The following is a 57,671-nucleotide window of genomic DNA, read 5'->3' as shown; positions in this document are numbered from 1 at the left end:
TCAACCGAAAGTTGAAAAAGTAGCAAAATACCATGTGCCAAATTCAGTGAAAAACATCGCGAAAGAGAATACATATCCTAATCCTGCCCAGGATATGCCTAGGCTTCAGCCAAGTGAACTAACAGAAAGGCTTCTAGAATCAACGAAGATAAAAATCGAGAATCCAGATTTAATTCGCATGCTGAATGAATCCACAATTAATAGCACACCATTTGCGTTAGGCTATCGTGCAGTCATATACCTTGGGCAATGGCCGCTTAATTATGAGTCTTCTGAAACAGCGCCAAATTGGGAATATCAAAAAATCAATACAAACTACTACGATAACCGAGGTGGCAACCAGCCCTATCAAATTCACTACGTACAGGAAGCTCAAAAGCTCATTCGTGGTGGTTTAACAACGAAGATTCCGAACTCCGAGGATGTTAAGAAAATGATGCTATTAAAGGCGATGGAAAAAACAAACCTTCCATTAGCATTTGAAACAGTAATTGGTCAGGGTACAAAAAATGAGCAAATCTATAACATCCCGCCAAAACGGCTTGGTTACTTGTACAGCTTCGCCCCAGCTGTGAATGAAAAAGGAAAAGTGACCTATGGTGAAGTGTATTTAATGTTAAAAGGAAATAAAAAAGTCATTGTCATTAAGAATGTGACATCACAAGGGGTTGGGGCATGGATTCCAATCCAAGATCATGTTTCATTTAGCTTTGCAGCAGCAGAGCGCCCACGTTAAAAAACGCCCTTTGTGGCGTTTTTTCTTTAGATTGAGTTGAGTGTTCTAGGTCTAGGGGAAATGAAGCAGCTTATTGGGTACTTACAATTCAAGGGGTCAAACCCGAACCAAGTAGTCAATGAGGGTAATTGGCTACTTAGAATTAAGTGTTGTGATCAAACCAAGTAGTCAATGAGGGTTATTGGCTACTTAGAATTAAGAGTTGCAATCAAACCAAGTAGTCAATGAGTGTAATTGGCTACTTAGAATTAAGTGATGCCATCAAACCAAGTAGTCAATGAGGGTTATTGGCTACTTAGAATTAAGTGTTGTAATCAAACCAAGTAGTCAATGGGGGATATTGACTACTTAGAATTAAGTGGTGCAATCAAACCAAGTAGTCAATGAGTGGTATTGACTACTTAATAATAAAACTACATCAAAAAAATAGCCTAAATGAATGGACTTATTGTATTTGGCTTACATCACATACCATATCATCGTTGTATCACCATCGAATTTAGGGGATAATACAATAAATCATTGCTTATATCCGTTATTTTCGGTAGGATGGTATCGATAATAGAAGGGGGAGAACGTTTTGGGTAGCAAAGTCCATGATAAAGAAAAGCAAGTCGATTTTTTAAAGCATCGTTTGAACATGTTTTTAGATGTCCTTGACGCTATTGATCCAGAGGATACTGAATTAGAAGATATCGACCGTCTCATTTCATTTATTGATGAGCTCGAATCTAAATGCCGCGAATTTAATAATCGAGAACAGGAATAGCCAAGTCACAGACTGGCTATTTTTTTATTCAATCATGAAGATAGTGTCTTGCTCAAGTCCATTAGGCTGATATTCAGCCTTTTTCTGCTTTTCTGACAATGTTCACCAAATCGTGATACTTTTCATCTATTCGTGTTCAGAGTATAATAGGAGTCGTGAGAAATAATAAAATATTCTAATTATCGAAAAAACTTTCGAACCATGGGGAAGGGGAAACCAAATGAATATCGAAAAGTTTCAGGAGAGTATGTATCAACTAATCGTTGAAACGTCTACAAACCTGCCTAAGGATGTTCGACGCGCTGTTGCAGCTGCGAAAGAACGTGAAAGCGCTGGCACAAGATCAGCAATGAGCTTGGCAACTATCGCGGAAAATATCAAAATGGCAGAAGATAATGTATCGCCAATTTGCCAAGACACTGGTATGCCAACCTTCAAAATTAAAACTCCAGTTGGTGCCAATCAAATCGAAATGGTGAAAGCAATTCGCACTGCAATTGCTCAAGCTACAAAGGACGGAAAACTACGTTCCAATTCAGTTGATTCTTTAACTGGTGATAATACTGGTGACAACCTTGGGGAAGGTACTCCAGTAATCAAGTTTTACCAATGGGAAGAAGATTACATCGATGCTCGCCTTATTTTAAAAGGAGGCGGCTGTGAAAATAAAAACATCCAATACAGCCTTCCAGCAGAAATCGAAGGTCTTGGACGCGCAGGCCGTGACTTAGATGGTATCCGTAAATGTGTACTTCACTCTGTATACCAAGCACAAGGTCAAGGCTGTAGTGCAGGATTTATCGGAGTTGGTATCGGTGGAGACCGTACTTCTGGCTATGAATTAGCGAAAGATCAGCTTTTCCGTTCAAACGACGATGTAAATCCGAATGAAGATCTTCGTAAACTAGAAGAATATATTATGGAAAAAGCAAACGAGCTTGGCATCGGAACTATGGGATTCGGTGGTGAAACAACTCTACTAGGCTGTAAAGTTGGAGTTTATAACCGTCTTCCAGCAAGCTTCTTCGTTTCTGTTGCTTATAACTGTTGGGCATTCCGTCGTCAAGGTGTTAAAATCAACCCTGAAACAGGCGAAATCAACGAATGGTTATATCAAGAAGGCGAAAAAATCGACTTTGCTCAACCTGCAGCGAGTGAAGTTGCAGCTTCTTCAGAAAATGAGCCAAATGTGGTTACACTTCAAGCTCCAATCACTGAAGAGCAAATTCGTACATTAAAAGTGGGCGATGTCGTTAAAATTAACGGCTTAATGTACACTGGTCGTGATGCGATTCATAAATATCTATCTGAGCGCGATGATGCTCCAGTGGATTTAAATGGTCAAGTTATCTACCACTGTGGACCTGTTATGCTTAAAGATGACGAAGGAAAATGGCATGTTAAAGCTGCTGGACCAACTACAAGTATTCGTGAGGAGCCTTACCAAGGTGATGTCATGAAACGTTTCGGTATCCGCGTCGTTATGGGTAAAGGCGGAATGGGTCCAAAAACGCTTGCAGCTCTTAAAGAGCACGGTGGCGTGTACTTAAACGCAATCGGCGGTGCGGCACAATACTATGCTGACTGTATCAAGTCTGTTGAAGGTGTTGACCTATTAAACTTCGGTATTCCAGAAGCAATGTGGCACCTTAAAGTTGAAGGCTTCACAGCTGTTGTAACAATGGATTCACACGGCAACAGCCTTCATGAAGATGTAGACAAATCTTCATTAGAAAAATTAGCAAAGTTCAAAGAGAAAGTATTTTAATTTCTAAATTGAATTAAAGCTTTAGACCAGAGTGTAACGATGCACTCTGGTTTTTTGCGTTATGGAAAAATAGGAATTGTTGGATAGATGCCCAAAAATTTTGTGACGACGAAAAATGGGAATCAAAGAGGAGGATTGATGCCCAAAAATTTTGCAACTAAGAAAAATGGGAATCAAAGAGATGGATTGATGCCCAAAAATTTTGCAATGAAGAAAAATGGGAACCAAAGAGGAGGATTGATGCCCAAAAATTTTGCAATGAAGAAAAATGGGAATCAAAGAGATGGATTGATGCCCAAAAATTTTGCAATGAAGAAAAATGGGAATCAAAGAGATGGATTGATGCCCAAAAATTTTGCAATGAAGAAAAATGGGAACCAAAGAGGAGGATAGATGCCCAAAAAACTTTGCAACGAAGAAAAATGGGTATCAAAGCGCACTTGTTTACAAATAAGTTAATTTTTCCCACCTTATTATTTCAATTCAAAGCTGGGAATAATAACAAACGAATCAGCGTTTAATTACTAAGTTACATCAAATCAAATATCATCATGGGGGAGCACAGATGAAACAATTCATCAAATATCTGAGTATCCTGTGTGTACTTTTCGTATCCACTGCTACTGTTGCTCAGGCACAAACAAGTAATTCAGCCATTCATTGGGGATTTAAAAAAGGTTACAAAGGTCAACCGGCTGATGCAGGCCAAATGCTCGAAGGCCTGCTCGAAAAATATGGAGCATACTACAAAGGCAATTCGGACCGCAAGACGCTTTATTTGACCTTCGATAATGGCTATGAAAATGGCTACACCGAACAAATCCTTGATGTGCTAAAAAAGGAAAACGTCCCGGCAACATTTTTCGTGACAGGTCATTATTTAAAAAGCGCACCTGACCTGGTTAAGCGAATGGTAAAAGAGGGTCATATCATCGGGAATCATTCGTGGCATCATCCTGATTTTTCCCAGGTTAGCGAAGAAAAATTAGCCAAGGAATTAGAAATGGTCAAAGAGGAAACAGCTCGATTGACCGGGCAAAAAGAAATGACATACTTAAGGCCACCACGGGGGATTTTTACAGAACGATCCCTGGAAAAAGCAAGAGAGCTCGGTTATGTTCATGTATTCTGGTCGCTCGCATTCATTGATTGGAATACAAATAGTCAAAAGGGCTGGAAGTATTCCTATGACAACATCATGCGTCAGGTCCACCCGGGCTCAATTATTCTGCTTCACTCGGTTTCCAAGGACAATGCAGAAGCGCTACAAAAGGTCATCCAGGACTTAAAATCAGAAGGCTATCAATTTAGAAGCCTTGATGATCTTATTTTGGAGGATACCTTCAAGGATCCGATGCTTTATTAAGCATTGAAAAACCCCCGGATCAACAAGTATCCGGGGTAAAAAATTTCTAAATATGGCTTTCTCTTTTTAAGCTAGATACAAAGCTATGCATAATCATGCCGACGATGACAAATACAATACCGATCCATGCAACTGTTGAAGGAATGGCGATTGATAAAATCAAAACTTCTCCAGCTAATGCAAACAGTACTTCCATTGATTGTGTTGCCTCTACAGCTGCTAGTTTTTTCATGTTGTTCCTGACCAAATCTGTTGCTTGGAAAAATAATACTGTTGCAATGACACCTGAACTAATTGCCACGATTAACGCTTGAAAACTCTGCCCCTTGCTTGGAAGTCCCTCTGTAAGTAAGCCGTATATAAAAAGTAACAGCCAAAATGGAAGGCTTGCCAAAGTCATTCCCAATACTCTTTGATAGGCATCTAAGCGCCCGTCACACACGGCCATCATTTTACGATTTCCTAAAGGATAGGCAAATGAGGCAATCAGGACTGGAATTATGCCAAGCAAAAGGATTTTCAAAGACAGCCTTTGTGCATGTTCCATTTGCATGAGCACAATTCCTAATAGAATAACTGATGACATGATAAGACCCTTAAAGGGAATCCTTCCTCTTATTTGGATAGGTCCGTTATTGGTATGTATGGTTTCGAAAAATAATGGAGCAAGCAGAGAACCTGAGATAATGGTTATTTGCCAAGTTCCGGCTATGAGCCAACCGGGTGAATAAGCAGCGGCAAAACATAACGGAGCATAAAATAGCCCGAAGCCGACCAAACTCCAAAAACACCATATTACGGGTTGCCTTTTCATTTCTATTAAAAGTGGCCTTAGATTTTTTCTGATTAAAACAATGCCTAACAGAAATGGAACCATGAAAATATACCTGAGTGAGGCGCTCCAAATCCAGCTTCCACCAGAAAGCTCCATGGATGCATTTAAAACAAAGGTAAAAGCAAAAAATAATGCTGCACAAATTCCAATCAAGATCGCTTGCAAATCAACTTCACCTCAGCAGCAGTTTTAGATACATCCAATATATCGCATAATCTTGTTTATTTTAATAAAATAATAATTTGACTATATGCACAATAAAGAAATTTTATGCCCCGTTGGAAATCCATCATCACTAGAATGTTTCGGGTTTTATTTTTATGAAAATGATATAATACGGGATAATGAACAATAAAAGGACGGAATAGACCTGTGTGGCAAGAAAACATTAAAATAAATGGCCCGTACAATTTTGATGAAGTTATTAGACGGCAAACATTTGACCCATTACATGTTTTATCGCTAAATGAACGATGGGTAAAGGTCCCGTTATGGATTGATGGAACCCCTACCGCTGTTAAGGTTCAGGCAACTGGAACAACGGAGTCTCCAAGCTTTGCGGTTAGCGGAAGTAAGCAGGTGGCCCACAAAAAGGCCATCGACAAGCTGACGGAGATTTTTCAATGGAATATTCCGTTGAATTCAGTTATTGAACATTTTAAAAAAACAAATCTAAAAGAGTTGTTTAACGAGCATTATGGTGCACCGCTTGTATTGGAGTTTGACCCATACGGCTGTCTCCTCAAATGCATCATTCATCAGCAGCTTAACATGGCATTCGCTCACACGTTATCGACTAGATTCGTCCATACCTTTGGTAAGGAAGTCGACGGCGTTTGGTTTTATCCGCGTCCGGAAATTGTTGCGAAAATCAAGATAGACCAACTTCGTGAACTTCAATTCAGCACACGTAAAGCGGAATATGTAATCGGTGTCGGCAAGGCGATCGTTGAAGGTCAGCTGGATTTGGAAAAATTAAAACATATGACGGATGAAGAAGTTCTGCAGAACATGATAAAACTCCGTGGGGTTGGACCATGGACAGTGCAAAACTTCCTGCTGTTTGGACTTGGTCGACCAAACTTGTTCCCGATTGCTGATATTGGCATTCAAAACGCAATCAAAAAGCTGTTCGAAATGGACCGGAAGCCTACCATTGAAGAAATGGAGCATTACAAGAAAGATTGGGACCCGTACTTAAGCTACGCCTCACTATATTTATGGCGCAGTATTGAATAATTGGAGTGAAAAATTATGCAAAAACAAGAAACTGTAAAAATTACCCCGGGACAAACCTTCCCGTTAACAATCAAGCGACTCGGAATCAATGGCGAAGGTGTAGGCTACTTCAAACGTCAGGTCGTGTTTGTACCTGGTGCTTTGCCAGGAGAAGAGGTTGTGGTCGAGGCAACTACGATTAACCCTAAGTTCGCAGAGGGGAAAATCAAAAAGATACGAAAGCCTTCACCGCATCGTGTTCAGCCGCTTTGTCCGGTTTATGACCAGTGCGGGGGCTGTCAGCTGCAGCATTTAGCCTATGATCAGCAGCTTAAGGAAAAGCGCGACATTGTCATTCAATCATTGGAGCGGCATACGAAATTACCAGTAGCGCAGCTTGATATTCGCCCGACAATCGGCATGGACAACCCATGGGGCTACCGGAACAAAAGTCAGTTCCAGGTGGGATTGAATGCAACAGGCAAGGTGCTTGCTGGTTTGTACGGCATGAACTCGCATCAGCTCATCGATATTCAACAATGCGCTGTGCAGCATCCGCAAACGAATAAGGCAACAGAAACTGTCAGAAAAATTTTACAGGATCTTCAAATTCCTATTTATAATGAAAAGAAACGTAAAGGTGTCGTTAGAACGATCGTTTCAAGAGTTGGAGTTCAATCGGGTCAGCTGCAAATCGTGTTAATCACAGCACAACAGGAGCTACCGAAAAGAGATTATATCGTCGAAAGAATTTTAGATGCACTTCCTGATGTTAAGTCGATTATGCAAAATATTAACGGGGCAAAGACTTCACTTATTTTTGGAGAAGAAACGGTTGCACTAGAGGGAGAAGAGTTCATTCAAGATACTCTTGGAGATTTGTCGTTCGAGCTATCAGCACGGACATTTTTCCAACTAAACCCGGAACAAACAGTAAAGCTCTATGATGAGGTTAAAAAAGCGGCAGCACTGACTGGAGTCGAAAAAGTGGTCGACGCCTATTGCGGAGTCGGAACAATCGGCTTATGGCTCGCTGACAAAGCTGGTGAAATTCGCGGCATGGATATCATCCCTGAAGCAATCGATGATGCGAAGAAAAACGCTAAGCGCCACAGTTTCACCAACACAAAATATGTCCCAGGCAAAGCTGAAGAAGTCCTCCCAAAATGGACGAAAAAAGGCTGGAAACCAGATTGTATAGTCGTCGACCCACCAAGAACTGGCCTAGACAATCAGCTCCTAAACACAATTCTTCAGGTTGAGCCGAAGACGGTTATTTATGTGTCCTGTAATCCTTCAACCTTAGCAAAGGATATTCAGGTGTTGAGTACAAAGTTTACAGTAGATTACATTCAACCAGTTGATATGTTTCCGCAAACAAGCCATGTTGAGTGCGTATCGAAGCTAATTTTGAAATAATCTGTGAGCATTATTCAAGCTACGTGGAAAACTTCGCATTGCTACAACTAACAAAATAAAAAAGGTAAAAAAGAGCTTATTAGGGTAAGCTCTTTTTGTTATTGACCTTTAAAAATATTTATCAACTCTTTATTCAATAATCTGGCCAGATTGTGTAGGACATGGATCTGGAATCATGAGGATCGTTCTTATTGCTTGGGGGATTTAGGTAATGTTAAGGGCCCGAACTGATGAATAGAGGGAAAAATTCCGCTTAATTCTTAAATTGCATTAAAAATTGCTTGAATAGAGGGAGAAATTCCGCTTATTGAATCGAAAGACGTGAAAATGGAGGATTATTCTTTACATAACGGGAAAAATTCCCCTTATTTACCCCCAAAATGAGTGCCATTCTGCATTTAGCGGGAAAAACTCCCCTTATTTCGCTTCAGCAAATTACTTAATTAAGGACAAGACTTCTTAATTAAATGGGGGTTTATGAGAATGTAGAGAATCAACTAATTCAAATAAGTCAACAAGTTCCAATGAGTTCGAATGGCGCTGAAAATATTTCTAGCGTTGATACAGATATATTTTTACATCGCAGAGAAAAAGTAGTATCTGCTTAAGCTTGGCTCCCTTCGCTCAGTATTAATAATTATGGTAAGGAAAATTCATTTTTTCATTTTTTCTCTTAGCCGAATAGAACTCACGATAGTGCAGATTCTATAAAGGCTTGACCATAACTATTAGACGGAGGGGGATTTTTTTATGGCAGATTTTTTCGGACTATTTGGTGATGACAAATCACAAAACAATGATAATGCAAATACTCAAATGAACGATACAGCTTCCAATACACAGAGCAGTCAAAATGATGGCAAATTGGAACTTCATAAGGAAGAGCTTGATATTACAAAAAACACCGTCAATGCAGGTGAGGTTGTTCTTTCCAAAGAAATAGTGGAGGAGCAAAAGACCGTTGAGGTTCCAGTGATGCATGAGGAAGTGGTCATTACCAGAAGGCCGGTTAATGACCAGTCAAGTACCGCTGCGATTAGCAGTGATGAATCGATTCACATTCCTGTTAGTCAAGAACAAGTAGATGCACACAAACACACTGTTACAACGGAAGAAATTTCAGCTTCTAAACGCCAGGTTTCAGAGACTCAGCAAATCGAAGAAACACTGAGACGGGAGGAAGCGAAAGTGGATACAACTGGTGGTGTCGATATTGTTTCCGATGGAACTGATCCTAGTAATATTAACAGCTAATTGAAGTCTGGCCTCACCTCCATGGTGGGGTCAGATCCTTTAAATTGGAGGGATAGACATTGAAGGATGAAACACAAGATGTGACATTCCAGCTACATAAAGAAAAGCTTGATATTACCAAGGAACGCGTTGAGACTGCTGATGTTAAGGTTTATAAAAATACATATCAAGAAGTGAAGCAAATTTTGGTACCGGTTATCCATGAAGAACTAGTTGTCGAAAAAAAAGGACTCACTTCAGCTTATTCGGACGTTGAGGTGACCCGAATCCCTCTGAGTGAGGAACGAGTGGAAGTTACTCTTCACCCTACTGTGTTGAATAATATTTCAGTTGATACCCAGCAAGTTGAAGAGGTAATAAAGGTAAGTGACACATTAAAGGAAGAAAAACTTCATATTGATACGATAGGTGATATTAATGTAGAGGTAGTCGACTCACCTACTGATGTGTAAAAAAGAAAAACTAAGTTGTGTTAGAAGAGGATCCAACCACTAAAGCATGTATTTACGAGATGAATATAAAAATGGAATGCAACGTATAAACCAGCCGTGGTTGGCTCTTACTATATTCCCGTCTATCGATTAATTTTCCAAAAATCCTCTTCTTGGACATTCATAGCCCCAGTCATAAAATTTTTACGTAAATCGGGATACTTCATACTTAAATTGTTTACAAGTTCTTTCATTTCCTCGCGTTTAGTATTTTTATTAGCGGGACAAGGATTATGAATGACAGGGATGTTTTTTGATTTAACAAATTGTTTGATTGTCTTTTCTTCGATAGCCAGCATTGGACGGATTAAGGTAATGTTAGAACGGTCCATATGAGTCATTGGCTTAAAAACACCTAATTTACCTCCATATATAAGGTTCATCAAAAAGGTCTCAATCCCATCATCTAAATGGTGCCCATAAGCCAATTTATTACAATTTAATGAGGCTGCGTATTCAAAAAGGATTCCTCTCCTTAAGTTTGCGCATAAGGAACACGGGTTTTTTTCTTGCTTATACTCAAAAACAATTTGACTAATGTTTGTTTCTTTTAAGTAAAGCTCATGTCCAAGCTCTTCAACAAATGTTTTTAATGGCGAGATGTCAAAATCCTTAAATCCTAGTGAAAGTGAGATAGGAATTAACTCAAAATCAAATGGAAGCTGTCGTCTTAGAAGGGTCAATAAATATAGCAGGGTTGAACTATCTTTTCCACCTGATAATCCTATCGCAACTCTATCACCATCTTCTATCATTTTGTATTGTAATATTGTTTTCTTTATGGGGGTTAATAGTCGTTTTTTATCAGAATTGGATAATGGTAAAATCATAATTTCTACTCCTAGAATTTTTTGTGAATATAATTGAAGATGAACTGTCGATAGCATTATAATTGATGTTTAATATAGCCTCTAGCCATTTATAAGTAGTATAGTTTTGAAAGTTGATAAGAAAGAACAACATAAAGCTCACTGCATTATACAATTTAGGAATCCCACCAGCAATACCAAAAATAAACATGGCTGATGGAATAAACTCAATTATTTTAACATCAAGTTTTAAGCAGTAGAATAAGAAATAAGCTTTATAGAAGGAGAAGATAGCGTTGAATACTCATTCTGAAAACTTAAAGGTAGATTGTGCTGAGAATTGTGGGAACTCACCAAAAAAAGAGCTGCTTAGGGATATCAATATAGCTTTTGCCAAAAATCAAATAGACTTCTGTATGGATTTTATGAAGGATGATGTGGTCTGGGATATTATCGGTGATAAGTTAATTCGGGGAAAAAGCGCTGTTGAGAAAGCGATGAAGGAAATGAATGATAAAAACGTTCAACAACTAACCATTCATAACATCATCACCCATGGAAATTCAGGTTCTGTAAATGGTACTTTAATACTAAAAGATGAACAAAAGTTTGCTTTTTGTGATGTCTATAAATTCGCTGGATTTGGTAAAAATTCAAAAATTAATGCAATTACTACATACGTTATTAAAACATCATAACCAGGTTATAGTGTGCTGGAGGTTAAAGGTACTTAATAAAAAAAACCGGCAAATTCATGACCTTATGGAAAAGATTATGAACTTGCCGGCATTCATTAGTGACTAATCTATTCACCTTTTAACTAATTGCATTCCAGAAAAATAAAAAGATCAAAACGCACCCCCAAGCGTTGCCTGTATATTCTTTAACAATCAGCATCCCGTAGATAATAATAAAAATGGACACTGCTTCTGCTAGCGCACTTGGAGTAACTCCTACCATCCCGTGAATTAGCAGACAAAATATCCCACTGGTAATTGCACCCCAGTTAAGCCAAACACTTTTAGTAGGGTAACGTTGATTAATTTTATCGCTAATAACTACATAGTTGAATCCTTCAAAAAAGCCCCAAGTAAGCGCGATAATACATATACCTATAATACCGGTTGGGAACCCGACCTCAAGCAAATCTTTCGTAAAAAGGACAGTATGAAATGGCATATAGGTACTGATTTCCCCAGTCGTAAATTCAAAAATGATGTACGGTAGAAGCACTAATATAGAAAGAAGAATCGTTTTAGCAAGATTTTTCTTTGTAAGCCCGAATTTTAGGAAGCTTTCCTTCCTGTATAAAGCAACTGCAGTAATCCCCAAACCGGTGAGGCCGAACTGAAACATAGCCATAAATAGCGTTCGCAATAATAGAGGTTTTTCAGGATTTTTAGCAAAAGTCATGATTGGCGAGTTGAAAATCATTACAATGGTCAAAGTGACGAGTGTGATGCCAACAATGATGGACAAATCTTTACCCGCTGCTTTTTGCTCAAAGGATAAATTAGAGTTTGCCACAACATTCTCCCCCATTTAAATGTAATCTATTGACAGTTTAATTATATTCCTTTGTTATTTTTGAAGAAATACACAATGGAAACTCTATTCGAGTAGTATGGAGAAATCTTTATGTAATTTTAGATATTTAATTCTAAGGCATGTTACAGTAAGGTTAGAAAATAATATTTTTTGAAAAAGAAACTAATATAATCATGAGTTTTGACTGCAAGACTAGAGGAGGGAATAAAATGGACACAAAAGAGTTAAGTGATATGAGATTAAAACAGGTTGCTGTTACGAATGGGCTTATGCTTGGAGGTATTATCATCCTTTTCTTTATAACAAAAATTTTTACGATTCCATTTGCAAACTTCTTCTTAGTTCTAGGGATTTTAGTTCTTTTTCAAGGTGTTTTTGGCCTAATAAGGGGTAACTCAACGAATTCACTTATACCGATTTTTGAAAAAGTAGCAATCTATGAAAAACAAAAAATGGGAAGTGAATGGTACAAACAAAGAAAATCGGGCTATATTATGAATTTATTATTTAGTGGTCTAATGTTTTTACAATTTTACTGGAATCGTCATTCACCAGATAATATTTTGGAAATAGAGCCTGTGTTTATGTTCATCATGACAATAATCATTTTAGTTATCATAAATACTAATTTAATTATTCATTTTAGAAAAGTTGATCGATCTACCTCGGAAACAGATTTGAAAGGCTATACTTGGCGGTCGAATCTTATTGCTGTTGCTATTGGTATTGCGTTCGGTCTAATCATGTTTGTAATCACTATTTACTATATAATTTCAGGATAATAGAACTAACGTTGGTTTGAACAATGTGAATTGAGGAAAAAATGGTGTTGTAATATTAATTTTAATCATATAAAGGGGAATGATATATGTCTAAAAACCATAAACAAGAGTTAACAACAGAGCACCGTGAAGAATTATACAAAACATTGAAGACTCGTTTTGAGAAAAATATGAATCGCCATGAGGGAATTGAATGGTCGAGCGTCCATGCGAAGCTTGTTGCTGCGCCTGATAAAGTTTGGTCGCTTAATGAAATGGAAAGAACTCTCGGTGAACCTGATGTTGTAGGATATGATGAAGAGAAGGATGAATACATTTTCTATGATTGTTCAGCGGAAAGTCCTAAAGGACGCAGAAGTGTATGTTACGATCATGAAGCGCTTGAATCTAGGAAACAGCACAAACCAGAAAACAGTGCCATTGGGATGGCAGCTGACATGGGGATTGAAATATTAACGGAAGAACAATATCGAGAGCTACAGAAACTGGGCAAATTTGATAATAAAACCTCGAGTTGGGTGGAAACGCCTGCTGAGATTAGAAAACTAGGCGGGGCCATCTTTTGTGACCGGCGCTATGACTCTATCTTTATGTACCATAACGGAGCAGAATCCTACTATGCTGCTAGGGGTTTCCGAGGCTTATTAAGGGTTTAAAAAATTTACACATGTCTGGATTTTTCGAAACAAAAAAATTTTGAAATTTACCCAGTAATAAAGGAAGAAGAATGACAACAATTAAAACCTACATAAATGAGTGGCAGCAAGCGCTGCAGCTTGAGATTAATCACTTGAAGAAGTTTGGTGGTAGTCGATATACAATAACAAATGGAAGGCTGCTATCAAACGATGGTTCGTATAGTTATTATTTTGATACACCATTCCCTTTGAGGATACCGGTTGGTTCCGCAATAAAATTGGAATGGGGAACGATGAAAACAAGTGGTAAAGTTCTATCTTCAGAGGGCGCGGGAATGATCTTAGCAATAGAGCGAAACTTTGGTGATTCCTTGTCGGAGGCGTATTTGCTTCATGATCCTTGGGAGCTGCTTGAACAATTAATCTTGCGGTTGGATGAAATCAAAAAAACGAAGCAAAAGCGACTTAGAGTTAAGAGATTGATGAATCCGTCGAATGAAACCAAGCATCCCGTAGAGAAGATAAAGGGCAATGTCCACGAATTGCTTTTGCGCTCCAAATATAATCCAGTCACATTTGTTTGGGGCCCACCAGGAACAGGAAAAACTTACACGTTAGCACGGACGGCAGCTAATCATTATTTAAAGAAGAAAAAGGTATTGATATTATCGCATAGCAACCAAGCTGTCGATGTGTTGATGGATGAACTGACTGAGTTTATTAAAAAGAAAGACCGATTTATTGAAGGAGATGTGCTCCGCTATGGCGGAAACTACGGAGAAACCGTGGCAAACCACCATGAAATCACCACAAATTTACTTATTGAAAAGCAAGATCCGCTCCTGGCTCACGATCGAGAGAGACTGGTGAAGGAAAGGCGTTCGTTAAAGCAAGATTTATCTCATTCTTTCAGTAAGCGAGATTCTGATCAATTGCTAGAACTAGAAACGAAGATTGCCAGGGTTTTGGATAAAATTAGGAAAAAAGAAGTTCAATTAGTAAAAGAGGCTTTTATAGTTGGCTCGACACTAGCAAAGGCAGCTAGTGATAGTGCGATATATGAACTGGATTATGACGTCGTTATTCTAGATGAAGCTAGTATGGCCTATGTTCCGCAAGTTGCTTTTGCTGCGAGCTTAGGCAAGCGAATCATAATATGTGGAGATTTTAAACAATTGCCACCGATTGCGACGAGTCGCAACCCGCTAGTAGCTAAGTGGCTGAAGGAGGATGTATTCCATCATGCTGGAGTGGTGGATTCGCTAAATCAAGGAAACCTTCACCCCCAGCTTTTTTTATTAAAAGAACAGCGAAGAATGCATCCTGATATTTCGGCTTTTACCAATCGGTATATCTATCAAAATCTAGTAGGAAATCACGAAAGTGTTTATAAAAATAGAAATAAAATCGTAAGTCGTGCTCCTTTTAAAGAGCAAGCAGTAGTTCTTTTGGACACAAGTTTTACAGGCTTACATTGTGTCAACGATAAAGCAACGAACTCAAGATTTAATCTTTGGCAACTATTGCAATCTTTTCAATTAATCCATGAGGCTAACCTTGATGGGGCAAAATCAATTGGATATGTGACGCCCTACCGTGCTCAGGCGAATTTGATGGAGCTGCTGTTGGGGGAGATTTACGAAGAAGAGTGCTCCAAAGGAGATATTGTCGCAGCTACTGTTCACCGATTTCAGGGAAGCGAACGGGATGTAATCATCTTTGATACGGTTGATAGTTTCCCGCAGGAGCGGGCTGGTATGCTGTTAACTGGTAAGGATAGTGAGCGACTGATTAATGTTGCGATTACGAGGACGAAGGGGAAATTTCTTCACGTCAGCAACAGAAGCTTTATCGAAAAGCACGTTTATCAAGGAAAAACATTGCGCCAACTCGTTGACCATCAAGTCTTGCACAAACAGACGGTCACTACAAAAGAAATTGGTTCGTGGATTCGGAATCAGCATCCGAGATTAAGGTGGTTTCATGCACGGAAATTATCAGCAGTTTTTCATGACATGCAATCAGCGAAATCATCGATTGTCATCTCCAAACCGGAGGGAATCATCCTAAATGAAGAATGGAATCAGCAGTTACTAAACAGAGGAAAGAAAGCCAAATTGACGATTATTTCTAAGAAAGAATGTAGCTTAGCTGATGTCTGGAAGGAAGCTGAGTTTCCGTTCCCTTTTGTAATGTTGGATGAGAAGGTATTGTGGCTAGGGATTCCGCTTGAAGGTGCGAAAGGCATCCAACCCCCATATGTAGCGGTTAGATTGAACTCTAGCAAGGTTTGTGAATACTTGTTTTCTAATAGCTAAAAAGAGGTGCGTTTTATGACTGGACCAAACAAGAATAAGCTATATCCGAACGATAATATTAAAACAGTATGTTTTATAAGTAACCTTCCGAAGCGCTCCAATGTTGAGATTGGAGAGTATACATACTATAGTGATAATCAAAAATCTCCGGAGAAGTTTTTTGATAGCATTAAACACCACTATGAATTCCTAGGCGATAAGCTCATTATTGGGAAGTTCTGTGCAATTGCGGAGGGCGTTAAATTCATCATGAACGGTGCAAACCACAGAATGGACGGAATCACAACCTATCCATTTAATATTTTTGCTGGTGGTTGGGAAAAGGTCACGCCTACAGTCGAACAGCTACCGTTTAAGGGTGATACGGTGATTGGCAATGATGTTTGGATAGGCGAATACGTAACGATTATGCCAGGAATAAAAATTGGTGACGGAGCGATCATTGCAGCTAACTCAACAGTCGTTAAAAATGTTGAACCTTATACTATTTATGGCGGTAACCCTGCGAAGTTTATCAAGAAACGCTTTAGCGATGAAATGATTGAATTGTTACAGAGGCTTCAATGGTGGAATTGGGATGAGCAAAAGATATTTAACAATCTTGAACTATTAGTCTCCGCCCATGATATTGCGACAGTTAAGAGCTTATTGGAGAATTAATATGATAATTAGCGTACTTTAAGGTTATTTATTGTTTAAAAGTTCAATCTAAGGATTGGGCTTTTTATTATGCAGAATAATGGTAATTTCGTAAACAAACCACTAGGGCAGTCATGGTGCCTAGAAACTTAATGATATAATGTTGGTATAATTATCTAATGGTAAGTTCAAACAGGAGCTTTAGCTTTTTACCATGTGATTTTTGTTTTTTATTAGTAACTTTAGCATAGGAAGGGACATGTCTTATGACATTTTTACAAGTAAAAGGCGTATCTAAACGTTATCATATGGGAGACAATGTGATTACCGCAAATGAGGACATCAGTTTTGATATTGAAAAAGGAGAATTGGTTGTCATACTTGGTCCAAGTGGAGCAGGGAAATCAACAGTATTAAACATTCTCGGTGGAATGGATCAGTCAGACGAAGGCGAAATATTGATTGATGGACAGGATATTGCTAAATACAATGAACGTCAATTAACTCAGTATCGAAGAACTGAGGTTGGCTTTGTTTTTCAATTTTATAATTTGGTTCCTAATTTGACGGCGAAGGAAAATGTTGAATTAGCCTCACAAGTTTCGCCTAACTCTCTAGATGTTGTGACAACGCTTGAACAGGTGGGGCTAGGTAATCGCATGGATAATTTTCCGGCACAATTATCTGGTGGAGAACAACAAAGAGTTGCAATTGCAAGGGCACTGGCGAAAAATCCTAAGCTATTATTATGTGATGAACCTACAGGGGCTTTAGATTACACAACTGGTAAACAAGTGTTGAAATTACTACAAGATACTTCACGGCGTACTGGCACTACAGTGATTATCATTACGCACAATGCAGCACTAGCTCCAATGGCAGACAAAGTGATTAAAATCAATGATGCAAAGGTTCGCTCAATTGAACTAAACTCTAATCCACTATCGATTGATTTGATCGAATGGTAAGCAGGTGGGAGATATGAAAAATGTCTATCTTAAATCGTCGTTTCGGGAAATAAAAAGTTCAAAAGGGAAATTTATTTCGATTATTATCATTATCCTTCTAGGGACTTTAATTTTTGTGGGAGTCAGGTCAACGGGACCAGATTTGAGTAACTCAGCTAGCACCTACGTTAACAAGTATGACTTATATGATTTGCAAATTGTATCCACGATGGGACTAACAGAAGATGATTTGCAAGTTTTGAAAGAAGAAAAAGGTTTAGTCGTGGAGGCTGGGTTTCAAGCTACTCTTGAAAAAAATAAAGATGAAATTCTACAAATTCTCTCCTTTTCAAAGGATTCCGATTTGAATAAGCTGAGAGTCGTTGAGGGCAAACTTCCTGATTCTACAAATGAAATCGTACTAGATGTAAAAGCCAAAGAACTTGGCTACAAATTGGGAGATACATATAAACTCAATTCACCATCGATTAAAGATAAGTCGTTTAAAATTGTTGGTTTTGCTTATTCTCCTCTATACATAAGTAAATCTGATCGTGGAAGCACGAATAACGGTAGTGGAAATATCAGTTATTTTGGGTATTTACCTGAAGAAAATTTCTATCAAGAGGTCTATAGCCAGTTGTTTATCAAGTTTTCTAATACAGACAATTTAGTGGCAAATAGCAGTGAATACTCTAATGTTTTAGACGAGAATGTAATAAAAATAGAGAAGCTCTTTGCGAGTAGACCACAAGAACGGTTAAATGAAATTCAATCAAATACAACAGAAACTATTAATACTAACTTGCAAGAAATTACCGTTGCTAAAGAACAGATTGAAGCAGCAAAAATGCATCCAGGTGTTGACCTAACAACATTGAATGAGGAAATATCAAAGTTAGACAGCGTAGAAAATGAACTGGAAACTCAATTATCAGAAGTGGAATTGATGGAAAAACCTGTATATTACTTTAATACACGTTCTTCGATTCCAGGCTATCAGGATTATTTTGATAGCGCCACAAGCATTGCTGCGATTGCAAGCGTTTTTCCAGCTTTCTTTTTATTCATAGCAGTATTAGTAACATTTACAACGATGTCACGAATGGTAGAAGAAAACCGTGGCGAAATTGGTACGCTAAAAGCGCTTGGGTATTCTAAAGTAGAAATTGCTCAGAAATATATCATTTACACGCTGTTGGCAGGACTTTTAGGTGTTGGTTTAGGCACCATTATTGGAACTAAAACTCTTCCGCCATTTATTTTCAATATCCTAAAAGACTATAATATTCCAACGTTTGTTGGCGAATATCATTGGAATTATATCATTCCAGCACTTATCGCAGGTTTATTTGCGACATTAGGGTCGGCATTATATGTATTATGGAAAGATCTAAGAGAGAAACCAGCAATGCTGATGAGACCGAGAGCACCTAAGTCAGGTAAGCGAATTTTTCTTGAGCGGATTTCTCCTATTTGGAGGAGAATAAGCTTCAACCAAAAGGTGAGTTATCGTAATCTATTTCGATATAAATCTCGAATGATTATGGCGATAGTGGGGATTGCTGGGTGTACCGGCCTGATTTTGGCTGGATATGGGATAAAAAACTCTACCGATGACTTGAAGCCTAAGCAGTTTAACGAGATTCTTCATTATCAAGCCATCGTAACGATGGATCAGGTTAAAACACTGACTAATCATTCTCTAATTAAGGATGACATGAACGCTATTGTTGAGTCATTAAGTGTGGAAAATGAAAAAAGCGTCTCCCAAACGGTCAGTATGATATCACCAAGTGATGTGAACAACTTTAATCAATATGTGACATTGCGTGATGTTAATAATGATGGCATGGAATTTACGCTACCTAAGTCGGGAGTTGTCATAACAGAGAAATTAGCAGATGACATGAATGTTGAAACTGGTGATACTCTGTACATTAAAAGAGGAAATAAAAAAATAAAATTTACTATAAAAGCCATTGCTAAAAACTATTTAGGACACTTTATTTATATTACTCCAAGCTATTATGAGGAGCTTTTCGAAGAAGGTTTTAATCCAACATCAGTTTTAATAAAAACGGAAAAAATGTCAGCCGCAGAACAAAAAAGTTTAACCTCAAGTTTGCTAGAAAATGATGAGGTGAAAAATGTTAGCTTCTTCGAAGAAAGTGGAGGAGTTGAGCAATTCGGTTCATTAAATTCTGTAGTAATCATCTTGATTGTATTATCGGGTGCTCTAGCTTTGGTGGTATTGTACAATTTAACCAATATCAACATATCGGAACGAATTCGAGAATTATCAACGATTAAAGTGTTAGGCTTTTATAACAAAGAAGTAACTGCGTATGTAATGCGCGAAAATATTTTACTCTCTGTAATGGGGATTTTTGTAGGATTTTTTGTTGGCACCTATTTACACAGGTTTATTTTAACAACCGCAGAGAGTGGAAATATTGTCTTCCCGCTAGAGATTCACTTGGAAAGTTTTGTTTATTCAGGGATTATCACAATGGTGTTCAACCTTTTAGTAATAGCGATTGCTCATTTCAAGTTAAAACATATTAATATGATAGATGCGCTTAAGTCGAATGAATAGAACAGAGAGGAAAATACACATGGAAATGATTTTTACTGCACCAACAGCGCAGGAATACATAGCTTTACGAGCAAGAACGGGTATGTCTCAAAAAGCTATTAACAATAGCGAAATCGCCTTGAGGAATTCACTTTTCAGTGTATCTTTATGGGAGAAGGAAAAGCTGATTGGATTTGGAAGGGTTGTAGGGGATCGAGGAATAACCTTTATTGTGTCTGATATTATGGTAGATCCGAACTATCAAAGGCAGGGATTTGGAAAGCTGATTATGAAAGAGATTGATAGGTATCTGGAAGAGAATACAGATGATTCTGCCTATGTGTGCCTTATTGCCGATAAACCAGCAGATAAGCTTTATTCTCAATTTGGTTTTGTGCATACTGAGCCTAATTCTTGTGGGATGAAAAGAATAAAATCATAAATAATGATAATTTAAAGGGGCGATTGAAAAAGTTTCCATTTTCAATCGCCCCTTTTATTTATCAAACCTTTTAGGCTTCTACAATTTGTGGTTGTTGGTACACTTCAGCTTCCAATTCGCCTGTTAATCTACTTGTAATTACCCCAGAAGTCATCGCTCCGCTAACGTTTAAAGCTGTACGGCCCATGTCGATTAAAGGTTCAACAGAGATAAGTAATCCGACAATAGCAACTGGTAGGTTCATGACAGATAAGACGATCAGAGCAGCAAATGTTGCACCGCCACCGACACCGGCAACACCGAATGAACTTATCGTTACTACAAGAATAAGCGTTGCGATAAAAGATGGACTAGTTGGGTCAATCCCCGCAGCTGGTGCGACCATTACGGCTAACATCGCTGGATAAATACCCGCACATCCATTTTGACCAATGGTTAATCCGAAGGATCCCGCAAAGTTTGCAATTCCTTCCGACACCCCAAAATCCTTTGTTTGCGTTTTAATAGTTAAAGGCAAAGTGCCGGCACTTGAGCGAGAAGTAAACGCAAACGTTAAAGTCGGCAAACCTTTTTTAACAAAATTCATTGGGCTTAATTTTACCAATGAAATTAATAATAATTGAACAATAAACATGGCGATTAGCGCAACATAAGAGGCAATGACAAACTTTCCTAGCTTCGCAATCGCTTCATAGTTACTAGTTGCGGCAACTTTTGTAATGATTGCTAAGATTCCGTATGGTGTTAAACGGAGAATAAGCGTAACTACTCTCATCGTAATCGAGTATAAAGTATCGATGATTTTTGCGAAAAGTTCTGCATGTTCAGGTTCCTTGCGTTTTACTCCAAGGTAGGCAATACCAATAAAGGCTGCAAAAATAACGACTGCGATGGTAGAAGTCGGACGAGCACCTGTTAAATCAGCAAATGGATTACCAGGAAACATTTGCAGAATTTGTTGTGGAACCGTCATACTTTCAACTGTAACAAGTCTTTCTTCAAGCTCGACATTCCGAGCATTTTCGGCATCTCCAGCAGTGATTTGAATGCCATCAAGATCAAATCCTAATGAAGCTCCAATTCCGATTGCTGCAGAAATCGCTGTTGTTCCAAGTAAGATACCGATAACAAGAAAACTAATTTTTCCGATGTTTTTTGTCAGTTTTAACTTTGTAAAAGCACCAACAATGGAGATGAAGACTAGGGGCATAACAATCATTTGCAATAGTTTTACATAACCTGAGCCAACGATGCTAAACCAATCCATTGTTCCTGTTGTAACTTCAGATGAAGTTCCATAAATAAGATTAATAATGAATCCAAATACTAAACCTATACCTAATGCGGTGAAAACACGTTTTGAAAAAGAAACATGCTTATTTTGCATCATGAACAAACCAAACATTAATAATAATATGATTGCAACATTCAAGATGATGAGAATGGTGTTCATTTTATCCCTCTATTCATTTTTTATTATGTTGAAATATTAATATAATTAATCTTATTAGTCAAGTCGGATTAAAATGTTCGAAATATTCTTCTTCCTTTTATAAACTACCCTAATGTTTTAATGGGAGATAGTAAGTTGGATTTGATACATAGGATTTATTTTTATAATTATGATAAGATTGATATAAGACTTTGCTTGGATATAGTGGCATTGCTTCATTCCTACCGGGAAAATGTAATGTCAATATTTCAGAAAGTCTTATTTTTTTAGAGGAGGAAATAGAAATGAAAGGGTTTACAAAGTGTTGCAAGAGATTCAATCCAAGTTTGGGGGCTATATACTATGAACCATAGTTTCCATCAAAATAAGGAAGAGTTACTAAAACAGTTGGTTTACATTGATGAAAACATTCAAGAGTTAACGGAGCTTTATATTGCATCAACTCCTGTGCAGGAACGGATCAAAAATTTCTATCATTTGTACACCTTAGAGGTGGAAGATCTGCTAAAACAGAATAAAGGAAATAGGTCTGTTCATGATTTTCCAAAGGTATTTATCGGAACAAAGGTGACCGTTTTGTACGAGGACGATGATGAAACAGAGGATTATGTTATTTGTTTTCCTGAGCAATCTAATCCCGATGAAGGATATATTTCATTTTTATCACCAGTAGGCAAACAACTGTTGCTAAGGAAAATTGGAGAAAATATTTCCTTGAAAATTCCTACAGGAAGTGTTTCTGTAACCATAAAGGAAATATCTTTTGGTGGAAGCTTGATGTTTGGACAAAAACAGATTAAAGAAGCATGAACGACGCCATTTTCGGTTTTTTATTAAAATAGGTCAACAACCTTGATGATTGATTATTAGATAATGATTACTCATATTTAAAAGAGCAGGAGATTGCATATTCCTGCTCTTTAACGTTTTTATTCATCTTATCTGTACTGGAATGTAAAATCTCGTTTGTTTTATGATAAGAACAATTTTTCTAATTCTAATGGTTCGATGTACTCTCCGTCTTTATAAGCACGCATATTTCCACCAGAGATTTCATCGATTAAAACGATTTGCTTGTCTACTCCTGCGCGACCAAACTCAAATTTGATGTCGTACAATTCGATGCCCTTTTTAGCAAGTTCCTCTTTAACCACATATCCGATTTGCTGAGTTAATCCCTTTAGCACTTTGTATTCGTCTTTAGATAAGATTCCAAGCATATCTAATGCATCTTCACTAATTGGTGGATCTTCGCGGCCGTCATCTTTTAATGTTACTTCAACGAAAGCATCAAGTGCTTGACCTTCCTCTGCGTATAAGCCATATCTACGTAAAAAGCTTCCTACTGCTCGGTATCTGCAGATTACTTCCAGACCTTTACCAAAAACTTCTGCAGGCGTAACAGTCATCGTCGCATTTTCGATGTCAGCATCAATATAATGAGTTGGAATTCCTTTTGCTTTTAATACTTCAAAAAAGAATTTGGTTAGTTTTAACCCTGCACGACCGGCACCTTCCAATGTAAGACCAACTGTATTAGCTCCAGGATCAAAAACACCGTCCACTCCTGTTACATCATCTTTAAACTTTAGTAAATAATTGCCATCTTCCAATGAATAAACATCTTTTGTTTTACCTGAGTACTTCAGATTCATTTGAAAAACTCCTTTAATAAATATGTATTTTATCCAAGTTAAATAATAATTGCCTCAATAATTATAATAGTATAAAAAATTCAATAAACAAACTGGTAGTAAAACAAATTAAGTAGTTTTATTTTTTAAAAATTTTTGAATATTTTTTAAAAAATCACAATATCTTTCGTTTTTGATATTTTTTTTAGTATATAATTTGGATAATATAGGGATTGATGCAAAAAAACGGGGGATTAAAGCATTGAAATCTAACAATATATTAATAATATTGGTGCTTGCAACTGTAATTGGAGCTTTTATGGTAGGGTGCCAGTCTGCTGATAGTTTCGAAAAGAGTTTAAATGAAGGAATCCAAGAGGCTCAAAACGGCGAAAAGCCCTCGGAAGTTAGTGCGACGCAAGTAAAGGATGCAGCTTCTTCTGAAGAAATACCAGCGACATCATCAAAACATGATTCATCTACCGAACTAAGCGTAATCGAAGAATCAGAATTAATTGCGTTTTGGACACTTGGAATTGAAAGTGAAGAATATCGAGGATTAAACTTGATGGGATTTGGCCATATGATGAGTTATGCTATCGATGATATTTTCTATTCTGGCACATGGTCCTTTGATTCAATTAACAAGCAAATTATTTTGAACGTCGAGCGAGCCAAAAATGAAGAAAATTCAATAGAAGATTATCCGGAAAGCTTAACTTTTGAAATTGTTTCACTTTCAAACGGTATCTTAACGGTGGACCAGAATGGGAAAATCCTCAAATTCCAAAAAATATCTGAAATTGAATGACAAGAAGGAATTCATACATTTTGTATGGATTCTTTTTTTGTCCTTTTAGTATATGACTGCTTTACTAGGCGATTTTGAAATTCTATGATTAATTATTTTTGCTTGATGTACATCAATTCTTATTTTTAAGAATGACTTTAAAATAAAAATATAAATCAAAAGGAGGAAATATACGATGACAAAAGCGGTATTCCAATTAGAGCCATTAACATGTCCATCATGTATTAAGAAAATAGAAACAGCCCTTAATAAAATGGTAGGGGTAGAGATTGCTAAAGTAATGTTCAACTCTAGTAAAGTAAAAACAGAGTTTGATGGTAATCAAGTGACTGCAAGCCTGCTAGAGGAAACGATTGAAAGATTAGGCTATCAGGTATTATCCGCTAAAGTTATATAAAAGCAAATCCATTAAGAAGGTGGAGTGAAAATTGATTAAGATTAATAAATATAAAAACCATATCACTGCCATCGCATTTCTATTAATAGTGCTTGGATTGGTGGCAGGTGTGATGGAGTTTGGCAGTATTAGAAATATTTTGCTAGTCCTTGCCACAATTCTTGCTGGAATACCAATTGCCATTAAAGCATTCCAATCGTTAAGAATGAAAATGTTTAGCATTGAATTATTGGTGATAATTGCCGTAATTGGAGCGCTATTTATCCATGAATATGTTGAATCATCAGTTGTAACGTTTTTGTTCTTATTTGGTGATTTTCTAGAAGCCCGTACATTAGCGAAAACACGTTCATCCTTAAAGCAATTAGTCGATATGGCTCCACAGGAAGCGATTGTGATTCGTAATGGAAACCGTATCACTGTGCCTGTTGAGGAGGTTGATAGAGGGGAACGAGTGATTATTCAATCTGGTGGGAAGGTTCCGGTTGACGGAATGATTTTATCAGGAAATGCTTCGTTAATCGAGGCTGCAGTAACAGGTGAAGCCGTTCCTGTAATGAAACAAGTGGACGACAAAGTCTTTAGTGGAACGATTGTTGATAATGGGTTTATTGAAATCGTTGCTGAAAAGGTTGGAGATGATACAACCTTTGCCAAAATTATTGAATTAGTGGAAGAGGCTCAGGAGTCAAAATCTAAAACAGAAAAGTTCCTTAATAAGTTCTCCAACTACTACACGCCAGCTGTCGTTATTTTCGCAATAGCAGTCCTTGCATTTACACGTGACTTTCATGTGGCAATCACTTTCCTAGTCATTGCTTGTCCTGGTGCGTTAGTCATTGGCGCTCCCGTATCCAATGTAGCGGGTATTGGAAATGGTGCAAAAAATGGTGTGTTGGTTAAAGGTGGAGAGGTAATGGACAAATTCTCCAAGGTAGATACACTTGTGTTTGATAAAACCGGAACTTTAACAAAGGGTAAACCTGAGGTAACGGATATTAAAATCTTTGGAGATTTTGAAGAGAATGAATTGCTCCGGATGGTAGCACAGGCTGAGGCTATTTCAGAACATCATTTAGGACAAACAATCGTGAAAGAGGCAAAGGCGCGTAACTTGAATGTGATGGGTGAGCTTGAAGCTGGTGAGGTGCTTAAAGGACATGGAATTCGAGTTGAGCTTGAAGGCCGAGTCATTATCGCTGGAAACCGTAAATTGTTGTCACTAGAAAAAATAGATTTTCCTAATGAGGTAGATCGTTATGCTGAGCTCCGTGAGAAGACAGGCAATACTGCAATCTTTGCAGCTACAGATGGAAAAGTGGCCGGAATTATTTCGATCGCCGATCAAATTCGTGAAGATGCCCCAAGAGCATTAGCCGAAATGCGGAAAAATGGTATTAAGAACATCATTATGTTGACTGGAGATAATCAACATACCGCTGCATTAGTCGCCAATCAATTAGGTTTAGATGGATTTTATGCGGAGTTACTACCAGAGGATAAAGTGAATTATGTGAAAAAATTAAAAGAACAAGGTCACGTGGTAGCAATGGCCGGCGACGGAATTAACGATGCGCCTGCTATTGCAACAGCCGATATTGGATTAGCTATGGGTGAAGGTGGAACGGATATTTCAATGGAAACAGCGGATGTCGTTCTGATGGCGGATAAATTAATGCAATTCTCCCATGCGTATTCACTTTCGAAAGCGACTATTCGTAATATGAAAGAAAATACGATGCTTGCAGTTATGACGGTCTTTATTTTACTAATAGGGGTCTTAATGGGTTCTGTTCACTTAGCATCAGGTATGTTTATTCACGAGGCGAGCGTATTGCTGGTTATTGTGAATGCGATGAGATTATTAAGGTATAATCACAAAGGGACTAAAGTAGTAATAGCAGGTACTTAAAAAAGAAATATGGATGTTGGGCCTTTCCTATTGAGAAAGGCTTTTTGTTATTATAGAAAATGGGAAGGAAAAAAGCTATAATAATGAAATTGCATATAACGTTGACAGTGAATTTAGATTAAATGGAGGTTTTATTGACTATGGAAAATAATGATATATTAGTTCGGTTAAGATATGCCTTGGATATAAAAAATTCTGATATGGTTGAGATTTTTAAGCTGGGCGGTATCGAAACAACTAAGGAAGAAGTTTTAGACTTATTAACGAAGACAGTAAATGAAGAAGATGAAAAAGAATACATAAATAAAATAAATAATATAAAGCTTGAAGCATTTTTAAATGGCTTTATTACTTTTAAAAGAGGGAAACAAGAACCTAAGCCAGGGCATGTTGAACCCCAAGTGCAGCCCGGCAAAACAACGGAATGCGTAAATAATATGCTGCTAAAGAAAGTGAAAATTGCTCTAGCTTTAACGAGTGATGATATCCTTGATATTTTACAAGAAGCAGGCGTATCAGTATCAAAAGGTGAATTAAGTGCAATTTTACGGAAAGTTGGACATAAGAATTACAAGGAGTGCGGCGATCGCTACGCCAGAAACTTCTTAAAAGGATTAACGTTGAGATATAGAGGATAATTGGTTACCAACATGATTTGCTTCCTACTAAATCGGAGGTGTAGGGGTGAAAAAACTAATACTATGGCTTACTCTTAGTGTGTTCTTGCTGGGAGTAGGCTATTTTCTTAATCATTTTTATGAGAAGAGAGTAAACCAGCGAATTATCGAAGAAAACATTGTGACGCTTGATGAAGAAACCGTTGCCTTATTTGAAAAAGGCATAATTAAAGGAATCGTTAATCCCAGTGAGGGACAGAGATTTACGATGAAGACTGTAAGAGAAGAGTGGGGGGAACCTGACGATACAGCTGATCATCAGGATTTCCAAATGCATACATATGTTAAAAAGGGGCTAAGAGTCACCTATGATGAAAACATTGAGGATGACAGGATTCATGCCTGTTATGTTGAAATGAAGATGGAACGGAAAGAAATCTTGAAAAGAATGGGAGATCCATACAAGGAAAAAGACGATAATTTAATATTTAAAAAAGGCGACTATGTGATAGAATTTTCCAATTTCCCTAGAGACAGCAAGCAATGGTCGATGTCCCTTCACCCAAACTACTAAACTTGACGAGCATAAAATTCGACAAAATTCGGGTGGTGCCTGTCACCTTATCAATTCCCAATTATATGTTAATATAGTATTAGGGGAGAGGGGATATGTATATGAAAATATTAAGTGCAATTGTGATCATTGTTCTTGCTATTGTTTTGGCAGTGGTTCTTGGAATTGTTGGTTATCTTTTTATTTTGTATCGCAAAACCTATCGAATGGACATCGGGCAACAGCAGCACGCAATTAGAAGGAATTATCCAGTCATAAGTAGAGTTCGCTATTTTATGGAGCAAATTGCCCCTGAAATTAAGCAGTATATATTAGATGAAGATCATGAAGGAAAGCCGTTTTCTCGTCTTGATTTTCAACAAATTGTAAAGCTCGCAAAGTATGGGAAAAATATCATTTCGTTTGGTAGTAAGCGAGATTTTGATCAACCTAATCAATTTTATTTACGAAATGCCTTTTTTGCGAAACAGCTAACTGAGTTGGAAGCAGATAATAGTGAACTGATTCCGACGAATGTGTATGTCGATGCGCCAACTGGAAAGCATAGCAAGCTTACGCAATACCAGGAATTATTTTTCCCGAAAAATGAAAAATTCATAGAAAAAGAGATTAAACCTTGGTTATACAATGATAACGAGGCGGTTGTCATTGGTGAACAGACCTGCCAACATCCGTTTGTGTTGAAAAGTCCACTCGGTATGTCAGGGATGTCTTATGGTGCACTAGGAGAAAATGCGATTGAAGCGCTTGGTTTAGGGTTGAAGGATGCGAAATCGTTTATGAATACTGGTGAGGGTGGAATTTCTCCTTACCATTTAAAAAGCGGCGTCGATATTATCGCTCAAATAGGTCCGGCCAAGTTTGGATTCCGTAATCCAGACGGCTCTTTTTCATGGGATGAATTATATAAGAAGGCCCAAATCCCACAAGTTAGAGCGTTTGAATTAAAATTAGGACAAGGTGCTAAAATTCGGGGTGGGCACTTGGAAGGTTCAAAAGTGACTCCCGTGATTGCAGAAATACGTGGGGTTGAGCCTTGGAAAACGATTAATTCGGCTAACCGATTTGAAGAGTTTAATGATTTTGATTCAATGTTTGATTTTATTGAAAAAATTCGTGAAGTATCCGGCAAACCAGTAGGGATTAAAATGGTAGTTGGCGGTTATGATACTTTCGAAGAGTTTGTGCAATATATGGACTATCATCAGCGTTTTCCAGACTATATTGCAATTGATGGGGGCGAAGGTGGTACGGGTGCGACCTATCAAGCGATGGCCGATTCAGTTGGCTTACCAATTAAGCCTGCTTTGATGATTGCTCAGGAGCTTTTAGTTAGTTATGGAATACGTGATAAACTTAAGGTGTTTGCGAGCGGAAAATTATTCTCACCAGATCGAATCGCGATCGCATTGGCGATGGGGGCAGATGTCGTTGTCATTGCTAGGGGATTAATGATTTCAGCTGGCTGTATAAGTGCTGGAGTCTGCGCGACAGGAAATTGCCCTGTTGGGGTGGCTACTACTAATCCTAAGCTTCAAAAGGCGTTAGTAGTAGAAGAGAAACGATATCGTGTGACGAATTATGTAACAACTTTGCGTGAAGAATTGTTTGCTTTATCGGCTTCGGCAGGGCTGACTTCACCTCGGCAATTGCAGCCGCAGCATGTAGTTTATGTTGATGGAAGCTTCCAAGCTGTGAACCTAGCAGATTTGTCAAAATATGAGTCGAAGAATCAAAAAGTATTCATTTCATAATCAATTTAACAATCAATAACATTCGACAAAATTCGGGCGGTGACAGGCACCTTGAAATCAAAAGGGACGGTAGAGGCTGAAATTAGTAGTGCGATTACGCAGTGGGAGAAGGATTATCTCGGACGTGGATCGCTTTCTGTAAAGACAGATATTTTAAGAGACATGATTATTGTGACATTAAGGGGCATTCTCACACCTGCAGAGTATGCGGTTTGCAGAACAAAGGACGGTATTCTGACGATTAAAAAGGTTCGTTCGGAAATGGTGGAATTAGGGATTGGCGATTTATATAGCATTATATTCAATATTACTAACCAAGAGGTGAAGAGTTTTCATACTGATCTAAGCACAACTACTGGTGAAAGAATAATGATTTTTAAATTATTTAATAACTATCAGAAAAGCTTTTAAATTACTCCTTAAACGTGAACTGTGAACTGTGACAATTATATTAAAGAATTGAAAATCCGTTTGACACATACATCAATAGTACTTATAATCATGAAAATACTAATAGCTTTAACCAATGTCGTCGACAAGGGTAAAAGAGATTAGACCTGCATTATTAAATCAAAAAATCGTTTTGGTTGCTTACGTAAACACTGGATGTGAGTATAGAAGAGACCAACGGTGATGTCAATGTACATCACTGTTGGTCTCTTTTTTTATAAATTTTTACTATTATGAAAATTAATGTGGCAGGAGGATAAATCATTGAATCGATGGTTAGTTGTATTTGGAGCAGTTCTTATTCAAATGAATCTAGGAGCGGTTTATGCTTGGAGTTTGTTTAATCAACCGTTAATCGATAAATTTGGCTGGGAAAGAGAAGAGGTTGTAGTTACATTTTCCCTTACTATTTCAGTATTTGCGTTCGTAACAATTTTCGCGGGGAAACTCCAAGATCGCATCGGGCCTAGGTGGGTAGCGACAATTGGAGGTATCATTCTAGGAATTGGAGTTATGCTGGCAAGTCAAGCAACAACACTTTTTCAGCTGTATTTTTTCTATGGTGTTATTGGTGGAATTGGAATCGGAATGACTTATGTATGTCCACTCTCGGCATGTGTAAAGTGGTTTCCTGATAAAAGAGGTTTTATAAGTGGTATTGCTGTAGCCGGGTTTGGTTTAGGGGGGCTTGTATATAAGCCTGTGATTGGATATTTTATTGAGCAATTTGGTGTATCTTCATCATTTATTTATATTGGTATTCTTTTTATGGTTTTAGTTGTCACAGGGGCACAGCTTTTGAAAAATCCGCCAACAGTAGGACAATTGTCAATTAATCAATCAAATGGTATGGCTGAAGATGAACGTCAATTTACACCTAAACAAATGCTCCGTACGTCCGCATTTTATTTATTGTGGATTATGTTCTTATTTGGCAGTGTGTCTGGATTAATGGTAATAAGTATAGCGGTGAATATTGGTGTAGATGTAGTGAACTTAAGCTTAGAGCAAGCTGGCAATGCGGTAATGGTGATTGCCTTATGTAATGCAGCTGGGAGAATTGTATTAGGAAAAGCTTCTGACACTTTCGGTCGAAAGAATACGTTGCTGATGAGCTATGTTGTAACAGCATTAGTAATGTTTTATATGAGTATGGGAATGATGAACTATCCATTGTTTTTAATGGCTGTTTCCATCATCGGTTTTTGCTTTGGGGGATTTTTGTCCATGTTTCCTTCCATAACAGCTGATTACTATGGAACTAATAATATAGGAAGTAATTATGGCTTCATGTATCAAGCTTATGGACTATCTGCTTTTATTGGGCCGTTAATTGTAAAGGTTCTCCCTTTTTCAAATGCATTTTTGTTAGCAAGTCTTTTATGTGTTATAGCAATCGGACTGGCTAAACTAGTAAAAGTACCAAATAAAACTTCCTGTAAAACGATAATCAATGCTGCATAAAATGCTCAGCTAACAAAATGCCATTCGACAAAATTCGGGTGGTGACAGGCACCGCGTATATGTTTCAAAAATCTTTTCTATAATAGAGAGGTCTTATGTTATTGTTTGTTGAAGCTTAATTATACTTGAATTGTTTTTTACAGGAGGAGGGTTATTATGGGAAGAGTAGTACATTTTGAGATTCATGTTGATGATATGGAGCGCGCGAAGAAGTTTTATGGAGATGTATTTGGGTGGACTTACCAGGATTATTCTGAATATGCTGGAATGTCGTACTTTGGAGCCGTGACCGGCGACGATAATCAAATGGGAATAAATGGTGCGTTGATGAAACGACAGGGTCCACCTCCCGAAGCAAATCAAGGTTTGAATGGTTATGCATGTACAATGGGCGTTGCGGATTATGATACGACAGAAGCGAAAATTCTTGAAAATGGTGGTAAAGTTGCTTTGCCAAAATATGCTCTTCCGGGCATGGCGTGGCAAGGGTACTATTTAGATACTGAAGGGAATATTTTCGGAATTCATCAACCGGACGAAAAAGCTAAATAGAAACTAAATATTGGAAAGAAAGAGTAAAGCTGTCATATTCATGAGACAGCTTTTTTTCCGAAATGAATAATAATTAATCGACAAAATTCGGGTGGTGACAGGCACCTTTTCGGCACCTTTTCTAGAATTGACAGTTTTTTATTATGGTAGTATAGTTTGGTTAGCACAATGTTGTGTTGATATCGTATGAGCAACGAGGCTTTATAGTTGGAGAGTTTTAGTAACTTTCTTTCTGTAAAGCCTCTTTTTTATGGAATTTTTACATCTCCCAAAGTGATAGGGGTGACAATATTGAATCTATTAAACATGGTAAGAGAAGCTGGCGTCATTGGTGCAGGTGGAGCGGGATTTCCCACTCATGTAAAACTAGCAGCAAACGCAGAATATATCCTTCTTAACGCTGCTGAATGTGAACCGCTATTAAGAGTCGATCAGCAATTAATGGCGATGTATCCTGATGAAATAATTAAAGGCTTAGAAGCAGCGGGAAAACTTGTAGGTGCACGCCGGGCATTGATTGGCATTAAAGGTAAGCATAAAGAAGTGATTCCGTTACTGAAAGACCGGATTGCTGCAATGAAACTTAGTAGCTTCATTGAAATAAAAGAGCTCAAGGATATTTACCCGGCAGGTGACGAACAGGTTTTAGTATACGAGCTAACCGGGCGAGTTGTTCCTGAGGCAGGTATTCCGATACATGTAGGTTGCGTTGTTATCAATGCCGAAACTGCGTTAAATATTTATCACGCTTTACATAAACAATCTGTCACCGATACATATATCACCATTTCCGGCGATGTTCCTAAGCGCTTGACCGTCAAAATACCGGTAGGCACTCCAATTCTTGATGTGTTAAAGCTAAGCGGAGTCGATAACTTTGCTGATTATGCTGTCATTGATGGTGGACCAATGATGGGGCAAGTCCTTATGAATTTAGACGGATATGTTACGAAGAAATCAAAAGGGTTCATTATTTTAAAAAAACAGCATTACTTAATCAAAAGAAAAATGATTAACATTGACCAGGCAAGGAGAGTGAATCGTACTAGCTGTGAACAATGCCGTATGTGCACAGACCTCTGCCCTCGTTATTTGCTCGGTCATAATATGCAGCCCCATAAGATTATGAGAGTGACCAATTATAAATTGGATGATATTGAGGACCAGAAGATGGCTTACCTTTGCTGTCAGTGTAATTTATGTGATTTGTTTTCATGTCCAATTGGTCTTTATCCGCGGCTTGCAAATCTATATAGCAAAAATAAGTTAGCTAAAAACAATATTCGTTATACCTCGAATGGAACAAACTTTCACGCCCGAAAAAATCGTGAAAATCGGTTGATTCCAAGTGAACGTCTTATTGCTAGATTGGGATTAAGAGAATTTAATCGCCCGGCACCAATGACCGAGGCAGTGGTAGCTCCGAAGGTTGTTTATATTGCAAAAAGCCAGCATCTTGGGGCACCGGCTATTCCCGTTGTTTCAGTGGGCGAACATGTAAGTGTTGGGAAGTTAATTGGAAAAATCCCTGTGGACAGTTTAGGTGCGGCAATTCACGCAAGTATAACAGGGACTGTTGTGGAAATAGCTGATGATTTCATTGCTATAAGGAGGGATGATAATGTCTAAAGCAATCGGAATTGTAGAATTTGTCAGTATCGCTCGTGGGATATTTGTAGCAGATCAGATGGTTAAAGTTTCAGATGTTGAGATTGTGACTGCAAATGCTCATTGTCCAGGTAAGTACATTGCGATAGTACATGGTGATGTTGCAGCCGTTCAGGAATCCGTCAGTGTAGGTGAACGGCTCGCAGAAGAATATTTTGTAGATTGCATTATTATTCCTAACGTTAGTGCCGCCGTATTCCCTGCCCTAGCTGGAGCGACAATGCCAGATAAAATCGAGGCCTTGGGTATCATGGAGACTTTCTCTATCGCAACCATGATTTTAGGTGCTGATGCTATTCTAAAGGCTGCCAATGTCCAAGCACTTGAACTTCGTCTAGGAAATGGTTTAGGAGGTAAAGCGTATTTTACGTTTACCGGAGATGTTGCCGCAGTTGAATCAGGTGTTAAGGCAGGAAAAGCGATTGCACAAGAGAAGGGCTTCTTAGTAAATTCAGAAGTCATCCCCTCGCCTTCGCCTCAACTTATTCCGAGTTTACTCTAAGCCCTGGGCCCTGGGTACCCCATGCTAATTGCAAAGGAGAAAGGAAAATGGAAGAAATAACTTTCCGTACAAAAATCATTATGGGAGAAAATGCTCTAGACCGTTTAAAATCCTTCCAAAACGAAAAAATCATGATTGTTACAGATCCATTTATTGAAAAATCCGGCATTATCAAGGAAATCATTTGCAGAATTGATGGAAACAATAATTCATACATCATCTTTAATGAGATTATTCCTGATCCGCCAATTGAAACAGTCGCCATTGGGGTAAAAGTTCTTCAGCAGTTCTCGCCGAATATTATGATTGCAATAGGAGGGGGATCAGCAATAGATGCTGCTAAAGCGATCAAAGATTTTTCGGGAAAATTAAACCGAGATCAAGCAAGCTTGACCTTTATTGCGATTCCAACAACAAGTGGAACAGGATCTGAAGTAACATCTTTTTCAGTTATCACTGATAAAGATGCAGCAGTAAAATACCCGTTGGTAGCAGATTCCTTATTGCCAGATGAGGCAATTTTAGATTCGTCATTGGTTCAGTCCGTTCCGCCAGCTATTACAGCGGATACTGGAATGGACGTATTAACTCATGCTTTAGAGGCTTATGTATCAACAAAAGCAAATGATTTTTCCGATGCTTTTAGCGAAAAGGCCATCCAGCTCATATTCAAGTATTTACCAAGAGCGTACAGAGATGGCGATGACTTGGAGGCTAGAGAAAAAGTGCATCATGCTTCTTGTTTAGCTGGGCTTGCTTTTAACATGGTTGGACTAGGAATCAATCACAGCATCGCCCATGCATGTGGCGCTCAATTCAACATTCCCCATGGTAGAATGAATGCAATCCTACTTACAGCGGTCATTGACTATAATGCAGCGCTTCCAGATTTTAATGAACGGGGCAAACATTATACAAAAGCGGCAAAGAAATATGCCCATATTGCCAATATCATAGGTAGTCCATCTACCAATCCGCGTTCAGGAGTGAAAGGATTACAGGCCCAAATCACAAAAATATCAAATTTACTAAACATCCCTGAAAATCTAAAGAAATGCGGGGTTTCCAAGGAAAAATTACAGGGAGCAAAAGAAAGAATAATAGAGGCAGCCTTGAATGATGCTTGTACAAAAACAAATCCAAGATCACCTTCAAGTTTTGAAATTGAAAAAATATTAGATAAAATACAATAATTTCACAAAACGGTAATAAAGCATTGTGAAAAAAATGGAAGTATAGAGATATAATAAGGATAGCACAATGGCGTGCATCTTTTTGTTTGAGAGAGCAAGGGGGCTTAGAAGAGTAAAATTTTCTAAGGCCCCTTTTTGTTATTTTTCAATAATTTATCTCTACAGGAAAAAGGTGGATTTGTATGGAAGAGAAGGTGGGAAAAGAAAGAGTCATTCAGGAATATGTGCCTGGGAAACAAGTTACGTTAGCCCATATTATTGCCAATCCGAATGAAGAGATTTATAAGAAACTCGGACTTTTGAAAGCCAAGTCTGATGCCATTGGAATTTTAACCATTACACCGAGTGAAGCATCAATTATTGCTGCAGATATCGCAACAAAAGCAGGAAATGTAGAAATCGGGTTTGTTGATCGATTTAGCGGGTCAGTCGTTCTGACTGGAGATGTTTCATCGATAGAGTCTGCTTTAAACGAAGTGATTGCAGGTTTAGCAAATATATTAAAATTTTCAACAACCAATGTTACAAGAACATAGGTGGTTAGCATGAAAAGAATTATCTTAATTGGAAAAACAAGCTGCGGTAAAACAACCCTATGTCAAAAGTTTCATGGGGAATCGATAGAATATCAAAAGACCCAAGCTGTTAACACCTATGAGGATGCTATTGATACTCCGGGAGAATACATAGAAAATCGTTTTTATTATAAAGCGCTAGTCGTAACGGCAGCTGATGCTGATGTTATTGGCTTAGTACAGGATTGTACCGAGGAAGACAGTTTTTTTCCTCCGGCATTTGGATCTATTTTTCCAAAAACGACAATTGGAATTATTACAAAAAGTGATTTAGCAAAAACCGCTGATGATTTGGAACGTGCAAAACAGAATTTGCTCAATGCAGGTGCAGAGGAAATATTCATTACATCGGTAATGACGGGAGAAGGGATTGATGAGCTAAGGAGCTATTTAGAATTAGAACAGGAAGAAGTGCTCTAACATAATATACGGGGAGTGTACATATGGGAAAGCGAATTGTAATAGTCGATGACGAACCTATTACGAGAATGGATATAAACGATTTGCTCTGTGAAGCGGGCTACGAAGTTGTAGGGGAAGCTTCCGATGGATTCGAAGCAATAGATGTATGCCGAAAGTTTATTCCCGATCTGGTTATTATGGACATTAAAATGCCGGTACTAGATGGAATAAAGGCGAGTAAAATTATCCTACATGACAAACTTGCTAGTGGCATATTGCTACTTAGTGCATTTAATGATCGAGATTATATTCAACAAGCTGCAGAGATTGGCGCCCTTGGTTATTTGGTAAAGCCGTTAGATGAAAAATCTTTTGTTCCAACAATTGAAATGGCATTAGCCAAGGGGACAGAGTTTAAAAATCTAGAAAATGAATATAAAAAAGTATTCCAGAAGCTTGAAGACCGAAAAGCGGTTGATATAGCAAAAGGGCTATTAATGAAGGACAAAGGCATTTTGGAAGAGGAGGCGTATCATATGCTGAGAAAATTAAGCATGGACCGCCGCTGTTCAATAGGAGAGATTGCCCGAACAATCTTGATTATGTATGGATAAAAAGCAAAGAATCTCGATGCTTTGCCAAAAATATAGCTCCTTGACCGATGATGATATAAAAAGCATTACGAAAATGTCTGATGCTGTGGATTTAATGGTTAATACATTTGAATGTGATATTTTTATAGATGTACCATCACATCAAAAGGATGAAGCGATAGTAGTCTACCATGGGAAACCACAGGGGGTCTCAATGTACAAAGAATCCCCAGTCGGTGAAAAGGCCATGAGATTAAATGAACCTGGTGTGTGGCGAACAATGACAACTGGAGAGCATTCAAAAAATATTAAAGCAAAAACGCAGGAAAATCGATATGTTACGCAAAATATCTATCCGATTAGGAACAGAGAAAAAGTGATTGGAACTTTAATTACGGAAAGGGATATTAGCTTTGATATTGAGAAAAATTTCAATATAAATAACAAGAATCACGAATCTTTGCCATCAACATTAATGTCTATTAAGAGCCTAAATGATTATTTAGATGATGCCATCCTAATTTTTGACAAATACGGTATTCTCCAGTTTAAGAATGTCAAGGCGGATATCCTTTATAAAAGTTTAGGAATCATGGATGAAATTGAAGGTAAGCATTATTATGAATTAGCCTTTAATGACATGTCGTTTGAGCAGTTGATGGAAGACCAAACGCTTAACTTTGATCATGAGGTTAAAATAGGAAACTATTACTTCTTGATGAAAAAAGTATTAGTAGAAAAGACTGACGTTAAGGTTGCAATTATATTACGGGATATAACGCAGCTAAAAGACAAAGAAGCGGAAATAACCCTACAAACAGTGGCAATCCGCGAAATTCATCATAGGATTAAAAATAATTTACAAACAATTGCTTCACTTTTGCGGGTGCAGTCGCGGCGTAGTAACAATACGGAGGTAAAAGAAATATTAAGCGATAGCGTTAACCGGATTTTATCCATTGCTGCTACCCATGAATTATTGTCAAAACAATTGAGTGATGAAATAAACCTGAATGAAGTAATTCGTTTTGTACTGCAAAATCTGCAGAGAAGCTATTCGGATAATAACCAGATTGCTTTGCTTTTTAATGAGAAGGAAGAGTTCTTGATAGACAGCGATAAAGCTACTGTCATCGCGTTAATCATTAATGAATTAGTTCAAAACTGCTATGACCATGCTTTTGTCGGAAAAGAAAAAGGTGAGATTCAGGTTAAGGTTTCAAAGATGGAAAACAATGTTTCGATTTCAGTAATTGATGATGGAATTGGCTTTGCGTATAGTAATGAAGTGAAAAAAAGCTTTGGGATTTCCATTGTTGAAAGCTATGTAAAAGATAAATTAAAAGGGAAATTACTAGTACCAAAAGTTAACCGAGGTTCGACCATATCGTTCCAATTTCAACTCTAATCAAAACTAAATATTCTAGCAATGGCGCAATGACGCGTCGAATCTGAAAGCAATGAGGCTTAAGGCTATAGGTTAATTTCTAATTTTGGAAATGACTGTACCCTTAAGCCTTTTTGTTTTCTTATTCAAAAATAAAAAGGGATTGTCACCGCTAACAGTATAGGAGGTGAATAGATGAATGAAAAGATCTTAAGTGTTGGAATCGACATTGGCACATCTACAACTCAGCTCGTCTTATCGACTCTCACCATCGAAAATATGGCGTCGAGCTTTACGGTTCCAAGAATAGTCATTGTCGATAAGGAAGTCATCTATAAGAGCGAAATCATTTTTACGCCCATTCTAGCTGACAACAAAATCGACATGGCAAAAATAGAACAATTTGTTGGCGAGGAATATGCCAAGGCTGGGATAAAAAAATTTGATATACAAACTGGAGCAGTAATCATTACCGGTGAAACGGCGCGACGAGAAAATGCCAATGAAGTGCTCCAGGCTTTAAGCGGATTTGCCGGTGACTTTGTTGTCGCGACTGCAGGTCCAGATTTGGAAAGTATTATCGCCGCAAAAGGTGCGGGCGTCCATCTTTATTCAACGGACCATTCTACCTCGGTAATTAATATCGATATAGGTGGTGGTACAAGTAACCTGGCCTATTTCAACAAGGGTGATGTAGTGGATACAGGCTGCTTAGATATTGGTGGGAGGTTAATAAAAATTGAACCTCGTTCAAAGAAAGTAACCTATATCTCACCAAAAATAGCTGAACTTATCTCGTTGAAAAATTTAGAAATACATGTTGGGGATGTTGTTTCTGAGCAAACCCTTCAGCCAGTAATACAGGAACTAGTTCATTTAATTGAAGAAAGTGTTGGATTGGATACGCACTCCTTCTTTTACGAGCAAATTCTTACTCATAAAGGCCTGCAACAAGGGTTAAAGGCTAAGTACATATCATTTACGGGAGGTGTTGCCGATTACATTTACAGTCAACAAAGTGAAGACCCGTTCAAATTTGGTGATATTGGAATTTTGCTAGGCAAGGCAATTCGTCAGTCAAGGATTATGACCGAATTTATGGTCATTGAGCCGGAAGAAACGATTCGGGCAACCGTTGTAGGTGCAGGTTCTCATACAACGGAGATTAGTGGAAGCACGATTACTTATACATCCAATCTATTTCCTCTGAAAAATCTTCCAGTGATAAAGCTGGCAGAGGATGAGGAAAAATTAGATCCTATTAAATTCAGCTATGCAGTTAAACAAAAGCTAAACTGGTTCAAAACAGATGATCGATTGGAAAATGTTGCTGTTGCGTTTAAAGGGAAGAAAAATCCGAGTTTCCAAGAAATTCAGACTTACGGTGATAGCTTAATCACTGGTATGAACGAATTGCTTGTAAAAAAATATCCACTGGTCATTATTACCGAGCAAGATATGGCAAAGGTACTGGGTCAGACCATCTATACCAAGCTAGGTACACAAGAAAAAATTATTTGTATTGATGGAATCCATGTCGAAAATGGTGATTACATCGATATTGGTCATCCGGTTGCCGAAGGAAAAGTACTTCCAGTTGTCATTAAAACTTTGGTGTTCCATTAAAGGGATTGAGAGGAGGACTTCTTGTGATTTTAAAAACAAAACTGTTTGGCCGTACATACCAATTTAAGAGCATTAATGATGTCATGGCTAAGGCGAATGAGGAAAAATCAGGAGATAACTTAGCCCAAATAGCAGCAGAGTCTGCTGAAGAGAGAGTTGCAGCAAAGGTGGTGGTGTCCAACCTGACACTTGCCGACTTGCGCAACAATCCGGCTGTACCGTATGAAATGGATGAAGTAACGAGAGTCATTCAGGATGGTGTGAATGAAAAAATCTATAACGAAATTAAAAATTGGACCGTCCAGGAGTTTCGTGAGTGGATCCTAGATCAAAATACGACAGGTTCGATGATTAAGCGGGTTTCAAGAGGTTTAACTTCGGAAATGGTTTCTGCCGTGACTAAATTAATGTCGAATTTAGACTTGGTTTACGGCGCGAAAAAAATCCGTATATCAGCAACCTGTAACACTACGATTGGTTTGGAGGGAACGCTATCAGCTCGTCTGCAACCAAATCATCCAACGGATGACCCTGATGGAATTATCGCTTCAATTATGGAGGGATTATCATATGGTGTCGGTGACGCTGTTATTGGTTTAAATCCTGTTGATGATTCTGTTGAGAGTGTAGTCCGGCTGTTAAAGAAGTTTGATGAGTTTAAAAAGAAATGGGATGTCCCAACGCAAATCTGTATTCTTGCACATGTTACGACACAAATGGATGCGATTCGTAAGGGTGCTCCGACCGATTTGATTTTCCAATCCATTGCTGGTTCTGAAAAGGGAAATACTGCCTTTGGAATCACAGCAGATATGTTGGAGGAAGCTCGTCAATTAGCGCTAAAAGAAGGAACTGGAACTGGTCCGAACGTGATGTACTTCGAAACAGGACAAGGTTCAGAGTTATCTTCAAATGCGCATCACGGTGTAGACCAATTAACGATGGAAGCTCGCTGCTACGGATTTGCAAAGAAATTCGAGCCGTTCTTAGTGAACACAGTAGTTGGTTTTATTGGTCCAGAATTCCTGTATGATTCCAGACAAGTAATTCGTGCAGGGCTTGAAGACCACTTTATGGGTAAATTGACTGGTATTCCAATGGGCTGTGACGCTTGTTATACAAACCATATGAAAGCTGATCAAAATGATATAGAAAACTTGGCTGTCATGTTAGCGACTGCAGGGGTTAACTATTTCATGGGAATTCCTCATGGTGATGATGTCATGTTGAATTACCAATGCACTGGTTACCATGATACTCCATCATTAAGGGAATTACTTGGTGTAAGACCAATCAAAGAATTTGAAGAATGGATGCTGAAATTGGGCTTTATCGATCGTAATGGAAAGCTTACAGCTAAAGCTGGCGATGCATCTACATTCTTGATGTAAGGAAAGGAGGAAAATAACATGGAGAACGAACTTGAATTGAAATCCTTGATTCAATCGATTTTAAAAGAAATGGTTGGAGAGATAAAAGAGGAAAAACCTGCTGAAATGAAAGTAGGAACTGAGGACGGCTGTAGTTGTCCAGGTTGTGAAGATGGATTAATCGATGATATTACTGAGACCGATTTGAAAACGCAACTCCTTGTCCCAGAACCATTTGACCGTGAAGGTTATTTAAAAATGAAAGAAAAAACGCCAGCAAGAATTGGAGTATGGCGTGCAGGACCACGCTACAAAACGGTTACAAGTTTGCGTTTTAGAGCCGACCATGCTGCGGCCCAAGATGCGGTGTTTTCTGATGTACCGGATGAGTTCGTGAAGGAGCACGGGCTTATTCCGACACAAACGGTTTGCGGTAGCAAGGATGAATATTTAACAAGACCGGATCTTGGACGACAATTCTCACCTGAAGCTGTTCAAACCATGAAGGAAACCTTGGGCGAACCAAAGGTTCAATTGGTTGTCGGTGACGGTTTAAGCTCTGCAGCCATTGAAGCCAATATGGTGGACGCTCTTTCAGCAATAAAGCAGGGGTTAAAGGTATATGGAATCGCAACGGACCATGTCTTATTCGTAAAATACTGCCGCGTGCCAGCTATGGATGTAATTGGTGAAACAACGGACGCAGACGTAGTTTGTTTGTTGGTCGGTGAACGTCCTGGTCTAGTGACTGCGGAATCAATGAGTGCTTATATCGCCTATAAGCCAACAGTTGATATGCCTGAGGCAAGAAGAACGGTTGTATCCAACATTCATAAAGGTGGTACTTCCCCTGTTGAAGCGGGCGCTCATATCGCCGAAGTCATTAAAACCATGATTGATCGAAAAGCCTCTGGTATCGATTTAAAACGTGAGGGATAGGAGGAGAAATTGATGAAGCACGAACCACTAAAAGCTGCCGTATTAAGTGTGAAAATCATTTCCAATGTCAGTCCGGATATGGCGGTACAAATGAATCTTAAGCCACATCAAAAAAGCTTAGGTTTGATTACCTCTGATTGTGATGATGTGACATATACAGCATTGGATGAAGCTACAAAGGCTGCTGATGTTGATGTTGTATATGCTAAATCGTTTTATGCCGGTGCAGCCAATGCTTCAACGAAATTAGCAGGTGAGGTCATTGGGATTCTTGCAGGACCAAGTCCGGCTGAAGTGAGAAGCGGTGTTAATGCAGCGGTTGATTTTATCGAAAATGGTGCGAATTTTGTCAGTGCTAATGATGATAATTCAGTTCCATATTATGCACATTGCATTTCGAGAACGGGTTCTTATTTATCAGAGGTAGCAGGAATTCCAGAAGGCGAAGCAATTGCTTATTTAATTGCACCGCCCCTTGAAGCGATGTATGGACTTGATGCAGCACTCAAAGCAGCAGATGTTCGAATTGCAGCATTTTACGGTCCTCCTTCAGAAACCAACTTTGGCGGCGGCTTACTGACAGGAAGCCAATCAGCATGTAAGGCAGCATGTGATGCATTTGCAGCAGCAGTCCAATTTGTCGCAGAAAATCCAACGAATTTTTAGGAATAAGCGATGAAAACGGCTGCCCTCGGGCTAATTGAAGTAAAAGGCTATGTCGGAGCAATCGAAGCTGCCGATGCTGCTCTCAAAGCTGCCAATGTAACATTAATAAAATTAGAAAGAATTCGAAGCGGACTAGTTACGGTGCTCTTGTCTGGCGATGTTGGAGCGATAAAAGCTGCGGTCGATGCTGGGAAAGAAGCTGCTAAAAAATGTGGCACCCTCATTTCGACGCATGTCATTGCCAGGCCGCATGAGGAAACGACGAAGGTGTTGGTACAACCAAAGGTGGACGAAGTTCCTGCTGTTGAGCTCGAGACCGAAGTCACAGTCGCCGTCGAACCTCATACTGAAATCGTAACCGGAATCGAAACGGATTCAGAAGCTGTGTCCGAAGCTGATATTGAGTTGATATACGATCCTATACCAGCGGAGGAACTAATTCTTGAAGAGGACACACACCTCGACAGGGAAGTCTTTGATGCTGATGAACTTGAAGGGAAAAAGGTTGAAGAGTTGAGGAAACTCGCTCGAAAACTGCACATAAAAAATGTGAAACCCAATGAAATAAAATATGGGCGAAAAGAATTTTTGATACAACTACTTACTGATTACAGTCGAGAGGGGGCAAGTGAATGATTGTCGCAGATAAAGACTTGCGCTCGATACAAGAGGCTCGGAACTTAATAGCTAAAGCCAAGGTGGCTCAAAAAATATTAACTGAATTCAGTCAAAGCCAATTAGATACTATCGTGAAAGCAATTGCTGATGCGGGAGTAGAAAACAGCGAAAAGCTAGCTAAGCTTGCTGCCGTTGAAACGGGCTTTGGCAATTGGGAAGACAAAGTATTAAAGAATCTTTTTGCTTCCCAAACCGTCTACGATTCAATTAAAGATTTAAAGACTGTGGGAATTTTAGCAGAAGATGAGCAGCAAAAAATAATGGAGGTTGGCGTACCACTTGGGGTGATTACCGCCTTAATCCCGTCAACAAATCCAACGTCAACCACTATTTTTAAAGCGTTGATTGCAATTAAAGCAGGGAATGCGATTATTTTTTCGCCCCATCCAACAGCGCTAAATTGCACATTGGAAGCGGTTCGAATCCTAAAAGAGGCAGCAATAAAAGCAGGCTGCCCGGAAGATGCGATTAGTGTCTTAACGAACCCAACTTTAGAGGGCACCGATACATTAATGAAGGGTAAGGATATTGCTTTAATTTTAGCAACAGGCGGTTCGGGAATGGTAAAAGCAGCTTATTCCTCTGGGACACCAGCAATCGGTGTTGGTCCGGGAAATGCACCTGCGTTTATCGAAAGGAGTGCCAATATTCCTCTAGCAGTTAAGCGGATTTTTGACTCGAAAACCTTCGATAATGGTGTGATTTGCGCATCAGAGCAATCGATTGTGGTGGAGGAATGCATCCGTGAACAGGTTATCGAGGAATGTGTGAAACAAGGTGGCTATTTTCTATCAAGCCATGAAAGTAAGATATTAGAGAAGTTCATTATGAGAGCGAATGGCACCATGAATCCAGCGATTGTTGGCAAAACGGTGGAGCAAATTGCTAAATTAGCAGAATTAGAGATTCCGGCTGGCACTAGAGTCTTGATTGCTGAAGAAACGAGAGTAGGCAAGGATGTTCCGTACTCGCGGGAAAAACTTGCACCAATCCTAGCTTTCTATACTGAAAAGAACTGGGAAACTGCTTGTCATAAGTGTATCGAGATTCTATTTAATGAAGGCGCTGGGCACACGCTAATCATTCACTCGGAAAATAAAGATGTTATTAGAGAATTTGCCTTGAAAAAGCCGGTATCCAGATTATTAATTAATACTCCTGGGGCACTCGGTGGCATTGGGGCGACGACTAACCTAGTTCCATCGCTTACATTAGGCTGCGGAGCCATTGGTGGAGGTTCTACTTCTGATAATATTGGTCCGCTTAATTTGATTAATATTCGCCGAATCGCCTATGGCGTGAAGGAACTTGAGGAGTTAAGGGATACAAAGGCAATAGTCAAGCCGAATGTAGAATTGAGCAGTCAAAAGGAATTAATCGAAACGATTATTAAACAGGTATTAGCGCAATTAAAATAACCCTAAGTAAGAAGAGGTAGGATTATAGATTTGATTATTTTCCTAGACTCTTCGATATCATTACTAAAAAAATATTGATTTTATGAGGAGGAAATGAAAATGGCAAGCACAAACGCATTAGGAATGGTTGAAACTAGAGGTTTAGTTGGAGCAATTGAAGCAGCAGATGCAATGGTAAAAGCAGCAAACGTTACTTTAGTTGGAAAAGAGCAAATCGGTGCAGGATTAGTGACTGTGATGGTTCGCGGTGATGTAGGTGCTGTCAAAGCAGCTACAGATGCTGGGGCTGCAGCAGCAGAACGCGTCGGAGAATTAGTTTCTGTTCATGTCATTCCTCGTCCACATGCAGAAGTTGATGCGATTTTACCTAAGGGTGAATAAAAGTAGGATAGGATGGAGTAGGGCTGCTTACGTGTGTAGGAATAACGATATCGGAAATCTAGTATTCGCTTAATAAAAGCGTGGGTCATTTATCTAAAGCAGCCTTATTCATGTGAAGGAAGTGACAAATATGGCACTGTTAACAGAGGGTGAAATTCGTAATCTCTTAAAAGGAAAAGACTTAAAGTCTGTTAATGTTCTGGAAATCCAAAAAGGGACGATTGTTACACCATCTGCTAAAGGTTTTTTAACCGATCACCAAATTCAATTGAAATACATCGAACCTGGACAGAAACCAGAGGAAGGTACTCCGGTTACGACAAGTGAAGACAAAAAGAAGCGGTCCCACTATCGGTACACGACCTTGTTTGGGGGATATCTGGATGAGAAGCCGGAACATATGACCTCTCTCTATGGAAATGTGCTCGTCTTTAAGGATCATAAGCGAATTGTTTTTCGAGGAAAACTTGATTCATTTGAGTCAAGGTTACTTGAAACGCAAATTACAGCTGAAAAATTGGGGCATACGAAGCTTGTTGCCGACCTGCAGGAGGTTCTGCTGTTTATCAGAAATCTATTAAGATGCGAGGTTCTCGGCGAAAAGGTGGGAGAGTTTACACTACTAAAAATGTCTCCAGCAGATCTAAGGGAAATGTCCCATCATCCGGAAAAATATTTTGGTACGGGTCATTTTACCCCTGATTACAGTATGGGTGAGGTTGTAGTATGCTTAAATGCTTTGCGGAGTGGAGCCAGAGAGGTTGAATTGGCCGCGTACGAGGCTTTTAAACTTCCTGATGGTGATGCTGACCGAGGCGATATTATTTTAGCATTAAACCGTTTATCCTCCTTAATTTATATTATGATGTTCAAATTTAGGGTTGGTCATTATAAATCTTAATTGTTAGGAGGGGATGGTGATTGTTTGATGCGAAAATAAATCAGTTTATGGATATTTTAACTGAGCGGATTTTTAAAGAGTTTATTGAAGTAGAAGCATCAGGTCGGCATGTTCATCTAAGTAGAAAGGCTATAGACCAATTGTTTGGTAAAGGATACTTGTTAACAAAAGACCGTGACTTATCACAACCAGGGCAATTTGTTTGCAGAGAAAGGGTAACCGTTATCGGACCTAAAGGAAGGCTTGAGAATGTTGTGATTTTAGGTCCGGAACGAGGCGAAACCCAGGTCGAGGTGTCATTGACAGATTCTATTACACTTGGTTTATCGGCTCCCGTCCGTGAAAGTGGCAATCTCTCTGGGACACCAGCTGTAAAAATAGCCACTGCTTTAAGTGAATTAGACCTACCGTTTGGAGTGATTGTGGCAAAAAGGCATATTCATATGACTCCAGAAGCTGCTTTCCGCTTTAATGTTAAGGATAAAGAAATTGTGAGCGTGCAAGTATTTGGAAATCGACCGCTCATTTTTGATGATGTTTTGGTAAGAGTTAGCGACAAATTCCAAACCTATATGCATATCGATTATGATGAAGCAAATGCTTGTGGTTTTGAGAAAGGTACTTTAGGGCGAATCAAGAAAAAAGGTACCTAGAGGTGATGATTTATGGATTTGGATGGATTAGTTGAGCTAGTTTATCAAGAGATTGTGCAAAAGATGGTAAACAGTTTCCCTCATGTTTGTATCATGTCAGATACGAAAGAACATGAGTTGGAAAAGATATTAGTAGATTCCTATCAGCTTCATTATTTTTCAGAAAAGAATAAAATGAAATATTTTGAGTTGATTGTGATTCCGCATTTAACGGTTACGATGCTCGCAAATTTAGCCAATGGAATCGGTGCAACAGACGAAGAACAGTTTGTGCTCTCTAACATGTTACAAGGTAAAAGAGTCGTTGTTCTCCAGGATGGAGTTGAATACCGCGACTATAAGGGCAGCTCGCCTGTGTTGCTTTACAAGCTGTATGAAGAGTACGAGCGAAAATTAAAGGGCTATAGCGTACTGTTTTTGCAGAAGGATGAGGTATTGGAGAAACGAGAATTACATATTTCAGAAGCTCCCGTTGTAGCTGCTGAAGCGGTGGTAGACAGCACTCGAATCCTATCTCAGTCCTTTTCGCTTCAAAAAAAGCTAATATCTGAGGCTGATTTACAGAAATTGTATCTTCAAAATATTAAAGAGATTACTGTTGGGAAAAAATGCATTATTACTCCACTTGCACAGGACTTTGTCCGTACCCATCAAATAACAATTATTAGGGAAAGAGGGAATTCATAATGATTGTCGGCAAAGTAGTCGGGAGCTTATGGGCAACGAGAAAAGACGAAAAATTAAACGGGTTAAAATTTTTAGTGATTGAACCTCTTTATAAAAAAGACGGAGCAAATGACTATTTTGTTGCAGCCGATAATGCCGGTGCTGGAGTCAGTGACACGGTTCTAGTTACAACTGGTGGAGGTGCGAGGGCATCATTGGAAAATCCTCAGCTTCCTGTTGACGCTGTTGTTGTAGGTGTGGTGGATTCCATCGATATTGAAGAGGATTAATTTCAGAAAATGCCTCGAGAAACGACATGATGTCAGGTAAAGGGTTCCTGGAAAATTCCGTATAGGAGGAAACCGATCATGAGTGTTAATGAAATTATTTTGTACTTAATGGTTATTTTTATGGTTCTTGGTGCATTAGATAAGAGTTTTAAAAATAAATTTGGCTTCGGTGACAAGTTTGATGAAGGTGTAATGGCAATGGGTTCTTTAACCTTGGCCATGGTCGGAATCATTGTTGTTGCCCCGGTGTTAGCGGATTTATTAAGTCCGGTTATAGTACCGATTTATAGTGCTTTAGGTGCCGACCCTTCGATGTTTGCGACAACTTTGTTAGCGATTGATATGGGTGGCTTCCAGTTAGCTGAAGAAATGGCTGAAACCGCGGACGCAGGTTTATTCTCAGGGGTTATTTTAGGATCAATGATGGGACCTACCATCGTATTCTCCATTCCTGTTGCATTAGGAATTATCGAGAAAAAGGATCATCGCTTCTTAGCGACTGGAATATTAGCAGGGATGATTACTATTCCAATTGGCTGTTTAGTCGGGGGCTTAGTTTCCGGTTTTTCAATTGGAATGGTTCTGAAAAACCTTATTCCGATTATCTTAGTATCCGCATTAATTTGTGTAGGTTTATGGAAAATTCCGGAAAAAATGATCAAAGGGTTCACAATATTTGGTCATGGGGTTGTGGTTGTGGCAACACTTGGACTCGCCGTTGGGATTGTTCATACATTAACAGATATAACGATTATTCCTGGTACGGCTACGATTGAGGAAGGGGTTCAGGTTGTAGGAAGTATTGCGATTGTATTAGCAGGTGCTTATGTAATGGTTGATATCATCACTAAGGTGTTTAAAAAGCCATTGCTACAACTTGGGAAACTACTTGGTATGAATGAGATAGCGGCAGCAGGTATGGTGGCTACTTTAGCTAACAATATTCCAATGTTTGCGATGATGAAAGACATGGATGACCGTGGAAAAATCATTAACGTTGCGTTCTGTGTATCAGCGGCCTTCGTTTTTGGTGACCATTTAGGATTTACGGCTGGGGTTGCTAAAGATATGATTTTCCCAATGATTGTCGGTAAGTTAGTCGGTGGTGTAACTGCCATTTTTGTTGCAATATTTATTGCTAACCGGATGTTAGGAAAGACAGCAACTGAAAACAAGGGCGGAGATGAGAAACTTGCAAAAGCTAACTAAAGCATCATTGGAGGAGTTGATTAGAACCGTCATCGCCGAGCAGCTTCAGAATTTCGCCGGTGATGATCCTCATAAAACAGTTGGTCCTAATGGAGTGACTTCGGTGCGTTTGCCATTGCTAAAGGTGAGCGAGGAGGATCGTCTCGATACTGGTGAGAAAGAGGATGTCGTGTATACAAAGGATTTGTTTACACTTGAAGAAAGTCCCAGATTAGGTTGCGGCTTAATGGAGATGAAGGAGACGACCTTTGACTGGACATTAAACTATGATGAAATCGATTATGTAATTGAAGGACATCTAGATATCATTATAGATGGGAGAATAATAAGGGCAGATAAAGGGGAAGTAATTCTTATACCAGCGGGAAGTAGAATACAATTTTCTGTCCCAGAGTTTGCTAGATTTCTCTATGTAACCTATCCAGCTGACTGGGCCAATCAGGCCTAGTAAATATAATGATAGGCAAAAAAAGCTCAAACCTTAAACTTAAAGGAATGAGCTTTTTATTATTCGACAAAATTCGGGTGGTGACAGGCACTTTATTTTTTTACTACTGAAAAACTATGTTCTTTTACACCTTCAATAGAGTTTACTACGTTTTCGTAACCAAGACCTTCTAGTTGCTTCTGAACCTCAGCACTCTTAGTTCCTGTATTACAATATTGAGCGCTTGTTTTGTCTTTTGGTAATTTATTAAGGTTCTTTTCTACTTCATTAAAAGGAACATTGATTGCTCCCTTGATCATTCCTTCTTCACTAGCTTGCTTGGCTTCCCGTACATCTACTACAACGACATCTTTATCTTCATCGATAAGCTTTTGGAAGTTAGCTCCTCGAACATCGTCATACTTCACTAAATCGTATTCGAATTTCTTAACTCCTGTAGTGTTAGTAACATCCTTAAACCCATTGTTTACAAGGATTTCAGCAACCTGTCCGCTTTTGTTACCAGAACTACAATATAGGATAACAGGGAAATTTTTTTTGTCTTCAATTTCACTTAATCTATTTTCAAAACCATCAATATTGATGTTGATAGCATGTTGAATATGTCCAGCTTTATATTCTTCGGGAGAACGAACATCAATAATGAGGACGTTGTCTTTATCTTTTCCTGAGTTATGTTTTACTAGTTCCTCACCAGACATCGTTTTGATTTCGGCAACTTTATAACTTCTGTTGATTTTATTTCACTTGATGTATCAGCTTCCTTAGCCTTGTCATCTGAACATCCTACAACTAATGCCATTAAGAAACCGATTAATAATACACTGATTAACGCATTACCTTTGTTTTTCACATTTTCTTCCTTTTTATTATGCCAATAAAATATAACATGATAGATAATCTCGAACAAATTTATCGAAAAGATAGATAAGAGGGGTAATAGTCTAATAGAAAATATCGATAACAGGCGTAAAACCCTAAGTGTAATTAAATCGACAAAAATCGGGTGGTGCCTGTCACCTAGTATTATTCGACAAAAATCGGGTGGTGCCTGTCACCTGAAAGTCGCTTGAGAGTTCTTCAAAAACTATTGTAATATATCTAAAAATTTTTTATAATGCTAGAGAAAGACAAATGTATTTTTGGGGTGGATTCAAACAAGGCAATCCTCCACCGAGCTTAATAAGCAAGTTTAATAGAGCTACTATAAAAATCCAGTGGGGGAAAGATTATGAAAGAGCTTTTGAGAAAGTGGAATCAAGTTAGTCTGGTCAAACAAATTATTGTCGGTTTGATCATTGGGATCGGGCTTGCTGTAGCGATTCCGGAAATAGCAAAGCCAATTGTCATTTTTGGAACATTGTTTGTTGGTGCATTGAAGGCTGTTGCACCAGTGCTAGTCCTGTTCTTAGTTATGTCTGCAATTGCCCAGCATAAACAAGGGCATAAAACGAATATGAAATCGATTATCGTGCTCTATCTATTAGGAACGTTTTTAGCAGGTTTAGTTGCGGTAGTCGCTAGCTTTGTGTTCCCTGTCAGCATAACGCTGGCAAAGGGCGTTGAGGGAGTGACGGCTCCTGGCGGTGTTGTGGAGGTTCTAAAAACATTATTGCTTAACATTGTCGATAATCCAGTAAAAGCTATTTACAATGCTAACTATATTGGTATTTTAGCATGGGCAATCGTGCTCGGTTTTGCACTGAAAAATGCAGCTGATTCAACAAAAACAATGATTGCCAATGTTTCAGATGCCGTATCGAAAATGGTTACATGGGTCATCAAATTTGCTCCATTAGGCATCATGGGTCTTGTCTTTGAATCAATTACAACAAACGGACTTGAGTCATTACTAAGCTACGGAAAGCTTTTGGCGGTTCTAATTGGCTGTATGCTATTTGTGGCACTAGTTGTTAACCCAATCATGGTATATGCTATGATCGGCAAAAACCCATATCCACTCACTTTGAAATGTATTAGAGAAAGCGGAATTACGGCGTTCTTTACACGTAGCTCAGCTTCAAATATTCCGGTTAATATGAAATTATGTGAAAAACTAGGCTTGAACAAGGATGCTTATTCTGTATCCATTCCATTAGGGGCAACCATTAATATGGCAGGTGCCGCAGTAACAATTTCCGTTTTAACACTTGCAGCTGTTCATACACTCGGAATTGATGTTGATATCCCGACAGCATTGCTCCTAAGTGTGCTTTCAGCAGTTTGTGCATGTGGTGCATCTGGTGTTGCCGGCGGTTCACTCCTATTAATACCACTTGCATGTAGCTTATTTGGAATTCCTGATGATATAGCTATGCAAGTTGTAGGAGTAGGATTTATCATCGGTGTGTTACAAGACTCATTCGAAACCGCACTGAACTCTTCCACTGATGTACTTTTCACGGCTGCTGCAGAGTACAAGGAATGGCGTAAAGACGGAAAAGACATTAATATTCAAGAAGTAGCATAATTAAAATTTTTTCAAACTATTACTGAAATGCATCTTATTGTTAGTGAAGCTAACTAACAATAAGATGCATTTTTTATTATTTTTGGCTAAATATAACAAGGAGTATATTGTGAAGAATGAAATGTTCATTAAATTAATAATGATAGGTAATGAGCTTTTTGATTTCAGCATAAGAGGAGAGCAATAATCATGACAAATAACAAGGAACAAATGCGTAAGGAGAAGGACTTTCTAGGCGAAAAAGAAGTACCAGCCCATGCTTATTATGGAATCCAAACCCTTAGAGCAGTTGAAAATTTTCCTATTACTGGTTATCGAATTCATGAAGAGCTTATCAAAGCTGTAGTGATGGTGAAAAAAGCTGCTGCTATGGCGAACATGGAAATCAAGCATCTATATTCCGGAATCGGTGATGCGATTGTAAAGGCTGCTGACGAAATGATTGAAGGGAAATGGGTGGACCAGGTGATAGTTGATCCGATTCAAGGAGGAGCTGGAACCTCGCTAAACATGAATGTGAATGAAGTCCTAGCAAACCGAGCGATTGAACTGCAAGGTAAAGAAAAGGGCGATTACTATCATTGCAGTCCTAATACTCATGTGAATATGGCACAATCGACCAATGATGTTTTCCCAACCTCGATACATATTTCTGTTTTAAAACTACTTGAGAAATTGTTAGCAACGATGGAGGATATGCATCAGGTTTTTCTAGAAAAAGCTCAGGAATTTAATGCAGTCATAAAAATGGGGCGGACCCATCTTCAAGATGCAGTGCCGATTCGTCTTGGCCAAGAGTTCGAGGCGTATAGCAGAGTAATTAAGAGGGACATCAACAGAATTAACCTTTCTAGACAATACTTATTCGAAATCAATATGGGTGCAACAGCGGTAGGTACTGGATTAAATGCAGATCCCCGCTACATTAACTTAGTTGTTAAGCATCTTGCTGAAATAAGCGGGCTTCCTTTAAAGGGTGCTGAGCACCTGGTCGATGCCACGCAAAACACTGATGCTTACACAGAAGTATCAGCAGCACTTAAAGTATGTATGATTAATCTTTCAAAAATTGCTAATGATCTGCGCTTAATGGCGTCAGGACCTCGGGCGGGATTAGCTGAAATTAGTCTACCACCGCGGCAGCCTGGCTCATCCATCATGCCGGGTAAGGTGAACCCTGTTTTGCCGGAGTTAATGAATCAGGTGGCTTTCCAGGTAATTGGTAATGATCATACCATTTGTCTAGCTTCTGAGGCAGGCCAATTCGAATTGAATGTCATGGAACCTATTTTAGTATTTAATTTGCTTCAGTCAATCAGCATTATGAATAATGCGTTTCGGACCTTTACTGACCACTGTTTAAAAGGGATTAAGGCAAATGAAGCGCGGTTAAAGGAATATGTTGAAAAGAGCGTGGGAGTCATTACGGCGATTAATCCACATTTGGGTTATGATGCTGCGGCAAGGATTGCTCGTGAAGCGATATTAACCGGAGCATCAGTTCGTGAATTATGCTTAAAATATGATGTTTTAACAGAAGAGGAGTTGAATTTAATTTTGGATCCTTACGAAATGACGCATCCTGGCATCGCTGGTGCAGCGTTATTGGAGCGGGATTAAAGATAACAGGATTTCAGTATGAATTGTTTGAAATACTTGAGTATCTCGAAAAAACTTAATAGGCTGAAAACGGCATATGTTATTGACGAATACAATGGTCCTTGTTACTATTTATGTTATTCTAAAATAATAATAACCTTGTATAAGTTCAAGAATATGGCTTGAACGTTTCTACCTGGCTGCCGTAAATAGCCTGTCTACAAGGGGCAATTGAAGTATATTACTTTAAGATTATTGTCCTTTGCAGAACCTCCGGCAGCTTTGCTGGGGGTTTTTTTATTTCATAAAGAGACGAGGACGAGCATGAAGAATTATTTTCAATTTGCAGAACGTAACACAACTTTTAAGCGAGAAAGTATTGCTGGAATTACGACTTTTTTATCAATGGCTTATATTCTAGTGGTTAACCCGGTTATCCTTAGTCAAACTGGCATGGATAAAGGAGCAGTTTTTACGGCGACAGCATTGTCTGCGATTATTGGGTCCCTTTTAATCGGCTTAATTGCCAACTATCCGATTGGGATTGCACCAAGTATGGGGATAAACGCCTTTTTCACCTTTACTGTTTGTATGGGGATGAACATTCCTTGGGAAACGGCGTTAGCCGGCGTATTTATTGCCGGGGTCTTATTTATGATCTTAAGTCTTTTAAAGATTCGTGAAAAAATTATTAATATTATCCCTCAGGACTTAAAGCATGCGATTGCTGGAGGAATTGGTTTTTTCGTGGCGTTTATCGGATTAAAAAATGCAGGTATCGTTACAGGGAATGAAGCAACTTTTGTTGCTATTGGAAATTTGAAAGCAGCTCCTACAATTCTGGCAATCGTTGGTTTTATCATTACGATTATTCTTTTAAACAGAGGCGTAAAGGGCGGGATCTTTTATGGAATGGTAATCTCGACCATCATTGGCGTCTTTTTTGAAATTATTGAAACACCTAAAGCGATTGTCGGGAAAATACCTAGTCTCGAGCCAACCTTCGGAGTGGTTTTCAGTCATTTAGACGATATCTTTTCTCCCAAAATTTTAGCTGTCATTTTTACTTTCTTGTTTGTCGCCTTTTTTGATACGGCAGGGGCGTTAATTGCAGTAGCAAGTCAAGCTGGTCTGATGAAAAATAATGAAATTCCTAATGCCGGTAAAGCATTACTCGCTGATTCGATGTCGACGATTGCCGGTGCTATTTTGGGAACTTCAACAACTGCTTCTTTTGTTGAATCGTCGGCAGGAATTGCCGTTGGTGGTCGAACTGGCTTCACGTCACTTGTCATATCAGGCTGCTTTATAATATCTTTATTTTTTTCACCCTTATTATCCATTGTTACCCCTGAAGTAACGGCGCCTGCTCTTATCATTGTTGGAGCGCTGATGGCAACAGAAATTAGCCGTATCAACTGGAGTAATTTTTATATTGTTATCCCAAGCTTTGTGACGATTATTATGATGCCGCTAACTTACAGTGTCGCAACAGGAATCGCACTTGGTTTTATCTTATATCCAATCAGTATGATAGCGATGAATAAAACGAAGGAAGTTCATCCGATTATGTATGTTCTCTGTTTAACGTTTATCGGCTATTTTGTCTACGTCGTATAAAAGTGATGATTTAGGTAACAAACCCAGGTATACATTTGGGGGAGTTACCTTTTTTAATTTGACTTCAAAATAATCATCTAAGAATCTTTTCTACAAGCAGTGCAAATACTAAGCATGCTAAAAATTTATGCTTGGGAGATTGGATAATGGAGAAAACTCAAAAAGGAATGACTGCATGGCATTTATCAATGATGGCGTTAGGGAGCGTAATTGGAGGTTCCTTCTTCTTGGGTTCTTCTGTTGCGATTCGAGCTGCCGGTCCTGCCGTAATTTTATCTTATATTTTATCCGGTATATTGGTCTATTTTATTCTATATGCTTTGTCGGAGATGACGGTTGCCAATCCTACATCCGGCTCGTTTAGTACGTTTGCGGCAAGGGAGCTCGGTGAGGGCATGGGTTTCATTGTTGGGTGGCTGTATTGGACTGGAATTGTCTTAGCAGTATCCAGTGAAGCAGCGGCCATTACAATTTTAGTCCAGGAATGGGTTCCGAATATCTCGATTGGGCTTTTTGGAAGTATCATTATTATCGGTGTCACGCTTGTTAATTTACTTGGCGCAGAAAAGCTAGGAAAGCTTGAAAGTGCATTGTCCGGTGTGAAAATCTTAGCTATTATTGCCTTTATTATTGCGGCGATTGGGTTGATAGTAGGTGTGTTTCCGGGTGCTGGTGCGATTGGGACAGGTGAACTAGCTAGGGAACCTTTACTTCCGGGAGGTGTCAAAGGTGTTGCCGGAAGTATGCTACTCATTATTTTTGCCTATGCAGGCTTTGAAATTATTGGTCTAGCTGCTTCCGAGGCAAGAAACCCTCGCGAAACAATCCCTAAAGCAATTAGATATACTGTCATTTTATTGGTGGGGTTGTATGTAACGTATGCTGCTGTCTTGCTTCCGTTAATTCCTACCTCAGCATTGAATGAAAACATTAGCCCAATGGTTGCCTCCTTAAACCGGTGGGGAATCGGTTGGGCCGGTGAAGCGATTAATATTGTCTTGATTTTTGCGATATTATCAGCGATGCTGGCGGCGATTTTTGGTTTAGGAAGAATGATTAGGTCATTAACTGATGAGGGACATGCCCCTAAATGGCTGAAGGATGAAAATGAAGTACCGTACCGCGGGATTTTATTCTCGGGATTTGTCATGCTTGTGGGGTTAGGCTTTGGCTTGTTATTCCCAAGGGTGTATCTCGTGTTAATTTCAACAGGTGGATTTGCACTTCTATTTACTTACGCTGTAATAATGGCAAGTCATATTCGCTTCCGCAGCAGAAATGGCTGTCCACCTGATGGACATTGCCAAATGCCGGGATTTCCGTATACGTCCTGGATTGCTTTAATTTCTTTAATCATCGTGCTGATTTGTATGCCGTTTATCCCAGGACAGGAAATTGGACTTATCTCTGGTATTGTCATGGTGCTTTTCTTTGCTGGAGTGTATTATTTTATGACCCTGTTCAAACGATCGCGCGTCTCACTTCCGGCAGCTGAACAAAGAAACATGATGCGAAGTTCCAAACCGAGTTATATGACGGAATTAGCTGAGGAACTGGATGCGTTAGTAAATAATGATAATAAAAATAAAGAATGAAGTAGAGGCTGGTCTAAATTGTGGACTAGCCTAATATATCTATTATTACCAAAACGAGGGAGTTGACAGATATATCTTGTTATTCTAAAATATTAATAATATCAATTGAATATGACCTCACTTTTTCTTGTGAGGTAGAGGCGCGGTATTTAACAGTCTGTAGTGGAGCTTGAGGAGCGACGATACTACGGAGAAGGAAATGTCGCCGAAGCTTGTAATATTCTCAGTATTGCTTGCTGGGCCTGCAGTTAAGAACTGTAGGACTGTCTCAATAAACTGCCCGGTTTGTTGAGGTGTGCTATCTCCTAAAAGGGATTGTTGAGGGATTCTTGGCCTACTGACTATTGTCTACAAGGACCTGAGTTCATCTCAGGTCCTTTTTTGTTACAAAAAATAAAATGTAGGCAATCAAATGAATTACATTGAAATACTATTAATCTATTTAAATGGGGGAATTTATGATGAAAAGAAGACTAGTATTATTTTTAACAGTAGTACTTGCAGGGATGCTGCTACTAACTGGGTGCGGAGACAGTGGTAACGCAAATGATTCTAAAGAATCAAGCGGAAAAGATGATAATACCTTCAAGGTTGGTTTAGAAGCTGGCTATGCTCCATTCAACTGGACACAAAATGGAGATAAAAAC

Annotated in this window: 57 protein-coding genes, 1 pseudogene and 2 riboswitches (2 of these 60 running past the window's edge); of the genes and pseudogenes, 52 read left to right on the top strand and 6 right to left on the bottom strand. The window is 38.8% G+C overall.

What is annotated here, in order from left to right:
• From FXW34_RS08350 to pdaA, 5 genes are all read left to right on the top strand, one after another.
• On the top strand, positions 1–736 hold the 3' portion of the coding sequence (locus tag FXW34_RS08350; protein WP_147533518.1) for a YfkD famly protein. 95 nt of this gene lie to the left of the window's left edge; only the last 736 of its 831 coding nucleotides appear in the window; its start codon lies off the left edge, out of view; the stop codon is at positions 734–736.
• Between the two features lie 580 nt (positions 737–1,316).
• Positions 1,317–1,505 (top strand): SE1561 family protein, encoded by a 189-nt coding sequence (locus tag FXW34_RS08345; RefSeq protein ID WP_147533517.1) that lies wholly within the window; start codon positions 1,317–1,319, stop codon positions 1,503–1,505.
• Between the two features lie 220 nt (positions 1,506–1,725).
• On the top strand, positions 1,726–3,273 hold the full coding sequence (locus FXW34_RS08340; protein ID WP_147533516.1) for a fumarate hydratase: 1,548 nt from the start codon (positions 1,726–1,728) through the stop codon (positions 3,271–3,273).
• Positions 3,274–3,411: 138 nt separating this feature from the next.
• Complete coding sequence (locus tag FXW34_RS08335; RefSeq protein WP_147533515.1) at positions 3,412–3,666, top strand: hypothetical protein; 255 nt, start codon at positions 3,412–3,414, stop codon at positions 3,664–3,666.
• Between the two features lie 172 nt (positions 3,667–3,838).
• Positions 3,839–4,639 (top strand): delta-lactam-biosynthetic de-N-acetylase, encoded by an 801-nt coding sequence (pdaA, locus tag FXW34_RS08330; RefSeq protein ID WP_147533514.1) that lies wholly within the window; start codon positions 3,839–3,841, stop codon positions 4,637–4,639.
• Between the two features lie 46 nt (positions 4,640–4,685).
• Here pdaA and FXW34_RS08325 read toward each other — a convergent pair whose 3' ends face one another.
• Positions 4,686–5,639, bottom strand: coding sequence for a DMT family transporter (locus FXW34_RS08325; protein WP_147533513.1), 954 nt, complete (start codon positions 5,637–5,639; stop codon positions 4,686–4,688).
• A 207-nt stretch (positions 5,640–5,846) separates the two neighbouring features.
• Here FXW34_RS08325 and FXW34_RS08320 point away from each other — a divergent pair, with 207 nt between their 5' ends.
• The 4 genes from FXW34_RS08320 (at position 5,847) to FXW34_RS08305 (ending at position 9,817) form a co-directional block, all read left to right on the top strand.
• Positions 5,847–6,713: a DNA-3-methyladenine glycosylase family protein gene (locus FXW34_RS08320; protein WP_147533512.1), complete on the top strand. Its 867-nt coding sequence runs from the start codon at positions 5,847–5,849 to the stop codon at positions 6,711–6,713.
• 15 nt (positions 6,714–6,728) lie between these two features.
• Positions 6,729–8,111 (top strand): 23S rRNA (uracil(1939)-C(5))-methyltransferase RlmD, encoded by a 1,383-nt coding sequence (gene rlmD / locus FXW34_RS08315; RefSeq protein ID WP_147533511.1) that lies wholly within the window; start codon positions 6,729–6,731, stop codon positions 8,109–8,111.
• A 750-nt stretch (positions 8,112–8,861) separates the two neighbouring features.
• Complete coding sequence (locus FXW34_RS08310; protein ID WP_147533510.1) at positions 8,862–9,365, top strand: YsnF/AvaK domain-containing protein; 504 nt, start codon at positions 8,862–8,864, stop codon at positions 9,363–9,365.
• A 59-nt stretch (positions 9,366–9,424) separates the two neighbouring features.
• A complete protein-coding gene (locus FXW34_RS08305; RefSeq protein ID WP_147533509.1) occupies positions 9,425–9,817 on the top strand; it encodes a YsnF/AvaK domain-containing protein in 393 nt (130 codons plus the stop codon).
• A gap of 122 nt (positions 9,818–9,939) precedes the next feature.
• On the opposite strand, the gene FXW34_RS08300 is transcribed toward FXW34_RS08305, so the two are convergent.
• Positions 9,940–10,686: a tRNA lysidine(34) synthetase gene (locus tag FXW34_RS08300; protein ID WP_147533508.1), complete on the bottom strand. Its 747-nt coding sequence runs from the start codon at positions 10,684–10,686 to the stop codon at positions 9,940–9,942.
• Positions 10,687–10,961: 275 nt separating this feature from the next.
• On the opposite strand from FXW34_RS08300, the gene FXW34_RS08295 reads away from it, so the two are divergent.
• Positions 10,962–11,363 (top strand): nuclear transport factor 2 family protein, encoded by a 402-nt coding sequence (locus tag FXW34_RS08295; RefSeq protein WP_147533507.1) that lies wholly within the window; start codon positions 10,962–10,964, stop codon positions 11,361–11,363.
• A 118-nt stretch (positions 11,364–11,481) separates the two neighbouring features.
• Here FXW34_RS08295 and FXW34_RS08290 read toward each other — a convergent pair whose 3' ends face one another.
• Positions 11,482–12,192, bottom strand: coding sequence for a hypothetical protein (locus FXW34_RS08290; RefSeq protein WP_222705318.1), 711 nt, complete (start codon positions 12,190–12,192; stop codon positions 11,482–11,484).
• 230 nt (positions 12,193–12,422) lie between these two features.
• Between FXW34_RS08290 and FXW34_RS08285 the strand changes: the two genes are divergently transcribed.
• The 7 genes from FXW34_RS08285 to FXW34_RS08255 all read left to right on the top strand — a co-directional run bounded on the left by FXW34_RS08285 (position 12,423) and on the right by FXW34_RS08255 (position 20,557).
• Complete coding sequence (locus FXW34_RS08285; protein WP_147533506.1) at positions 12,423–12,995, top strand: hypothetical protein; 573 nt, start codon at positions 12,423–12,425, stop codon at positions 12,993–12,995.
• A gap of 86 nt (positions 12,996–13,081) precedes the next feature.
• Complete coding sequence (locus FXW34_RS08280) at positions 13,082–13,651, top strand: DUF4256 domain-containing protein (RefSeq protein WP_147533505.1); 570 nt, start codon at positions 13,082–13,084, stop codon at positions 13,649–13,651.
• A 71-nt stretch (positions 13,652–13,722) separates the two neighbouring features.
• Entirely contained in the window at positions 13,723–15,951 is a 2,229-nt protein-coding gene (locus FXW34_RS08275) for an AAA domain-containing protein (RefSeq protein ID WP_147533504.1), read from the top strand.
• A 15-nt stretch (positions 15,952–15,966) separates the two neighbouring features.
• On the top strand, positions 15,967–16,611 hold the full coding sequence (locus tag FXW34_RS08270; RefSeq protein WP_147533503.1) for a Vat family streptogramin A O-acetyltransferase: 645 nt from the start codon (positions 15,967–15,969) through the stop codon (positions 16,609–16,611).
• 245 nt (positions 16,612–16,856) lie between these two features.
• Positions 16,857–17,558 (top strand): ABC transporter ATP-binding protein, encoded by a 702-nt coding sequence (locus FXW34_RS08265; protein WP_147533502.1) that lies wholly within the window; start codon positions 16,857–16,859, stop codon positions 17,556–17,558.
• A gap of 13 nt (positions 17,559–17,571) precedes the next feature.
• A complete protein-coding gene (locus FXW34_RS08260) occupies positions 17,572–20,136 on the top strand; it encodes an ABC transporter permease (protein ID WP_147533501.1) in 2,565 nt (854 codons plus the stop codon).
• 19 nt (positions 20,137–20,155) lie between these two features.
• On the top strand, positions 20,156–20,557 hold the full coding sequence (locus FXW34_RS08255; RefSeq protein ID WP_147533500.1) for a GNAT family N-acetyltransferase: 402 nt from the start codon (positions 20,156–20,158) through the stop codon (positions 20,555–20,557).
• A gap of 70 nt (positions 20,558–20,627) precedes the next feature.
• Here FXW34_RS08255 and FXW34_RS08250 read toward each other — a convergent pair whose 3' ends face one another.
• A complete protein-coding gene (locus FXW34_RS08250; RefSeq protein ID WP_147533499.1) occupies positions 20,628–22,010 on the bottom strand; it encodes an L-cystine transporter in 1,383 nt (460 codons plus the stop codon).
• 342 nt (positions 22,011–22,352) lie between these two features.
• Here FXW34_RS08250 and FXW34_RS08245 point away from each other — a divergent pair, with 342 nt between their 5' ends.
• Entirely contained in the window at positions 22,353–22,820 is a 468-nt protein-coding gene (locus FXW34_RS08245) for a GreA/GreB family elongation factor (protein ID WP_147533498.1), read from the top strand.
• Positions 22,821–22,981: 161 nt separating this feature from the next.
• Here FXW34_RS08245 and FXW34_RS08240 read toward each other — a convergent pair whose 3' ends face one another.
• Complete coding sequence (locus tag FXW34_RS08240) at positions 22,982–23,665, bottom strand: phosphoribosylaminoimidazolesuccinocarboxamide synthase (protein ID WP_147533497.1); 684 nt, start codon at positions 23,663–23,665, stop codon at positions 22,982–22,984.
• Positions 23,666–23,906: 241 nt separating this feature from the next.
• Between FXW34_RS08240 and FXW34_RS08235 the strand changes: the two genes are divergently transcribed.
• The 29 genes and pseudogenes from FXW34_RS08235 (at position 23,907) to FXW34_RS08095 (ending at position 49,740) form a co-directional block, all read left to right on the top strand.
• On the top strand, positions 23,907–24,455 hold the full coding sequence (locus FXW34_RS08235; RefSeq protein ID WP_147533496.1) for a hypothetical protein: 549 nt from the start codon (positions 23,907–23,909) through the stop codon (positions 24,453–24,455).
• 175 nt (positions 24,456–24,630) lie between these two features.
• Positions 24,631–24,852 (top strand): heavy-metal-associated domain-containing protein, encoded by a 222-nt coding sequence (locus tag FXW34_RS08230; protein WP_147533495.1) that lies wholly within the window; start codon positions 24,631–24,633, stop codon positions 24,850–24,852.
• Positions 24,853–24,892: 40 nt separating this feature from the next.
• Entirely contained in the window at positions 24,893–26,764 is a 1,872-nt protein-coding gene (locus FXW34_RS08225; RefSeq protein WP_425457414.1) for a heavy metal translocating P-type ATPase, read from the top strand.
• Between the two features lie 134 nt (positions 26,765–26,898).
• Entirely contained in the window at positions 26,899–27,402 is a 504-nt protein-coding gene (locus FXW34_RS08220; protein WP_147533494.1) for a YehS family protein, read from the top strand.
• 46 nt (positions 27,403–27,448) lie between these two features.
• A complete protein-coding gene (locus FXW34_RS08215) occupies positions 27,449–27,955 on the top strand; it encodes a hypothetical protein (protein ID WP_147533493.1) in 507 nt (168 codons plus the stop codon).
• A gap of 101 nt (positions 27,956–28,056) precedes the next feature.
• Complete coding sequence (locus FXW34_RS08210; RefSeq protein WP_147533492.1) at positions 28,057–29,709, top strand: FMN-binding glutamate synthase family protein; 1,653 nt, start codon at positions 28,057–28,059, stop codon at positions 29,707–29,709.
• A 51-nt stretch (positions 29,710–29,760) separates the two neighbouring features.
• Positions 29,761–30,120, top strand: coding sequence for a Na-translocating system protein MpsC family protein (locus FXW34_RS08205; RefSeq protein WP_147533491.1), 360 nt, complete (start codon positions 29,761–29,763; stop codon positions 30,118–30,120).
• A 303-nt stretch (positions 30,121–30,423) separates the two neighbouring features.
• On the top strand, positions 30,424–31,623 hold the full coding sequence (locus tag FXW34_RS08200) for an L-lactate MFS transporter (protein ID WP_147533490.1): 1,200 nt from the start codon (positions 30,424–30,426) through the stop codon (positions 31,621–31,623).
• A 156-nt stretch (positions 31,624–31,779) separates the two neighbouring features.
• Positions 31,780–32,175, top strand: coding sequence for a VOC family protein (locus FXW34_RS08195; protein ID WP_147533489.1), 396 nt, complete (start codon positions 31,780–31,782; stop codon positions 32,173–32,175).
• Positions 32,176–32,466: 291 nt separating this feature from the next.
• The gene (locus FXW34_RS08190; protein WP_147533488.1) at positions 32,467–33,804 is read left to right on the top strand and encodes a 4Fe-4S dicluster domain-containing protein; all 1,338 of its coding nucleotides are present in this window, start codon (positions 32,467–32,469) and stop codon (positions 33,802–33,804) included.
• The gene (locus FXW34_RS08185) at positions 33,797–34,345 is read left to right on the top strand and encodes a BMC domain-containing protein (RefSeq protein ID WP_147533487.1); all 549 of its coding nucleotides are present in this window, start codon (positions 33,797–33,799) and stop codon (positions 34,343–34,345) included. The genes FXW34_RS08190 and FXW34_RS08185 overlap by 8 nt, the downstream gene beginning before the upstream one ends.
• A 47-nt stretch (positions 34,346–34,392) precedes the next feature.
• Positions 34,393–35,538 carry a 1-propanol dehydrogenase PduQ gene (locus FXW34_RS08180; protein WP_147533486.1) on the top strand — a complete coding sequence of 382 codons (1,146 nt, stop codon included), beginning with the start codon at positions 34,393–34,395 and terminating at the stop codon, positions 35,536–35,538.
• Positions 35,539–35,720: 182 nt separating this feature from the next.
• Positions 35,721–36,074: an ethanolamine utilization microcompartment protein EutS gene (gene eutS / locus FXW34_RS08175; protein WP_147533485.1), complete on the top strand. Its 354-nt coding sequence runs from the start codon at positions 35,721–35,723 to the stop codon at positions 36,072–36,074.
• Between the two features lie 9 nt (positions 36,075–36,083).
• Positions 36,084–36,533: a EutP/PduV family microcompartment system protein gene (locus FXW34_RS08170; protein WP_147533484.1), complete on the top strand. Its 450-nt coding sequence runs from the start codon at positions 36,084–36,086 to the stop codon at positions 36,531–36,533.
• Positions 36,534–36,556: 23 nt separating this feature from the next.
• Positions 36,557–37,129 (top strand): ANTAR domain-containing response regulator, encoded by a 573-nt coding sequence (locus FXW34_RS08165; protein WP_147533483.1) that lies wholly within the window; start codon positions 36,557–36,559, stop codon positions 37,127–37,129.
• Positions 37,122–38,516 (top strand): sensor histidine kinase, encoded by a 1,395-nt coding sequence (locus FXW34_RS08160; protein ID WP_147533482.1) that lies wholly within the window; start codon positions 37,122–37,124, stop codon positions 38,514–38,516. Before FXW34_RS08165 ends, FXW34_RS08160 begins: the two co-directional genes overlap by 8 nt.
• A gap of 174 nt (positions 38,517–38,690) precedes the next feature.
• Positions 38,691–40,121 (top strand): ethanolamine ammonia-lyase reactivating factor EutA, encoded by a 1,431-nt coding sequence (gene eutA / locus FXW34_RS08155; protein ID WP_147533481.1) that lies wholly within the window; start codon positions 38,691–38,693, stop codon positions 40,119–40,121.
• A 23-nt stretch (positions 40,122–40,144) separates the two neighbouring features.
• On the top strand, positions 40,145–41,512 hold the full coding sequence (locus tag FXW34_RS08150) for an ethanolamine ammonia-lyase subunit EutB (protein ID WP_147533480.1): 1,368 nt from the start codon (positions 40,145–40,147) through the stop codon (positions 41,510–41,512).
• Positions 41,513–41,530: 18 nt separating this feature from the next.
• The gene (gene eutC, locus FXW34_RS08145) at positions 41,531–42,430 is read left to right on the top strand and encodes an ethanolamine ammonia-lyase subunit EutC (protein ID WP_147533479.1); all 900 of its coding nucleotides are present in this window, start codon (positions 41,531–41,533) and stop codon (positions 42,428–42,430) included.
• Between the two features lie 12 nt (positions 42,431–42,442).
• Entirely contained in the window at positions 42,443–43,096 is a 654-nt protein-coding gene (eutL, locus tag FXW34_RS08140; protein ID WP_147533478.1) for an ethanolamine utilization microcompartment protein EutL, read from the top strand.
• A gap of 9 nt (positions 43,097–43,105) precedes the next feature.
• A pseudogene (locus FXW34_RS23320) lies at positions 43,106–43,390 on the top strand (BMC domain-containing protein); the annotation flags it as partial.
• 338 nt (positions 43,391–43,728) lie between these two features.
• Positions 43,729–45,192 carry an acetaldehyde dehydrogenase (acetylating) gene (locus tag FXW34_RS08130; RefSeq protein ID WP_147533476.1) on the top strand — a complete coding sequence of 488 codons (1,464 nt, stop codon included), beginning with the start codon at positions 43,729–43,731 and terminating at the stop codon, positions 45,190–45,192.
• 99 nt (positions 45,193–45,291) lie between these two features.
• Complete coding sequence (eutM, locus tag FXW34_RS08125) at positions 45,292–45,573, top strand: ethanolamine utilization microcompartment protein EutM (protein WP_147533475.1); 282 nt, start codon at positions 45,292–45,294, stop codon at positions 45,571–45,573.
• A gap of 130 nt (positions 45,574–45,703) precedes the next feature.
• Complete coding sequence (locus FXW34_RS08120; protein WP_147533474.1) at positions 45,704–46,474, top strand: cobalamin adenosyltransferase; 771 nt, start codon at positions 45,704–45,706, stop codon at positions 46,472–46,474.
• A gap of 47 nt (positions 46,475–46,521) precedes the next feature.
• Entirely contained in the window at positions 46,522–47,127 is a 606-nt protein-coding gene (pduL, locus tag FXW34_RS08115) for a phosphate propanoyltransferase (protein WP_147533637.1), read from the top strand.
• A 12-nt stretch (positions 47,128–47,139) separates the two neighbouring features.
• The gene (locus FXW34_RS08110) at positions 47,140–47,814 is read left to right on the top strand and encodes a hypothetical protein (RefSeq protein ID WP_147533473.1); all 675 of its coding nucleotides are present in this window, start codon (positions 47,140–47,142) and stop codon (positions 47,812–47,814) included.
• Positions 47,814–48,083 (top strand): EutN/CcmL family microcompartment protein, encoded by a 270-nt coding sequence (locus FXW34_RS08105; RefSeq protein WP_147533472.1) that lies wholly within the window; start codon positions 47,814–47,816, stop codon positions 48,081–48,083. Before FXW34_RS08110 ends, FXW34_RS08105 begins: the two co-directional genes overlap by 1 nt.
• A gap of 78 nt (positions 48,084–48,161) precedes the next feature.
• Positions 48,162–49,292, top strand: a complete 1,131-nt coding sequence (gene eutH, locus FXW34_RS08100) for an ethanolamine utilization protein EutH (RefSeq protein WP_147533471.1) — start codon at positions 48,162–48,164, stop codon at positions 49,290–49,292.
• A gap of 31 nt (positions 49,293–49,323) precedes the next feature.
• Positions 49,324–49,740, top strand: a complete 417-nt coding sequence (locus tag FXW34_RS08095) for a cupin domain-containing protein (protein ID WP_425457413.1) — start codon at positions 49,324–49,326, stop codon at positions 49,738–49,740.
• A gap of 92 nt (positions 49,741–49,832) precedes the next feature.
• Here FXW34_RS08095 and FXW34_RS08090 read toward each other — a convergent pair whose 3' ends face one another.
• Entirely contained in the window at positions 49,833–50,441 is a 609-nt protein-coding gene (locus FXW34_RS08090) for a rhodanese-like domain-containing protein (protein WP_147533469.1), read from the bottom strand.
• A gap of 530 nt (positions 50,442–50,971) precedes the next feature.
• Between FXW34_RS08090 and sstT the strand changes: the two genes are divergently transcribed.
• From sstT to FXW34_RS08065, 5 genes are all read left to right on the top strand, one after another.
• On the top strand, positions 50,972–52,210 hold the full coding sequence (sstT, locus tag FXW34_RS08085; protein ID WP_147533468.1) for a serine/threonine transporter SstT: 1,239 nt from the start codon (positions 50,972–50,974) through the stop codon (positions 52,208–52,210).
• Positions 52,211–52,399: 189 nt separating this feature from the next.
• Positions 52,400–53,830 carry an aspartate ammonia-lyase gene (gene aspA, locus FXW34_RS08080; protein WP_147533467.1) on the top strand — a complete coding sequence of 477 codons (1,431 nt, stop codon included), beginning with the start codon at positions 52,400–52,402 and terminating at the stop codon, positions 53,828–53,830.
• 118 nt (positions 53,831–53,948) lie between these two features.
• A riboswitch (purine riboswitch) is annotated at positions 53,949–54,050 on the top strand.
• An 83-nt stretch (positions 54,051–54,133) separates the two neighbouring features.
• Positions 54,134–55,429 carry an NCS2 family permease gene (locus tag FXW34_RS08075; protein ID WP_147533466.1) on the top strand — a complete coding sequence of 432 codons (1,296 nt, stop codon included), beginning with the start codon at positions 54,134–54,136 and terminating at the stop codon, positions 55,427–55,429.
• Between the two features lie 146 nt (positions 55,430–55,575).
• Entirely contained in the window at positions 55,576–57,024 is a 1,449-nt protein-coding gene (locus FXW34_RS08070) for an amino acid permease (protein ID WP_147533465.1), read from the top strand.
• Positions 57,025–57,151: 127 nt separating this feature from the next.
• Positions 57,152–57,333, top strand: a riboswitch (Lysine riboswitch).
• A gap of 152 nt (positions 57,334–57,485) precedes the next feature.
• Positions 57,486–57,671, top strand: the beginning of a protein-coding gene (locus FXW34_RS08065; RefSeq protein WP_147533464.1) for a transporter substrate-binding domain-containing protein. 663 nt of this gene lie beyond the right edge of the window; the window shows 186 of its 849 coding nt (coding positions 1–186); it begins with the start codon at positions 57,486–57,488; its stop codon lies beyond the right edge, outside the window.

This window comes from Bacillus marasmi (genome assembly GCF_902168435.1).
In the GTDB taxonomy this organism is placed as follows: domain Bacteria; phylum Bacillota; class Bacilli; order Bacillales; family Cytobacillaceae; genus Bacillus_BU; species Bacillus_BU marasmi.
Note: the sequence above shows the minus strand (reverse complement) of the source record. Positions and strands in the feature narration are given on the sequence as shown.

Excerpts from the sequence above, each read along its gene's own strand:
- FXW34_RS08075 (WP_147533466.1), top strand. The coding sequence starts at position 54,134 with ATGAAGAATTATTTTCAATTTGCAGAACGTAACACAACTTTTAAGCGA.
- FXW34_RS08240 (WP_147533497.1), bottom strand. The coding sequence starts at position 23,665 with ATGAATCTGAAGTACTCAGGTAAAACAAAAGATGTTTATTCATTGGAA.
- FXW34_RS08070 (WP_147533465.1), top strand. The coding sequence starts at position 55,576 with ATGGAGAAAACTCAAAAAGGAATGACTGCATGGCATTTATCAATGATG.
- FXW34_RS08210 (WP_147533492.1), top strand. The coding sequence starts at position 28,057 with ATGAAAATATTAAGTGCAATTGTGATCATTGTTCTTGCTATTGTTTTG.
- eutM (WP_147533475.1), top strand. The coding sequence starts at position 45,292 with ATGGCAAGCACAAACGCATTAGGAATGGTTGAAACTAGAGGTTTAGTT.
- FXW34_RS08185 (WP_147533487.1), top strand. The coding sequence starts at position 33,797 with ATGTCTAAAGCAATCGGAATTGTAGAATTTGTCAGTATCGCTCGTGGG.
- FXW34_RS08285 (WP_147533506.1), top strand. The coding sequence starts at position 12,423 with ATGGACACAAAAGAGTTAAGTGATATGAGATTAAAACAGGTTGCTGTT.
- FXW34_RS08335 (WP_147533515.1), top strand. The coding sequence starts at position 3,412 with ATGCCCAAAAATTTTGCAACTAAGAAAAATGGGAATCAAAGAGATGGA.
- FXW34_RS08265 (WP_147533502.1), top strand. The coding sequence starts at position 16,857 with ATGACATTTTTACAAGTAAAAGGCGTATCTAAACGTTATCATATGGGA.
- pdaA (WP_147533514.1), top strand. The coding sequence starts at position 3,839 with ATGAAACAATTCATCAAATATCTGAGTATCCTGTGTGTACTTTTCGTA.
- FXW34_RS08275 (WP_147533504.1), top strand. The coding sequence starts at position 13,723 with ATGACAACAATTAAAACCTACATAAATGAGTGGCAGCAAGCGCTGCAG.
- FXW34_RS08310 (WP_147533510.1), top strand. The coding sequence starts at position 8,862 with ATGGCAGATTTTTTCGGACTATTTGGTGATGACAAATCACAAAACAAT.
- FXW34_RS08260 (WP_147533501.1), top strand. The coding sequence starts at position 17,572 with ATGAAAAATGTCTATCTTAAATCGTCGTTTCGGGAAATAAAAAGTTCA.
- FXW34_RS08230 (WP_147533495.1), top strand. The coding sequence starts at position 24,631 with ATGACAAAAGCGGTATTCCAATTAGAGCCATTAACATGTCCATCATGT.
- FXW34_RS08245 (WP_147533498.1), top strand. The coding sequence starts at position 22,353 with ATGAACCATAGTTTCCATCAAAATAAGGAAGAGTTACTAAAACAGTTG.
- FXW34_RS08105 (WP_147533472.1), top strand. The coding sequence starts at position 47,814 with ATGATTGTCGGCAAAGTAGTCGGGAGCTTATGGGCAACGAGAAAAGAC.
- pduL (WP_147533637.1), top strand. The coding sequence starts at position 46,522 with ATGGATATTTTAACTGAGCGGATTTTTAAAGAGTTTATTGAAGTAGAA.
- FXW34_RS08270 (WP_147533503.1), top strand. The coding sequence starts at position 15,967 with ATGACTGGACCAAACAAGAATAAGCTATATCCGAACGATAATATTAAA.
- FXW34_RS08090 (WP_147533469.1), bottom strand. The coding sequence starts at position 50,441 with ATGTCTGGTGAGGAACTAGTAAAACATAACTCAGGAAAAGATAAAGAC.
- aspA (WP_147533467.1), top strand. The coding sequence starts at position 52,400 with ATGACAAATAACAAGGAACAAATGCGTAAGGAGAAGGACTTTCTAGGC.
- FXW34_RS08340 (WP_147533516.1), top strand. The coding sequence starts at position 1,726 with ATGAATATCGAAAAGTTTCAGGAGAGTATGTATCAACTAATCGTTGAA.
- eutA (WP_147533481.1), top strand. The coding sequence starts at position 38,691 with ATGAATGAAAAGATCTTAAGTGTTGGAATCGACATTGGCACATCTACA.
- eutC (WP_147533479.1), top strand. The coding sequence starts at position 41,531 with ATGGAGAACGAACTTGAATTGAAATCCTTGATTCAATCGATTTTAAAA.
- FXW34_RS08180 (WP_147533486.1), top strand. The coding sequence starts at position 34,393 with ATGGAAGAAATAACTTTCCGTACAAAAATCATTATGGGAGAAAATGCT.
- FXW34_RS08165 (WP_147533483.1), top strand. The coding sequence starts at position 36,557 with ATGGGAAAGCGAATTGTAATAGTCGATGACGAACCTATTACGAGAATG.
- FXW34_RS08195 (WP_147533489.1), top strand. The coding sequence starts at position 31,780 with ATGGGAAGAGTAGTACATTTTGAGATTCATGTTGATGATATGGAGCGC.
- FXW34_RS08300 (WP_147533508.1), bottom strand. The coding sequence starts at position 10,686 with ATGATTTTACCATTATCCAATTCTGATAAAAAACGACTATTAACCCCC.
- eutH (WP_147533471.1), top strand. The coding sequence starts at position 48,162 with ATGAGTGTTAATGAAATTATTTTGTACTTAATGGTTATTTTTATGGTT.
- FXW34_RS08255 (WP_147533500.1), top strand. The coding sequence starts at position 20,156 with ATGGAAATGATTTTTACTGCACCAACAGCGCAGGAATACATAGCTTTA.
- FXW34_RS08130 (WP_147533476.1), top strand. The coding sequence starts at position 43,729 with ATGATTGTCGCAGATAAAGACTTGCGCTCGATACAAGAGGCTCGGAAC.
- sstT (WP_147533468.1), top strand. The coding sequence starts at position 50,972 with ATGAAAGAGCTTTTGAGAAAGTGGAATCAAGTTAGTCTGGTCAAACAA.
- FXW34_RS08250 (WP_147533499.1), bottom strand. The coding sequence starts at position 22,010 with ATGAACACCATTCTCATCATCTTGAATGTTGCAATCATATTATTATTA.
- FXW34_RS08160 (WP_147533482.1), top strand. The coding sequence starts at position 37,122 with ATGGATAAAAAGCAAAGAATCTCGATGCTTTGCCAAAAATATAGCTCC.
- FXW34_RS08110 (WP_147533473.1), top strand. The coding sequence starts at position 47,140 with ATGGATTTGGATGGATTAGTTGAGCTAGTTTATCAAGAGATTGTGCAA.
- eutS (WP_147533485.1), top strand. The coding sequence starts at position 35,721 with ATGGAAGAGAAGGTGGGAAAAGAAAGAGTCATTCAGGAATATGTGCCT.
- eutL (WP_147533478.1), top strand. The coding sequence starts at position 42,443 with ATGAAGCACGAACCACTAAAAGCTGCCGTATTAAGTGTGAAAATCATT.
- rlmD (WP_147533511.1), top strand. The coding sequence starts at position 6,729 with ATGCAAAAACAAGAAACTGTAAAAATTACCCCGGGACAAACCTTCCCG.
- FXW34_RS08120 (WP_147533474.1), top strand. The coding sequence starts at position 45,704 with ATGGCACTGTTAACAGAGGGTGAAATTCGTAATCTCTTAAAAGGAAAA.
- FXW34_RS08280 (WP_147533505.1), top strand. The coding sequence starts at position 13,082 with ATGTCTAAAAACCATAAACAAGAGTTAACAACAGAGCACCGTGAAGAA.
- FXW34_RS08170 (WP_147533484.1), top strand. The coding sequence starts at position 36,084 with ATGAAAAGAATTATCTTAATTGGAAAAACAAGCTGCGGTAAAACAACC.